At 70.3% G+C, this 57,498-nt stretch carries 54 protein-coding genes and 1 riboswitch (1 of these 55 only partly in view); of the genes, 1 reads left to right on the top strand and 53 read right to left on the bottom strand.

Annotated features, from left to right (window positions below):
* Positions 1-30 precede the first annotated feature (30 nt).
* From ASG53_RS10990 to ribD, 5 genes are all read right to left on the bottom strand, one after another.
* Positions 31-294: a phosphoribosyl-ATP diphosphatase gene (locus ASG53_RS10990; RefSeq protein WP_056132703.1), complete on the bottom strand. Its 264-nt coding sequence runs from the start codon at positions 292-294 to the stop codon at positions 31-33.
* 76 nt (positions 295-370) lie between these two features.
* Positions 371-838 carry a 6,7-dimethyl-8-ribityllumazine synthase gene (gene ribH, locus ASG53_RS10985; protein WP_056132700.1) on the bottom strand — a complete coding sequence of 156 codons (468 nt, stop codon included), beginning with the start codon at positions 836-838 and terminating at the stop codon, positions 371-373.
* Positions 835-2,190: a bifunctional 3,4-dihydroxy-2-butanone-4-phosphate synthase/GTP cyclohydrolase II gene (locus tag ASG53_RS10980; RefSeq protein WP_056132697.1), complete on the bottom strand. Its 1,356-nt coding sequence runs from the start codon at positions 2,188-2,190 to the stop codon at positions 835-837. Before ASG53_RS10980 ends, ribH begins: the two co-directional genes overlap by 4 nt.
* Positions 2,187-2,789 carry a riboflavin synthase gene (locus ASG53_RS10975; protein WP_056132692.1) on the bottom strand — a complete coding sequence of 201 codons (603 nt, stop codon included), beginning with the start codon at positions 2,787-2,789 and terminating at the stop codon, positions 2,187-2,189. The genes ASG53_RS10980 and ASG53_RS10975 overlap by 4 nt, the downstream gene beginning before the upstream one ends.
* Before the next feature lie 131 nt (positions 2,790-2,920).
* Positions 2,921-3,982: a bifunctional diaminohydroxyphosphoribosylaminopyrimidine deaminase/5-amino-6-(5-phosphoribosylamino)uracil reductase RibD gene (gene ribD / locus ASG53_RS10970; protein WP_082543976.1), complete on the bottom strand. Its 1,062-nt coding sequence runs from the start codon at positions 3,980-3,982 to the stop codon at positions 2,921-2,923.
* 151 nt (positions 3,983-4,133) lie between these two features.
* A riboswitch (FMN riboswitch) is annotated at positions 4,134-4,257 on the bottom strand.
* 107 nt (positions 4,258-4,364) lie between these two features.
* Between ribD and ASG53_RS10965 the strand changes: the two genes are divergently transcribed.
* Positions 4,365-4,955, top strand: a complete 591-nt coding sequence (locus ASG53_RS10965) for a GNAT family N-acetyltransferase (RefSeq protein WP_082543975.1) — start codon at positions 4,365-4,367, stop codon at positions 4,953-4,955.
* A 20-nt stretch (positions 4,956-4,975) separates the two neighbouring features.
* On the opposite strand, the gene rpe is transcribed toward ASG53_RS10965, so the two are convergent.
* The 48 genes from rpe to rpsD form a co-directional block, all read right to left on the bottom strand.
* Entirely contained in the window at positions 4,976-5,638 is a 663-nt protein-coding gene (gene rpe, locus ASG53_RS10960) for a ribulose-phosphate 3-epimerase (RefSeq protein WP_056132690.1), read from the bottom strand.
* 135 nt (positions 5,639-5,773) lie between these two features.
* Positions 5,774-7,327 carry an RsmB/NOP family class I SAM-dependent RNA methyltransferase gene (locus ASG53_RS10955; protein WP_056132687.1) on the bottom strand — a complete coding sequence of 518 codons (1,554 nt, stop codon included), beginning with the start codon at positions 7,325-7,327 and terminating at the stop codon, positions 5,774-5,776.
* Positions 7,324-8,271, bottom strand: coding sequence for a methionyl-tRNA formyltransferase (gene fmt / locus ASG53_RS10950; protein WP_056132684.1), 948 nt, complete (start codon positions 8,269-8,271; stop codon positions 7,324-7,326). The genes ASG53_RS10955 and fmt overlap by 4 nt, the downstream gene beginning before the upstream one ends.
* 85 nt (positions 8,272-8,356) lie before the next feature.
* Positions 8,357-9,016: an HAD family hydrolase gene (locus ASG53_RS10945; RefSeq protein ID WP_327286731.1), complete on the bottom strand. Its 660-nt coding sequence runs from the start codon at positions 9,014-9,016 to the stop codon at positions 8,357-8,359.
* On the bottom strand, positions 9,013-11,289 hold the full coding sequence (locus ASG53_RS10940) for a primosomal protein N' (RefSeq protein WP_156382755.1): 2,277 nt from the start codon (positions 11,287-11,289) through the stop codon (positions 9,013-9,015). The genes ASG53_RS10945 and ASG53_RS10940 overlap by 4 nt, the downstream gene beginning before the upstream one ends.
* A 185-nt stretch (positions 11,290-11,474) precedes the next feature.
* Positions 11,475-12,668, bottom strand: a complete 1,194-nt coding sequence (gene metK / locus ASG53_RS10935) for a methionine adenosyltransferase (protein ID WP_056132681.1) — start codon at positions 12,666-12,668, stop codon at positions 11,475-11,477.
* 43 nt (positions 12,669-12,711) lie between these two features.
* Positions 12,712-14,016, bottom strand: a complete 1,305-nt coding sequence (locus tag ASG53_RS10930; RefSeq protein ID WP_056134122.1) for a bifunctional phosphopantothenoylcysteine decarboxylase/phosphopantothenate synthase — start codon at positions 14,014-14,016, stop codon at positions 12,712-12,714.
* 45 nt (positions 14,017-14,061) lie between these two features.
* Positions 14,062-14,349 (bottom strand): DNA-directed RNA polymerase subunit omega, encoded by a 288-nt coding sequence (rpoZ, locus tag ASG53_RS10925; RefSeq protein WP_056132679.1) that lies wholly within the window; start codon positions 14,347-14,349, stop codon positions 14,062-14,064.
* 121 nt (positions 14,350-14,470) lie between these two features.
* Positions 14,471-15,070: a guanylate kinase gene (gmk, locus tag ASG53_RS10920; RefSeq protein WP_056132676.1), complete on the bottom strand. Its 600-nt coding sequence runs from the start codon at positions 15,068-15,070 to the stop codon at positions 14,471-14,473.
* 2 nt (positions 15,071-15,072) lie between these two features.
* Positions 15,073-15,384 (bottom strand): integration host factor, actinobacterial type, encoded by a 312-nt coding sequence (mihF, locus tag ASG53_RS10915; protein WP_056132673.1) that lies wholly within the window; start codon positions 15,382-15,384, stop codon positions 15,073-15,075.
* Positions 15,385-15,574: 190 nt separating this feature from the next.
* The gene (gene pyrF, locus ASG53_RS10910) at positions 15,575-16,471 is read right to left on the bottom strand and encodes an orotidine-5'-phosphate decarboxylase (protein WP_235533934.1); all 897 of its coding nucleotides are present in this window, start codon (positions 16,469-16,471) and stop codon (positions 15,575-15,577) included.
* Positions 16,472-16,536: 65 nt separating this feature from the next.
* Positions 16,537-19,860 (bottom strand): carbamoyl-phosphate synthase large subunit, encoded by a 3,324-nt coding sequence (gene carB / locus ASG53_RS10905; RefSeq protein WP_056132665.1) that lies wholly within the window; start codon positions 19,858-19,860, stop codon positions 16,537-16,539.
* Positions 19,861-19,863: 3 nt separating this feature from the next.
* A complete protein-coding gene (gene carA / locus ASG53_RS10900) occupies positions 19,864-21,126 on the bottom strand; it encodes a glutamine-hydrolyzing carbamoyl-phosphate synthase small subunit (RefSeq protein ID WP_056132662.1) in 1,263 nt (420 codons plus the stop codon).
* Positions 21,123-21,689 carry a PH-like domain-containing protein gene (locus tag ASG53_RS10895; RefSeq protein WP_056132659.1) on the bottom strand — a complete coding sequence of 189 codons (567 nt, stop codon included), beginning with the start codon at positions 21,687-21,689 and terminating at the stop codon, positions 21,123-21,125. Before ASG53_RS10895 ends, carA begins: the two co-directional genes overlap by 4 nt.
* Positions 21,686-23,023, bottom strand: a complete 1,338-nt coding sequence (locus ASG53_RS10890; protein ID WP_056132657.1) for a dihydroorotase — start codon at positions 23,021-23,023, stop codon at positions 21,686-21,688. The genes ASG53_RS10895 and ASG53_RS10890 overlap by 4 nt, the downstream gene beginning before the upstream one ends.
* Complete coding sequence (locus ASG53_RS10885; protein ID WP_056132654.1) at positions 23,020-24,087, bottom strand: aspartate carbamoyltransferase catalytic subunit; 1,068 nt, start codon at positions 24,085-24,087, stop codon at positions 23,020-23,022. The genes ASG53_RS10890 and ASG53_RS10885 overlap by 4 nt, the downstream gene beginning before the upstream one ends.
* Positions 24,084-24,737, bottom strand: a complete 654-nt coding sequence (pyrR, locus tag ASG53_RS10880) for a bifunctional pyr operon transcriptional regulator/uracil phosphoribosyltransferase PyrR (RefSeq protein ID WP_056132651.1) — start codon at positions 24,735-24,737, stop codon at positions 24,084-24,086. The genes ASG53_RS10885 and pyrR overlap by 4 nt, the downstream gene beginning before the upstream one ends.
* Positions 24,738-24,953: 216 nt before the next feature.
* Complete coding sequence (locus ASG53_RS10875; RefSeq protein WP_056132649.1) at positions 24,954-26,339, bottom strand: MFS transporter; 1,386 nt, start codon at positions 26,337-26,339, stop codon at positions 24,954-24,956.
* A 69-nt stretch (positions 26,340-26,408) separates the two neighbouring features.
* Positions 26,409-28,133 carry an AMP-binding protein gene (locus ASG53_RS10870; protein WP_056132646.1) on the bottom strand — a complete coding sequence of 575 codons (1,725 nt, stop codon included), beginning with the start codon at positions 28,131-28,133 and terminating at the stop codon, positions 26,409-26,411.
* Positions 28,134-28,304: 171 nt separating this feature from the next.
* Positions 28,305-28,721, bottom strand: a complete 417-nt coding sequence (gene nusB, locus ASG53_RS10865) for a transcription antitermination factor NusB (RefSeq protein ID WP_056132643.1) — start codon at positions 28,719-28,721, stop codon at positions 28,305-28,307.
* Between the two features lies 1 nt (position 28,722).
* Entirely contained in the window at positions 28,723-29,286 is a 564-nt protein-coding gene (efp, locus tag ASG53_RS10860) for an elongation factor P (protein WP_056132640.1), read from the bottom strand.
* Positions 29,287-29,408: 122 nt separating this feature from the next.
* Positions 29,409-30,038: a hypothetical protein gene (locus tag ASG53_RS10855; protein ID WP_235533905.1), complete on the bottom strand. Its 630-nt coding sequence runs from the start codon at positions 30,036-30,038 to the stop codon at positions 29,409-29,411.
* Between the two features lie 91 nt (positions 30,039-30,129).
* The gene (locus ASG53_RS10850) at positions 30,130-30,753 is read right to left on the bottom strand and encodes a SatD family protein (RefSeq protein ID WP_056132638.1); all 624 of its coding nucleotides are present in this window, start codon (positions 30,751-30,753) and stop codon (positions 30,130-30,132) included.
* A gap of 161 nt (positions 30,754-30,914) precedes the next feature.
* Positions 30,915-31,349 (bottom strand): type II 3-dehydroquinate dehydratase, encoded by a 435-nt coding sequence (locus ASG53_RS10845; RefSeq protein ID WP_056132634.1) that lies wholly within the window; start codon positions 31,347-31,349, stop codon positions 30,915-30,917.
* A 71-nt stretch (positions 31,350-31,420) separates the two neighbouring features.
* On the bottom strand, positions 31,421-31,984 hold the full coding sequence (locus ASG53_RS10840; protein WP_056132631.1) for a hypothetical protein: 564 nt from the start codon (positions 31,982-31,984) through the stop codon (positions 31,421-31,423).
* 203 nt (positions 31,985-32,187) lie between these two features.
* The gene (gene aroB / locus ASG53_RS10835) at positions 32,188-33,357 is read right to left on the bottom strand and encodes a 3-dehydroquinate synthase (protein ID WP_082543974.1); all 1,170 of its coding nucleotides are present in this window, start codon (positions 33,355-33,357) and stop codon (positions 32,188-32,190) included.
* On the bottom strand, positions 33,354-33,926 hold the full coding sequence (locus ASG53_RS10830) for a shikimate kinase (RefSeq protein WP_442983373.1): 573 nt from the start codon (positions 33,924-33,926) through the stop codon (positions 33,354-33,356). The genes aroB and ASG53_RS10830 overlap by 4 nt, the downstream gene beginning before the upstream one ends.
* Positions 33,923-35,110, bottom strand: a complete 1,188-nt coding sequence (gene aroC / locus ASG53_RS10825; RefSeq protein WP_056132624.1) for a chorismate synthase — start codon at positions 35,108-35,110, stop codon at positions 33,923-33,925. The genes ASG53_RS10830 and aroC overlap by 4 nt, the downstream gene beginning before the upstream one ends.
* A 104-nt stretch (positions 35,111-35,214) precedes the next feature.
* On the bottom strand, positions 35,215-35,895 hold the full coding sequence (locus ASG53_RS10820; RefSeq protein WP_056132620.1) for a hypothetical protein: 681 nt from the start codon (positions 35,893-35,895) through the stop codon (positions 35,215-35,217).
* Complete coding sequence (locus ASG53_RS10815) at positions 35,892-36,620, bottom strand: hypothetical protein (RefSeq protein ID WP_056132619.1); 729 nt, start codon at positions 36,618-36,620, stop codon at positions 35,892-35,894. The genes ASG53_RS10820 and ASG53_RS10815 overlap by 4 nt, the downstream gene beginning before the upstream one ends.
* Complete coding sequence (gene pilM / locus ASG53_RS10810) at positions 36,617-37,684, bottom strand: type IV pilus assembly protein PilM (RefSeq protein WP_056132616.1); 1,068 nt, start codon at positions 37,682-37,684, stop codon at positions 36,617-36,619. The genes ASG53_RS10815 and pilM overlap by 4 nt, the downstream gene beginning before the upstream one ends.
* A gap of 102 nt (positions 37,685-37,786) precedes the next feature.
* On the bottom strand, positions 37,787-38,572 hold the full coding sequence (locus ASG53_RS10805) for a prepilin peptidase (protein WP_056132613.1): 786 nt from the start codon (positions 38,570-38,572) through the stop codon (positions 37,787-37,789).
* The gene (locus ASG53_RS10800) at positions 38,569-40,413 is read right to left on the bottom strand and encodes a hypothetical protein (RefSeq protein WP_056132610.1); all 1,845 of its coding nucleotides are present in this window, start codon (positions 40,411-40,413) and stop codon (positions 38,569-38,571) included. The genes ASG53_RS10805 and ASG53_RS10800 overlap by 4 nt, the downstream gene beginning before the upstream one ends.
* A complete protein-coding gene (locus ASG53_RS10795; protein WP_162246147.1) occupies positions 40,413-41,204 on the bottom strand; it encodes a PulJ/GspJ family protein in 792 nt (263 codons plus the stop codon). Before ASG53_RS10795 ends, ASG53_RS10800 begins: the two co-directional genes overlap by 1 nt.
* A complete protein-coding gene (locus ASG53_RS10790) occupies positions 41,201-42,775 on the bottom strand; it encodes a type IV pilus modification PilV family protein (protein WP_200945488.1) in 1,575 nt (524 codons plus the stop codon). The genes ASG53_RS10795 and ASG53_RS10790 overlap by 4 nt, the downstream gene beginning before the upstream one ends.
* A 110-nt stretch (positions 42,776-42,885) precedes the next feature.
* Entirely contained in the window at positions 42,886-43,314 is a 429-nt protein-coding gene (locus tag ASG53_RS20610) for a prepilin-type N-terminal cleavage/methylation domain-containing protein (RefSeq protein WP_056132604.1), read from the bottom strand.
* Positions 43,315-43,467: 153 nt separating this feature from the next.
* Entirely contained in the window at positions 43,468-43,905 is a 438-nt protein-coding gene (locus tag ASG53_RS10780) for a type II secretion system protein (protein ID WP_056132601.1), read from the bottom strand.
* Entirely contained in the window at positions 43,902-45,128 is a 1,227-nt protein-coding gene (locus ASG53_RS10775) for a type II secretion system F family protein (RefSeq protein WP_056132598.1), read from the bottom strand. The genes ASG53_RS10780 and ASG53_RS10775 overlap by 4 nt, the downstream gene beginning before the upstream one ends.
* A 1-nt stretch (position 45,129) precedes the next feature.
* The gene (locus tag ASG53_RS10770) at positions 45,130-46,278 is read right to left on the bottom strand and encodes a type IV pilus twitching motility protein PilT (protein WP_156382753.1); all 1,149 of its coding nucleotides are present in this window, start codon (positions 46,276-46,278) and stop codon (positions 45,130-45,132) included.
* 766 nt (positions 46,279-47,044) lie between these two features.
* Entirely contained in the window at positions 47,045-48,718 is a 1,674-nt protein-coding gene (locus tag ASG53_RS10765; protein ID WP_056132592.1) for a GspE/PulE family protein, read from the bottom strand.
* Between the two features lie 144 nt (positions 48,719-48,862).
* Complete coding sequence (locus tag ASG53_RS10760) at positions 48,863-49,819, bottom strand: shikimate dehydrogenase (protein WP_056132589.1); 957 nt, start codon at positions 49,817-49,819, stop codon at positions 48,863-48,865.
* A complete protein-coding gene (gene mltG / locus ASG53_RS10755) occupies positions 49,798-50,967 on the bottom strand; it encodes an endolytic transglycosylase MltG (RefSeq protein ID WP_056132586.1) in 1,170 nt (389 codons plus the stop codon). Before mltG (ASG53_RS10755) ends, ASG53_RS10760 begins: the two co-directional genes overlap by 22 nt.
* A gap of 158 nt (positions 50,968-51,125) precedes the next feature.
* A complete protein-coding gene (mltG, locus tag ASG53_RS10750) occupies positions 51,126-52,178 on the bottom strand; it encodes an endolytic transglycosylase MltG (RefSeq protein WP_156382752.1) in 1,053 nt (350 codons plus the stop codon).
* Positions 52,179-52,520: 342 nt separating this feature from the next.
* On the bottom strand, positions 52,521-53,024 hold the full coding sequence (ruvX, locus tag ASG53_RS10745) for a Holliday junction resolvase RuvX (RefSeq protein ID WP_056132580.1): 504 nt from the start codon (positions 53,022-53,024) through the stop codon (positions 52,521-52,523).
* Positions 53,021-55,708 (bottom strand): alanine--tRNA ligase, encoded by a 2,688-nt coding sequence (alaS, locus tag ASG53_RS10740; RefSeq protein ID WP_056132577.1) that lies wholly within the window; start codon positions 55,706-55,708, stop codon positions 53,021-53,023. Before alaS ends, ruvX begins: the two co-directional genes overlap by 4 nt.
* A gap of 237 nt (positions 55,709-55,945) precedes the next feature.
* Positions 55,946-56,305 carry a hypothetical protein gene (locus ASG53_RS10735; RefSeq protein ID WP_056132574.1) on the bottom strand — a complete coding sequence of 120 codons (360 nt, stop codon included), beginning with the start codon at positions 56,303-56,305 and terminating at the stop codon, positions 55,946-55,948.
* Complete coding sequence (locus ASG53_RS10730; protein ID WP_056132571.1) at positions 56,305-56,679, bottom strand: DUF948 domain-containing protein; 375 nt, start codon at positions 56,677-56,679, stop codon at positions 56,305-56,307. Before ASG53_RS10730 ends, ASG53_RS10735 begins: the two co-directional genes overlap by 1 nt.
* 291 nt (positions 56,680-56,970) lie before the next feature.
* On the bottom strand, positions 56,971-57,498 hold the 3' portion of the coding sequence (gene rpsD / locus ASG53_RS10725) for a 30S ribosomal protein S4 (protein WP_056132569.1). It continues 99 nt past the right edge of the window; the window shows 528 of its 627 coding nt (coding positions 100-627); its start codon lies off the right edge, out of view; the stop codon is at positions 56,971-56,973.

The following is a 57,498-nucleotide window of genomic DNA, read 5'->3' as shown; positions in this document are numbered from 1 at the left end:
TCGCGTTCGTGAGAGAGGACGGGCGGTTCGTCAGAGGTAGGAGTACACGTCGTCGAGGCTCAGCCCCTTGGAGACCATGAGCACCTGCAGGTGGTAGAGGAGCTGGGAAATCTCCTCGGCCGTCTCGGCGTCGCTCTGGTACTCGGCGGCCATCCAGACCTCGGCGGCCTCTTCGACGATCTTCTTGCCGATGGCATGGACCCCTGCGTCCAGCTGAGCCACTGTGCCGGATCCGGCGGGTCGGTCAACGGACTTGGCGGTGAGCTCTACGAACAGCTCTTCGAACGTCTTCACGCCGACTACCTTAGTCGCCGGATCCGCTCCGCACCGACCGGTGTCCGACGGGTGGCACCCGTCGGACACCCCGGGGTCAGAGCGAGCGGAGCGCGAGGACCGTGGCGATCGCCGCCTCGACGGCCTCGGCGCCCTTGTCCTCGGAGCTGTCGGGCAGCCCGGCACGGTCCAGGGCCTGCTGCTCGGTGTCGACGGTCAGGACGCCGAAGCCGACGGGCACACCCGTGCGGACCGCGACGTCGGTCAGCCCGAGGGTCGTCGCCTGGCAGACGTAGTCGAAGTGCGGGGTCCCCCCACGGACGACGACACCGAGGGCGATGACGGCGTCGTAGCCGGCCTCCGCCGCACGGGCCGCGGCGACCGGCAGCTCGAAGGAACCCGGCACCCGGACCTCCTTGACGTGGGTCACGTGCGCGGCGACGAGCGCGCGACGAGCACCCTCGAGGAGCCCGTCCATGATCTGCGTGTGCCACTGGGCGGCGACGACGACGACCCGCAGGCCCGTCCCGTCGACCGTGATGCTGGGTGCTCCTGCGCCGCTCATCGTGCGTCCTCCGTCTGCTGTGTGGTGCTGGTCGTGGTGGTGGCTTCGGTCCCCTGGGGGGCCGGGTCCGCCGCGACCTGCGCGGCGAGGACGTCGCTCTCGGCGACGACGGTGTCGAGCACGTGTCCCATGAGCTCCTTCTTCGTGCGCAGGTACCGCTCGTTGTGGTGGGAGTGGCCGACCTCGAGGCGGACGGTCTCGGTGACCTCGACGCCGTGCGCGGCGAGCCCCGTGGACTTCGCGGGGTTGTTGGTGAGCAGCCGGACGCGCTGCAGGCCGAGGTCGACGAGGATCGCCGCCGCTCCCCCGTACTCGCGCCGGTCCGCAGGCCAGCCGAGGTCGAGGTTCGCCTGCACGGTGTCCCGGCCTGCGTCCTGGAGCTCGTAGGCGGCGATCTTCGCGAGCAGACCGATGCCGCGGCCCTCGTGGCCCCGCAGGTACACGACGGCGCCACCCTCACGGGCGACGGTCTCCATCGACGCCTCGAGCTGGGGACCGCAGTCGCAGCGCAACGACCCGAAGGCGTCCCCGGTGAGGCACTCGGAGTGCACCCGGACGACGGGGACGTCGTGCGGGGCCTCGACGCCGACGGGCACGAGCGCGACGTGCTCGGCGCCCGTGCGCATGTCGCGGTACCCGTGGATCCTGAAGGTGCCGTGCGCCGTCGGCAGGTCAGCGACGGACGTCGCGTGGACTCGTTCGCCCGGGAGCGGGAGCGGCTCGGCCTCGACGACGGGGTCGTGCTCGCGTCGCCAGGCGATGAGGTCTTCGATGGTCAGCAGCGCGAGCCCCTCACGCTCGGCCAGCGCGGAGAACTGCGGCATCCGCATCATCGTGCCGTCGTCGTTGACGAGCTCGGCGATCCCGCCGACCTCGCCGAGGCCAGCGAGACGCACGAGGTCGACCGCCGCCTCGGTGTGCCCAGCGCGGTGCAGGACACCGCCCGCCACAGCGCGCAGCGGGAGCACGTGGCCCGGTCGGATGAGGTCTCCCGAGCCTGAGGCGGGGTCGGCCAGCACGCCGAGGGTCCGGGTGCGGTCAGCGGCCGAGATGCCTGTCGTGACCCCCGTCGCCGCGTCGACCGTGACCGTGTAGGCCGTCCGACGAGGGTCCTGGGACTGCGGGACCATGAGCGGCAGCTCGAGCGCGTCAGCCCGCGACGCGGGCATCGGCGCGCAGAGGTACCCCGACGAGTGCCGGATGGTCCAGGCCACCCACTCGGTGCTGACGGTCGACGCTGCGAAGACCACGTCGGCCTCGTTCTCCCGGTCCGGGGAGTCCGAGACGAGGACCGGGCGTCCTGCCCGGAGCTCGTCGAGAGCCTCCTCGACGGTTGCGAGACGGGCGTTCATGCCCGTGCCCCGAGCAGACGCTCGACGTACTTCGCGATGACGTCGACCTCGAGGTTCACGGCGTCGCCGACCACGAGGGAACCGAGGGTGGTCGCCTCGAGGGTGGTCGGGATGAGCGACACCCCGAAGGTCGTCGTGGTCACGCTCGTGACGGTCAGCGACACCCCGCTCACCGTGATCGAGCCCTTCTCGGCGACGTACCGCGCGACGTCGGTGGACGTCTCGAAGACGAGGTCGTCCCACCTCTCCCCAGGGCTGCGGCTCACCAACGTGCCGACGCCGTCGACGTGCCCCTGGACGATGTGCCCGCCGAGCCTGGCGTCGGCCCGCATCGCGCGCTCGAGGTTGACCCGCCGACCGACGGCCAGCGACCCGAGGGCCGTGCGGCTCAGCGACTCCGGCATGACGTCGGCGGTGAACCCGCCCTCGGGGAGAGACGTGACGGTCAGACAGACCCCGTCGACCGCGATCGAGTCCCCGAGCCCGGCGTCCGAGACGACGAGCGGGCCCGAGACGGTGAGGACGGCGTCGCTGCGCGTGCCGTCCGGGAGCTCGAGGGCCGTGACGGTCCCGAGCTCTTCGACGATTCCTGTGAACATCTGCTTCTCCTGGTCGGTGGTGCAGGCCGCTGTCGGCGGCCGAGGTGGTGAGGTCACGCCCGCGCGCGAGACGGGCGAGACCTAGGGACGAGCGGAGGGCTCAGCACGCTGTGCGCGGAGCCGCTCGACCGTCAGGGCGGTGGTCGCACGGCCCGGGCCACGACGAGGACGTCCTCGCCGAGACGCTGCACGGTGCTCGTGGACCACCGGACGGCGTCGTCGATGCTCTGGCCACCGAGCGGCCCGACGACCCGTCGGCCCTCGCCCACGAGTACGGGCGCCACGTAGGAGTGGATCTCGTCGACCACGCCGGCCGAGACGAAGGCCGTCGCGACAGTCGGACCGCCCTCGACGAGCACGTGCCGCACCTCGAGCGCGGCCAGCCGTGCGAGAGCCTCGAGCACGTCGTGGGTGGTGAGGTGGATGAACCTCCCGTCGTCACCGCGGATGCGGGCGTCGTCCGGGACGGGGCGCTCCCCCATCACGGCACGGAGCGGCTGGTGGACCGGTGTGGTCGACGACCTCTCGTGGTCGTCAGCCAAGCCCGTCGCCGGACGCGCTGTGAGGGTCGGGTCGTCTGCGGCGACGGTCCCCGAGCCGACGAGGATCGCGTCGACGGTCGCCCGGACGCCGTGCGCGTGGCCACGTGACTCCGGTCCGGTGATCCACCGGCTCGATCCGTCGGCGGCAGCGACGCAGCCGTCGAGGCTCGTCGCCGTCTTGAGCGTCACGAAAGGACGCCCGAGGCGGACCGACGCGAGCCAGACCCGCAACAGCTCTTCACCGGCGTCGAGCATCAGCCCGGTGCGGACCTCGACACCGTGGGCGCGCAGGTGCTCTGCCCCGCCGGCTGCGACAGGGTTGGGGTCGCTCACGCTCACCACGACCTCGCCGACCCCCGCGTCGAGCAGCGCCTGCGCGCACGGACCCGTCCGGCCCGTGTGGTTGCAGGGTTCGAGGGTCACGACTGCCGTCGCTCCACGGACGTCGACGCCCGCGGCCTCAGCACGCGCAAGAGCGTCAGCCTCGGCGTGAGGTGTGCCCGCACCGCGGTGCCACCCGACGGCAAGGACGTCACGCGCGAAGATGCCTGGCGCGTCTGGTCCTGGGGCGGGCGCCAGCAGCACGCAGCCGACCTGCGGGTTGGGGCCGTGCGCGGGGCCCCGGCGAGCGAGGTCGAGGGCGTACGCCATCGCCTCGTCGAGGGTGAGTGGTGCTGCGTCCACGGAAGTCGCCTGTCTCTGCCTGTCGGTGCGGACGCGCTCCGGGGCAGGACGAGCGTGCCCCCGGAGGGTGCACGACATCACGGTGCGCCTGAGGCGTCGTGAGACACCGGCGCACCGCCACGAGACTCTTCCCATCCGGACTTTGACCGTCGGTCCTGGAGTTGCACCAGATCAACCGCACCGAGGTGCGGGTCGCGGACTGTTACCGCCGGCTCGGATTTTCACCGACCCCAGAGCACGTGTACTTGCTGGGGTCCACTATGCCACGAGCCCCGGACAGTCGTCTGGGTCGTCTGCCCGCGGCGCAATTCCCTGGCCAGGGACCTCACCCTCGGAGCAGGATGAGCCGATGCCCGACGACAGCACAGCCCTCAGCCAGGACGACAGACCGCATCGCTCCCCCGTCTGGACCGCCGACGTGCCCGGCGCGTCCGGGAGCCGGCTCGTCCGGCTGCCGACCGACGCCGTCGACGCCCTCGCGGCCGGCGATCTCGCGACAGCCCAGGGCGCCGTGGGCGACGACCTGCGCCTGACACCGTTCCTCGTGAGCCCGGGATGCCGACGAGTCTGGGTGTACCGCAGCCGACAGCTCGCTCGCACACCCTCGGACGCGGCCTGGGTGACGCGGCTGCTGGTCACCCCGGCGGGCGAGGTCGTCGGACGAGCCGGCTTCCACGGCGCCCCGGAGAGCGGCACCGTCGAGGTCGGCTACGAGGTCGACCCAGCGCGCCGCCGGAGAGGCCACGCCCGCGCTGCCCTGCGCATCCTCCTCGACGTCGCACGCCGTGAACCGGACGTGCGGACGCTACGTGCGACCGTCAGCCCTGACAACGAGGCCTCTAGGTTGCTCGTCGAGGCGCACGGTCTGGTCGTCACCGGCGAGCAGTGGGACGAGGAGGACGGTCTCGAGACGATCTTCGAGGTCGGGGTCGAGGCGTAGGTGAGGCGGCCGCTGCGCGGCTAGTGCCTGTGCGCCGACGCCATCGTGCGCAGGGTGTCGATCTCAGCCGGGATGTCCTCGGCTCCGTAGACGGCAGAGCCCGCGACGAAGACGTTCGCACCGGCCTCCGCCGCACGGTCGATGGTCGAGCGCGAGATGCCGCCGTCGACCTGGAGCCAGACGTCGAGGTCGGCCTCGCCGATCGCGCGGCGGGCCCGCTGGATCTTCGGGAGCGTGCCCTCGATGAAGGACTGGCCGCCGAAGCCGGGCTCGACGGTCATCACGAGGATCATGTCGATCTCCGAGAGCAGGTCGAGGTACGGCTCCACGGGCGTCGCGGGCTTGAGTGCGAGCCCGGCGCGGGCGCCGAGGCGACGCAGCTCGCGGGCGAGCCGCACGGGCGCGGCTGCGGCCTCGGCGTGGAAGGTCACCGACTGCGCGCCGGCCTCGGCGAAGCCCGGTGCCCAACGGTCAGGGTCTTCGATCATCAGGTGCACGTCGATCGGGATCGGCGACACCTGGACGATCCGCTCGACGACAGGCAGACCGAGCGTGAGGTTCGGGACGAAGTGGTTGTCCATCACGTCGACGTGCGCGTAGTCGGCTGTCGAGATCGCCTGGAGGTCACGCTCGAGGTTCGTGAAGTCCGCCGACAAGATGCTGGGTGAGACGAGTGCACTCATGCGGCCCACACTAGGCCGTGCAGCACGACGATCCCAGCCGAGCAGCAGCCCGGACAGGCCGCACAGGTCACCGTCGGGCCCGGTGACCTGCAGGCCCGGTCGCCCACAGACCCGGTCGTCTACAGCCCCGGTCGTCTACAGACCGGTGCGGCGCAGCAGCGTGAGGTGCATCGCGTCCGTGCCGTGCAGGTGCGGCCACAGCTGGACGTCGAGGCGCTCGGCGAGCGGGACGTCGGTGCCGGCGATCTCCGTGACGAGGGCGCGCGCGTCGAGCATCTCGACCGCCCCCTCGGGGAGCGCGGCGAGCACGTCCGAGACGACAGCACGCGTCTCGGCGAGGTGCGGCGAGCACGTCACATAGCCCACCACTCCCCCGTCCCGGACGGCGTGCAGCGCCGACGTGAGCAGCTCCCGCTGGAGCGCGGCGAGCACCTTGACGTCCGCGGGCGAACGGCGCCAGCGCGACTCCGGACGCCTGCGCAGCGCCCCCAGTCCCGTGCACGGTGCGTCGACGAGGACGCGGTCGTAGGCACCGGGCTCTTGCTCGCCGATGTCACGACCGTCCCACACCTGCACCCGCTCGACGGAGTCGGCCGGCACGGCGACGAGCGCACGGTCGACGAGGTCTGCGCGGTGCGGCTGCACCTCGTTGGCCACGACCCGCGCGCCGCGCGTCCCGGCGATCGCCGCCAGGAGCGCAGCCTTGCCGCCGGGGCCTGCGCACATGTCGAGCCACCGGGCGTCGGCCCCCTCGACAGGCGCCTGGGTGAAGGCGAGGGTGACGAGCTGGCTGCCCTCGTCCTGCACCCCGGCGAGCCCGGCGCGGACCGCGGGTACAGCGCCCGGGTCGCTGCCGTCGAGCACCACCGCGGTCGGCGTCAGACGCCCGGGGCGAGACTCGACCTGCTCGCCGAGCTCTTCCTGCGTGACCAGACCTGGACGGGCGACGAGGGTCACCCGAGGAGCCGCGTTGTCGGCCTCGAGCAGCGACCCGAGCTCGTCGACGGGACGCCCCGAACCCACGAGCGAGTCGCGCAGCGCGCGGGTGATCCACTGCGGGTGGCTGTCGACCACAGACATCCGGGCGATCTCGTCCGTCTGTGCCGCCTCGACGGTCTCGAGCCACTCTTCGAGCTCGGTGCGCGAGATCTTGCGCAGCACGGCATTGACGAACTGCGCGCTGCCGGCGCCGACACGCTCACGCGCCAGACCGACAGTCTCCGAGACAGCCGCGTGCGAGGGGACGCGCATGCCCAGCAGCTGGTGCGCGCCGAGGCGCAGGACGTCGAGGACCGGGGCGTCGATCTTGTCGAGAGGGCGGTCCACGCACTCGGCGATGATCGCGTCATAGCGACCGCGCAGCCGCAGCGTGCCGTAGGCGAGCTCGGTCGCGAAGGCGGCGTCGCGGCCGGAGATGCTGCGAGACCGCAGCATCGGCGGCAGCACGAGGTTGGCGTAGGCGTCGGAGTCGGCGACCTCGCGCAGCACGTCGAAGGCGACGAGACGGGCGGAGTCGGTGCCCTTGCGGCGCTCGCTCGGGGCGAGCGAGCCGCGGTGGCCCTCTCCGCGGGCACGAGCGCCGCCGCGCTCGCGACCCTTGGCGTCGCGTCGGTCGTCGGAGCCACGCCGGTCGTCAGCGCTGCGTCGGTCGTCGGTGCCGCGCTGCGGGGTACGGTCGTCGGCGCTCATGCGGAGGCCTCCTGGCCGAGGCGGATACCGTCGCCGAGGCGGGCCCCGCGGGCCCAGTCGGCGGCGTTCATGGGCTTCTTGCCTGCGGGGCGGACCTCGCCGAGCTCGACGGGCACAGTCGCCGTACCCACCCGCACAGCCGACTTCGTCACCTGGACCTCACCCGGCGCGAGGGACACCTCGAGGGGCTCGTCGAGCGGGGTCACCGGGCCGAGACCGAGACGGGAACCGTCGGGCAGGGTCGTCCAGGCCCCGGGGGCGGGGGTGCAGCCGCGCACCAGACGGTCGACGGCGTGGGCAGGGTGGGTCCAGACGACCCGGGCGTCGTCGACGGTGAGCTTCGCGGCCAGGCTCACGCCGTCGGTCGGCTGCGGCACGGGGATCATGTGGCCGTCCTCGATCGCGTCAAGGGTCGCGACGAGCAGTCCTGCGCCTGACCTGGACAGCCTGTCGAGCAGGTCGCCCGAGGTGTCGCGGCGGCGGATCGTCTCGGTCGCGGTGCCGAGGACGGGTCCGGTGTCGAGGCCTTCCTCGATGAGGAAGGTGGTCGCGCCGGTGACCTCGTCGCCCGCGATGACGGCCCGCTGGACGGGCGCCGCGCCGCGCCAGGCGGGCAAGACAGAGAAGTGCAGGTTGACCCAGCCGTTGCGAGGCACGTCGAGCACGGCCCTCGGCAGGATCTCGCCGTAGGCGACGACAGGCGCGCAGTCGACCTGCAGGGATTCGAGACGCTCGACGAAGCCCTCGCTGCGCGGGCGGTCGGTGATGACCTCGATACCGGCCTCCTCGGCACGCTGACGCACCGGGCTCGGGACGAGCTGTCGTCCGCGCCCTGCCCGTGCGTCAGCACGGGTCAGCACGGCGACGACCTCGTGCCGCGACCCGATGAGGGCCTCCAGGGCAGGGACAGCTACGGCCGGGGTCCCGGCGAAGAGCAGACGCATGCCCCCAGTCTACGAGGGCGACAGCAGGGGCCTGACGCACGGTCGGCCACGGAGCCGGGTGCCCTGGCCTGAGGCTCGCATGTCCTCAGCCCAGCAGCCCCAGCCTGACGAGCTCGAGGCGCAGCGCCTCGGCCGAGGTGAAGTGCACGGCGTGCAGCCCGACGCTCCGAGCGGCCTCGACGTTGCGAGGTGAGTCGTCGACGAACACCGTGCGTGCCGGGTCGAGCGCGAACCTGTCGATCGTCAGCCGGAAGATCTCAGGGTCCGGCTTGGCGAGGCCGACCTCGCCGGACACGACGATCCCCTCGAGCACGCCGATCGACGGGGCCGCGGGGACGGCGTGGTGGAAGAGCTCGGCCGACCAGTTGGTGAGCCCGTAGAGCCTGGTGCCCGTCGCGAGGAGCTCGTCGACGATCTCGGCCGAGCCTGGGACCGGACCGGTGAGGCTCGCTGCGAAGCCGTCCACGTACCTGTCGACGAGGTGGGCGTGCTGCGGCCAGCTCTCCTCGACGAGGGCCCTGAGCTCGGCCCACGGTCGCCCGGCGTCCTGCTCGTGGTTGCGCACCAAGAAGTCGGTCTCGGCGAAGAACGCGTCGACCTCGCCATGGCTGAGCCCCTCGAAGGGACCGTAGGGGTCCCAGCCGACCAGGACGTTGCCCAGGTCGTAGAGGACGGTGTCGACGACGGGAACCGCTTCGACCACGCGGACCGCTTCGATCTCAGGGGCACTCTCGTCGATGGTCACAGCATCTCCTTCGGGTCGAGGACGACAGTGATGAGCCCAGCCTCCCGGCGGGCGCTCGCGACGGCGAGGGCCGCCGCGAGATGGCGGGCGAGATCACGCCCTCGGGCGACCGGGACACGCAGGATGGCACGGACCTCGGCCTCGAGGCCTCCCCCGGCGCGCGACCGCGCAGTCCCGCTGCCGGGCTGGACAGCTCGGCTGACCGCGGGTCGACCGGTGCGGCCGACCGACGGCGCGCGCTCGGGCTGGGCGGCCACGACGGGCTCGGGGAGCTCGACAGGCCCGAGGACGGACCCACCCTCGGGGAGGGTCACCCTGGAGAGGAAGAGCGCCACGGCGTGCCGGTCCCCGGTGACCGACGCGATCCGGACGGCCGGGGGCATGCTCAGCTCAGCCCGCTCGTCGAGCTCGCGTCCGGCCAGGCCCGCAGGGTCCCAGCGGACCAGGGCGTTGGTGGGGGTCGGGGCTGCGTCGCCGACGAGCAGCAGCCGCCCGCCGAGCCGGCTCGGTCGCACGAGCGCCCCGGCGGTGATCCAGCGGTGCAGAGCCTCCTGGTCGGTGTACAGACCGACGGGGCTGGTCGAGACCGCTGCGTCGAGCAGCACCCCGACGGAGTACCCCGACGGGGCGACAGGCTCGGCACCGGGCGTCGAGACCACGAGTGCCGGCTTGTCGGGCACCTCGGAGAGGATCCCGGAGGCAGACCGGGCGCCCGAGACCCGCACGGTGGCACCCGGGAAGGCCTTGCCGAGCTCTTCAGCGGTGCGGTCGCTGCCGACCCGGACCGACCGGAGGCCTGTCGCGGAGCACTCGGGGCAGCGCCAGCCGCCCGCGAGAGCGCCGCACCACGAGCACTGCGGGACCGCGTGCGCTCCGTGGAGGGCGAGCGGGCCGTTGCAGGCAGTGCAGCGGGCAGCCGTCCTGCACCGGACGCAGGCGACGACGGGCAGGTACCCGGCGCGCGGGACCTGGACCAGCACCGGGCCGTCGAGCAGCCCCTTGGTGATGGCCTGCCACGCAGCCCCGGGCAGGCGCGCAGCCCCGGCTGGTCCTTCGCGGGCGACCTCGACCGAGGTGAGCGCCTCGACGCGAGGGGTCTCGGTGCGCACGGTCTGACGGTCGGCGACGATCTCGCGCGCCCACCCGCTGCGGACGAGGGCCTCGGCGTGGATCGACCGGCTGAGCCCTCCGACGAGCACCGCGCAGCCTGTCTGCTCGGCCCTCAGCGCGAGGATCTCTCGCACGTGCGGGTACGGCGCCCGACGCTCCTGGTGCATGGCGTCGACGTCGTCCCAGCACACGGCGAGCCCGAGGTCGGCGACGGGCGCGAAGGCCGCAGCCCGGGTACCGATGACGATCTGCGCCTCGCCGCGCAGGGCGGCGAGGAAGTTGCGGTAGCGCGGCGTCGGTCCGAGGTCGGCGGTCAGCGGGACGAAGCAGGGTGCCTCCGGCTGCTCGGCAGCGTGCTGGGGCGACCACCCGGGCACGCCAGCCTCTACGAGGGCCTGGGCGAGCCTGTCGACGTCGTGGGCGTCCGGGAGGACGACGACGGTGCCCCGGCCGCCGGACGCTGTCGCGAGAGCCGCCTGCGCCAGCGCCGCCGGCCACCCGGCCGTCCGGCCCTGGCCGGGGAGCGCGGTCCAGACGGCGCGCGGAGAGTCCCCTGCCCGCAGGCGCCCGAGGAAGGCGTCACCGCCGCGGTAGACGGACCAGGCCGTCACGCTGCCGGCTGTCGTAGCCGTCGGGACCGGGGCGGTCAGGTCCGGCTCCGCGCCAGTCGCTCCGGGCTCACCTTCCGCCCCGGACGCTACCCGCGTCTCGAGGGCTGTCGGCTCCTTCTCGACGCGGGCGAGCCGCGGCGGCACAGCCAGCCGCAGGACGTCGCTCAGCGAGCCCGCGTAGTAGTCCGCGACCCGGCGCGCGAGGTCGGCGACCTCAGGGGTGAGCACAGGCTGCGGTGAGACGACCTTGCGGATCGCGACCAGGTTGCCGGTGTGCGTGGTGCTCGCGGCGCGCTCCATGACGTAGCCGTCGACGTCTTGAGCGCCGAAGCGCACCTTGACCCGGACCCCGGGCTGGGCGTCGTCTGACAGCGCCGCCGGGACCGTGTAGTCGAAGAGCCTGTCCAGGTGGGCGGGTGCAACGTCGACGCACAGCCGGGCTATCGGCAGGTCGGTGGCGAGCGCGAGACCTGTCTCCGACCTCGACGGGACCGGCCTGGGCGCAGAGAGGCCTGGCAGCATCTGCTGCTCGCTCTCGGGCTGGGCGGTCACCCGTCTCCTTCGTCTCGTCTACGGCTCCCCGGGCACGTCGTGACGACAGCCTCGGGCACCAGGTCTCCTCCTACCCTAGGAGACCGGACCGACAGCATCGTCCAGCGCGCGGGTCCTGTGCACGGAGACCGCCGAGACCGCGCTGTGGACGAGCAGGTGTCCTGCTGCGCCCCTGGAGACCAGCGTCAGACCGCGGACTGGAGGTCGGCGACCCTGTCGGTCCGCTCCCAGGTGAAGTCCGGCAGCTCACGGCCGAAGTGACCGTAGGCCGCGGTCTGCGCGTAGATCGGGCGCAAGAGGTCGAGGTCACGGACGATCGCGCCTGGACGCAGGTCGAAGACCTCCTTGATCGCCGCCTCCAACCGTGCGCTCGGGACGGTCTCGGTGCCGAAGGTCTCCACGTAGAGGCCCACGGGGTGCGCCTTGCCGATCGCGTAGGCCACCTGGACCTCGCAGCGGCGGGCGAGCCCTGCGGCCACGACGTTCTTCGCGACCCAGCGCGTGGCGTAGGCGGCGGAGCGGTCGACCTTCGACGGGTCCTTGCCGGAGAAGGCGCCGCCGCCGTGGCGGGCCATGCCGCCGTAGGTGTCGACGATGATCTTGCGTCCGGTCAGACCGGCGTCACCCTTGGGCCCGCCGACGACGAAGGTCCCGGTGGGATTGACGATGAGCCGGTGGTCGGCGGAGGAGAGGTCGAGCTCGGCCAGGACCGGGGCGACGACGAACTCAGCGACGGCTGCGCGCAGCTCGTCCTGGCGGACGTCGGGGTCGTGCTGGGTCGACAGGACGACGGTGTCGATCGCGACGGCCTGCTGACCGTCGTAGGCGACGGTCACCTGGGTCTTGCCGTCAGGACGCAGACCGGCAAGCGTGCCGTCCTTGCGCACCTGCGCGAGGCGCTCGGCGAGACGGTGGGCGGCGAAGATCGGCAGCGGGAGCAGCGTGGCGGTCTCGTCGGTCGCATAGCCGAACATGAGGCCCTGGTCCCCGGCGCCCTGGGCGTCGAGCGGGTCGACCTCACCGCTGTCGACGCGCATCTCGAGAGCCTTGTCGACACCCTGCGCGATGTCCGGCGACTGCTGGCCGATCGACACCGAGACCCCGCAGGAGTCCCCGTCGAAGCCGATCGAGGACGAGGTGTAGCCGATCTGCTTGACGACCTGGCGGACGATCTGAGGGATCTCGACGTAGGCCTCGGTGGTCACCTCGCCGGCCACGTGCACGAGGCCCGTGGTCACGAGGGTCTCGACCGCGACACGGGAGGACGGGTCCTGCTCGAGGAGGGCGTCCAGGATGGAGTCGGAGATCTGGTCGCACACCTTGTCCGGGTGTCCTTCGGTCACGGACTCGGACGTGAACAGGCGCAGAGACTCAGTCATGCCGGACAGGATACGGGGAAGGTGGTCGGGCTCGTGCAGCAGGTCAGTCGTGTGAGACAGAAGTGCCTGCGGCTCCGCGCACCGCGACGACCTGGTCGAGGACCGCAGCCGCGACCTCGCGCTTGCTGCCCTCGGCGGACCCGAGGGCCTCGCCGTCGGCCGTGAGGATCGTCACCGCGTTCGTCGGGGCACCGAAGCCGAGGTCGTGACCGACCTCGTTGAGCACGAGCAGGTCTGCCTTCTTGCGACGCGCCTTGGCGCGCCCGTGGAAGAGCACGTCCCCGTCGGCGTCGCCCGTCTCGGCGGCGAACCCGACGATCGTCTGGTGCGGCGCACGCCTCTCGACCAGCCCCGCGAGGATGTCGGGGTTGACGACCAGCTGGATAGGAGCGACCACACCGTCGGACGTCTTCTTGGTCTTGTGGTCACCGACGCTCGCCGGACGGAAGTCGGCGACAGCCGCGCTCATGACGATCACGTCTGCGGTGAGCCTGTGCTCGTCCACGGCCTCGGCGAGCTGGGCCGTGGTCTCGACGTGGACGACGCTCACTCCCTCAGGGTCGGGGAGGATCACGTTGGCGGCGACGAGGACGACCTCGGCCCCGCGGTCGCGGGCTTCTTCGGCGACTGCGTAGCCCTGCACCCCGGTGCTGCGGTTCCCGAGGAACCTCACGGGGTCGATGGGCTCACGCGTCCCGCCGGCGGTCACGACGACCCGGGTGCCCGCGAGGTCGCCGCTCTCCCCCGCTGTGGCGGGCGTCGGCTGGCCGCTCGCGGCGCCGCTCTCGGCGGCCTCCAGGCGCGACGACGTGCTGCTGGTCGGCGTCTCGACGAGAGCGAGTGCGGCCTCGGCGATCACCTGAGGTTCGGGAAGACGGCCCGGTCCGGTGTCGGCGCCGGTCAGGCGCCCCGACGCAGGCTCCAGCACGTGAACGCCACGCTCGCGCAGCGTGGCGACGTTGGCGACGGTCGCCGGGTGCAGCCACATCTCGGTGTGCATCGCCGGGGCCACGAGCACCGGGCAGCGTGCCGTGAGGAGGGTGGCGGTGAGGAGGTCGTCAGACCGGCCTGTCGCCATCCTGGAGAGCAGGTCTGCGGTGGCCGGTGCGACGACGACGAGGTCGGCCTGCTGCCCGAGCGAGACGTGCGGGACGTGCGGGACGTCCGCGAAGACCTCGGTCGAGACAGCGCGGCCTGAGAGCGCCTCCCAGGTGGGAGCCCCCACGAAGCGGAGAGCCGCGGCTGTCGGCACGACGGTGACGTCGTGCCCAGCCTCCGTGAAGGTGCGGAGCAGCAGGACGGCCTTGTAGGCCGCGACCCCGCCGCTCACGCCGAGGACGATACGCATGCGCTCGGGCACCCTCTCAGCTCTTCGCGAGTGTCTAGCGGTCGGTCAGGAGGCGTCCGCGTCGGCGGCCGGCTGCTCGATCGGGTTGATCGTGAGGAGGCCGGCGTTGATCTCGCGCATGGCGATGGAGAGCGGCTTCTCCTGGTTGCGGGTCTCGACGAGCGGGCCGACGAACTCGAGGAGCCCCTCGTGCAGCTGCGAGTAGTACGCGTTGATCTGACGGGCGCGCTTGGCCGAGTAGATCACCAGGGCGTACTTGGAGTCAGCGCGGTCGAGCAGGTCGTCGATGGGCGGGTCGGTGATGCCCACAGGGGCGGCAACGGTTCCAGACACGGGTCAACTCCGAGGGTGGTGAGGATGGATCAATGGACCAGTCTACTCGGTCGCGGGCGCGCCGAGGCCTGCCGCGTGGCCGCACCGTCGTGTGACGTGCGACCCCGCGGCGGAACGGGGCTCAGCGCTCGACGACGGGGTGCGGGGTGAGCCCCATGACCGAGACGAGCTCGTCGGCCGCGCGCTGGACGTCGTCGTTGACGATCACGTGGTCGAACTCGGAGGCTGCGGCCATCTCGACCTTGGCCGTCGCCAGGCGGCGCTCCCGCTCTTCAGGTCCCTCGGTGCCACGCCCGACCAGGCGGCGCTCGAGCTCTTCCCAGCTGGGCGGGGCGAGGAACACGAAGCGGGCCTCGGGCATGGAGGCACGGACCTGACGAGCCCCCTGGAGGTCGATCTCCAGGAGGGTCGCCACGCCCGCGTCGAGCTTGTCCTGCACAGGCCCCCGCGGGGTCCCGTAGCTGTTGCGACCGTGCACCACGGCCCACTCGAGGAGGTCGCCGTGAGCCACCATGTCGGCGAACTTGTCAGGTCCGACGAAGAGGTAGTGGACGCCGTCGACCTCGCCGGGGCGGGGCTGGCGTGTCGTCGCGGAGACAGACAGCCAGATGTCGGGGTAGCGCGCGCGGATGTCAGCAGAGACCGTGCCCTTGCCGACAGCCGTGGGTCCGGCGAGGACCGTCAGGCGCGACGACGTGGGTGCGGGGGGCGTTGCAGGAATGATCAGCCGAACCTTTCGACGAGCGCCGCTGCCTGGTGCGGTCCGAGCCCACGCACACGTCGGGACTCGGCGATGCCGACCTCCGACATGATGGCGCGGGCCTTGACCTTGCCGACTCCCGGCAGGGACTCGAGCAGCGACACGACTTTCAACTTCCCGATGACGTCATCGGTGCGTCCTTGCTCGATGACTTCGGAGAGGACCCCTGAAGAGTACTTCAGACGGTTCTTCACCTCAGCACGCGCCCGCCGGGCGGCGGCCGCCTTGTCGAGCGCAGCAGCGCGCTGCTCTGGGGTCAGTTCAGGTAATGGCACTCCGGTCACCTTCTTCGGACGAGCGGAAACGTACTTGCGAAACTAGCCACGTTTGGGCTGGTCGGCAACGGGAACGTGGCCTGGGCCACACTCGGGGTGCCGGTAGGTCGCGATTGAGGCGAAACGTGACGACGCCGGGGCCTCGTGCGTGAGGTCCCGGCGTCGTCGTCTGTGCTGGGTGCGGTTCCGTTCAGCGGGTCGCGAGGGCTCCACGAGCCTCGTCGGCCGCGGTCTTGGCCGCGGTGCGCAGGGCTGCGACATCAGGTCCGGCGGCGAGGACCCCGCGGGAGGACGAGGCGAGGACCTGCGACCTCGCGTCGCCGAACACCGCGGCGAGCTCCTCGGCACCGGCGCCCTGGGCACCGACACCGGGTGCCAGCAGGGGGCCGCGCACGGCCGCCAGGTCGACCCCAGCGGTGCGGGCAGCGTCGCCGATCGTCGCACCGACGACCAGGCCGATCGACCCGAAGCCACCGCTCCCCCAGTCGGCTGCGCTCTCTGACGCCTCTGAGCCGGGCGCCTCGAGGTCGACAGCGCCGAGCTCGACGGCGCCGAGCTCAGCAGCGTTGAGCTCGGCGGCGAACCGCGCCATCTGCGCGGCCACGCTCTCCCCACCCGCGGAACGCGCGTGCTGCACCTCGTGACCTTCGGGGTTGGAGGTGAGGCACAGGACGAACAGCCCGCGGCCTGTCGCGAGGGCGAGCTCAACGGCAGGCGTGAGCGACCCGGCTCCGAGGAAGGGTGAGACCGTGAGGGCGTCACCCGCGAGCGGCGACCCGTCGGCGAGGTACGCCTGGGCGTACCCGGCCATCGTCGACCCGATGTCGCCGCGCTTGGCATCGACGATGGTCAGTGTCCCGACCTCGCGCGCCGCGGCGATCACCTCTTCGAGGACCGCGACCCCCTTCGACCCGTGCCGCTCGAAGAGTGCCGACTGCGGCTTGAGCGCGGCGACCCGTCCGCCGAGGGCATCGACGACGGTCAGTGCGAAGGTCCGCAGGCCGTCCGCGTCGTCGGTCAGACCCCAGGCGTCGAGCAGACCGGGGTGCGGGTCGATCCCTGCGCAGAGCGGTCCGTGCTCGGCCATGGCCGCGGCGAGCCGCGCCCCGAAGGGGGCGCGGCTGCCGGCTGGTCCTGCGGTCGGGGTGCCCGTCACCGGGCGCCCTGCACGGTGACGTACTCCTGGAGGCTGCGGACCGTGAAGGGCCCGGCCAGGACGGCCTCGATGCCCTGGACGGCCGCGGCCAGCTGGGAGACGGTCGTGATGATCGGCTTGTCGGCGGCTGTCGTCGCTGCGCGGATCTCGTAGCCGTCGGCGCGTGCGCCCTGACCCGAGGGGGTGTTGACGACCATGTCGACCTCGCCGTCGGTGATGAGGTCGACGATGGTGGGCTCGCCGTTCTCACCGCGTCCGGCCGAGTGCTTGCGCACGACGGTCGAGGCGATGCCGTTGCGGCGCAGGACCGTCGCGGTCCCCTCGGTCGCGAGGATCTCGAAGCCGAGCTCCGCGAGGCGCTTGACCGGGAAGACGATCGAGCGCTTGTCGCGGTCGGCGACCGACACGAAGACCGAACCGCTGGTCGGCAGGCCGCCGAAGGCCGCCGCCTGGGACTTCGCGAAGGCCGTCGGGAAGTCGTCGTCGAAGCCCATGACCTCACCCGTCGAGCGCATCTCCGGGCCGAGCACGGTGTCGACGGCCACGCCGTCGGCGGTGCGGAAGCGCTTGAAGGGCAGCACGGCTTCCTTGACGGCGATGGGCGCGTCGAGGTCGAGGGTCGCACCGTCGCCCTCGGCGGGCAGGACACCCGAGGCGCGCATGTCGGCGATCGAGTGGCCGACCATGAGCAGCGCCGCGGCCTTGGCGAGCGGGACGCCGGTGGCCTTGGACACGAAGGGCACGGTCCGCGAGGCGCGCGGGTTGGCCTCGAGGACGTAGAGCACGTCGGAGACGAGGGCGAACTGCACGTTGAGCAGACCGCGCACGCCGACGCCCTTGGCGATGGCCTCGGTCGAGCGGCGGATGCGCGCGATCTCGGCCTCGCTGAGCGAGACCGGGGGCAGCACGCAGGCGGAGTCGCCCGAGTGGATCCCGGCCTCTTCGATGTGCTCCATGACGCCGCCGAGGAACATCTCCTCGCCGTCGTAGAGGGCGTCGACGTCGATCTCCATCGCGTCGTCGAGGAAGCGGTCGATGAGGATCGGGGCGAGGTGTCCCCCGGCCTTGGCGACCTCGCCGAGGGCGCGCTCGACGTAGCCAGTGAGCTGCTCCTCGGAGTAGACGATCTCCATGCCGCGTCCGCCGAGCACGTAGGACGGGCGGACGAGGACCGGGTAGCCGATGCCGTCGGCGATCTCGCAGGCCTGCGCGAGGGTCGTCGCGGTGCCGAAGGCGGGGGCCGGCAGACCGGCCTCGCCGAGGACGCGGCCGAAGACCTCACGGTCCTCCGCGGAGTCGATGGCCTCGGGCGAGGTGCCGAGGATCGGCAGACCCGCGTCGGCAAGACGCTGCGCGAGGCTCAGCGGCGTCTGGCCGCCGAGCTGCACGATGATCCCCTTGATCGGACCGGCGGCCAGCTCAGCCTCGTAGACCTCGAGGACGTCTTCGAAGGTCAGCGGCTCGAAGTAGAGGCGGTCGGCCGTGTCGTAGTCGGTCGAGACGGTCTCGGGGTTGCAGTTGACCATGACGGTCTCGTAGTCGCCCTTGAGGGCGAGGGCTGCGTGCACGCAGGAGTAGTCGAACTCGATGCCCTGACCGATGCGGTTCGGGCCCGAGCCGAGGATGATCACGGCCTCGCGCTCGCGCGGCTTGACCTCGGTCTCGGCGTCGTAGGACGAGTAGTAGTACGGGGTCTCGGCCTTGAACTCCGCAGCGCAGGTGTCGACGGTCTTGAAGACCGGGCGCACCCCGAGGGCCTTGCGGACCTCGCGGACCGTCGCCTCGCCTGCGGAGCGGCTGCCGCCGATGCCGCGCAGCGACGCGATCTGCGCGTCGGAGAGCCCGTGGCGCTTGGCGCGGTCGAGGACCACGCGGGTGAGCGCCGGTGCGGCGGCCACCTCGGCGGCGATCTCGTTGACGAGCTGGATCTGGTCGAGGTACCAGGGGTCGATCTTCGTGGCGTCGAAGACCTGCTCGATGGTCGCACCGGCACGCAGGGCCTGCTGGGTCTGCACGAGGCGGGACTCGGTCGGCCGGGCGATCTCGACGAGGAGCGCGTCGAGGTCGGCGCCCGTGGGCACCTCCCCGTCCCAGTGGAAGGTCGCGCCGGACTTGTCGATCGAGCGCAGCGCCTTGCCGAGGGCCTCGGTGAAGTTGCGGCCCATGGCCATCGCCTCGCCGACGGACTTCATGGTCGTGGTGAGGGTGTCGTCGGCCGCCGGGAACTTCTCGAAGGCGAAGCGCGGCACCTTGACGACCACGTAGTCGAGCGAGGGCTCGAAGGACGCCGGGGTCGACCCGGTGATGTCGTTGGGGATCTCGTCGAGGGTGTACCCGACGGCGAGCTTCGCGGCGATCTTCGCGATCGGGAAGCCCGTGGCCTTCGAGGCGAGGGCCGAGGAGCGCGACACGCGCGGGTTCATCTCGATGACGACCACGCGGCCGGTCTCGGGATGCACGGCGTACTGGATGTTGCAGCCACCGGTGTCGACGCCGACCTCGCGGATCACGGCGATGCCGATGTCGCGCAGGTTCTGGTACTCGCGGTCGGTGAGGGTGAGCGCCGGGGCGACCGTCACCGAGTCACCGGTGTGCACGCCGACGGGGTCGACGTTCTCGATCGAGCAGATGACGACGACGTTGTCCGCCTTGTCACGCATGAGCTCGAGCTCGTACTCCTTCCAGCCGAGGATCGACTCCTCGAGGAGCACCTCGGTGGTCGGCGAGTAGTGCAGGCCCTGGCCGACGATGCGGCGCAGGTCCTTCTCGTCGTAGGCGATGCCCGAGCCCAGGCCACCCATCGTGAAGGACGGGCGCACGACCATCGGGTATCCCAGGTCGTCGGCGGCCGCGAGGGCCTCCTCGACGGCGTGGATGATGACCGAGCGGGCGGACTCGCCGCCGCACTTCTCGACGACCTCCTTGAACTGCAGGCGGTCTTCGCCCTTCTGGATCGCGGCGATGTTCGCGCCGATGAGCTCGACGTCGTACTTGGCCAGGACACCGGCCTCGTCGAGGGCGATCGCGGCGTTGAGAGCCGTCTGCCCGCCGAGGGTCGCCAGGACGGCGTCGGGGCGCTCCTTGGCGATGATCGAGGTGAGCACCTCGGTCGTGATGGGCTCGATGTACGTGGCGTCGGCGAACTCGGGGTCCGTCATGATCGTCGCCGGGTTGGAGTTCACCAGGACGACACGGATGCCCTCCTCCTTGAGCACCCGGCACGCCTGGGTGCCCGAGTAGTCGAACTCGCACGCCTGGCCGATGACGATCGGCCCGGAGCCGATGACCAGGACGGAGTTAATGTCTGTTCTGCGAGGCACTGGTCAGTTCTCCTTCTGCGACGTGGCGGTCTGGGTCCCCGCGGCCGAGAGGCCTGCGGCGGACGACGCACCTGACGTCATGAGGTCGAGGAAACGGTCGAAGAGGTACGAGGCGTCGTGCGGGCCTGCGGCTGCCTCCGGGTGGTACTGGACGGAGAAGGCCGGGATGTCGAGGCACTCGAGACCCTCGACCACCTGGTCGTTGAGGCCGATGTGCGACACGATCACGCGCCCGTAGCGGTCGGTGTGCGGCGCGACGGTCTCGGCGCCCACCGGGGCGTCGACCGCGAAGCCATGGTTCTGCGAGGTGATCTCGACCTTGCGGGTCGCGAGGTCCATGACCGGCTGGTTGATGCCGCGGTGGCCGTAGGCCAGCTTGTAGGTGCCGAAGCCGAGGGCCCGCCCGAGGATCTGGTTGCCGAAGCAGATGCCGAAGTACGGCAGGCCGCGGTCGAGGACCTCACGGAGCAGCTCGACCTCGTGGGTCGCCGCCCCGGGGTCTCCGGGGCCGTTGGAGAAGAACACGCCGTCGGGCGAGAGCGCCACGACGTCGTCGATCGTCGAGGACGACGGCAGCACGTGCACGCGGATGCCGCGCTCGGCGAGACGCTGCGGCGTCATGGCCTTGATGCCGAGGTCGATCGCGACCACGGTCTTCAGCGGAGCCTTCCCCGCGAAGTCGCCGAGGGGCTCGATGACGTAGGCCTCGTCGGTGCTGACCTCGCCGGCGAGGTCGGCGCCCTTCATCGACGGGGCCGCGAGGACCTCCGCGACGAGGTCGTCGATCGACCGCGGGTACCCACCGACGAGCAGCGCGTCGCCGGAGAACACGGCACCGCGCATCACACCGCGCTCGCGCAGGTGACGTGTCAGCGCGCGGGTGTCGATGTCGGAGATGCCGACGACACCCTGACGGACCAGCTCGTCCTCGAGGGTGCCCACGGCACGCCAGTTCGAGGGGCGTCGGGCAGGGTCGCGCACCACGTAGCCGCTCACCCAGATCTTGCCGGACTCCGGGTCGTCGTCGTTCACACCCGTGTTGCCGATGTGCGGCGCCGTCATCACGACGATCTGCCGGTGGTACGAGGGGTCGGTCAGCGTCTCCTGGTAGCCGGTCATGCCGGTGTTGAAGACGATCTCGCCGACCGTGGTGCCGTGCGCGCCGTAGGCACGGCCGGAGAAGGTGCGACCGTCTTCCAGGACGAGGAGCGCTGCGTCGGAGACGTCGGTCTCGGGGGTCTTGGTCGCGTGGAGCTGCGTAGTCACTCGGACTCCTTGATGTCGGTACGAGAGTCGGGGGAAGAAGGAGACGACGACGCGAGCGCGCTCACGGCGTCGAGGAGGAGGGGACGGTCGGCCTTGCGCTGGGTCCGCACGCCGGTCTCGAGGGCCGTGCGCTCACCCGTCGGCGACAGCGTCGACCAGGCGATGACCACGAGGCCCTCGCCGCCGACGTACTTGCCAGCCATGCCCGAGGTGCGCGAGGCACCCGTGAGGTCGGCGACAGGCACGAAGAGGTCGGTGGCACCTGCCCGGGCGACCACGACACCCGCGTCGAACACCTGCACGACAGCCTTGGCCCTGTACCCGAGTTCGCGCGCGGCGACCCTGTCGAGCCAGTCGCCGGCCGTGGTCGTCGACACGTACGTGCCCTCGATCGGCGCCGTGCGTGCGGCACCGAGCTCTGCCTCGGCAGGCACCTCGGCGAGCGTCGACACCTTGGTCGCGCTGCGCGCCTGGAGCGAGCGCCAGCCGCGCCACATGATCACCAGCAGCAGGGCACCCACGGACAGCATGATCGCCACGGCGACAGGGAGGGGCAGGTTCATCGAGCCACCTCGGCCTGCTCGACCGGACGGCCCTCGAAGACGGTCGCCCGACCCCGCAAGAAGGTCGCCACGACAGCACCGGGCAGCTCGTGACCGCCGAAGGGCGAGTTCGCGCTCGCGGTCGCCTGCTCGGCCGGCACGACGACGCGGGTCGCGGACGGGTCGACCAGCACGACGTTGGCGGGCTCGCCGACCTCGAGCGGACGACCCTGCGGACGGGCACCCTCGTCGATGCGGCCGATGCGCGCCGGCGCTGTCGAGAGCACACGGGCGACGTCGGCCCAGGTCATGCGACCGGTGTCGACCATGGTCTGCTGGACGACGCTCAGCGCCGTCTCGAGGCCGGTCATGCCGAAGGCCGCCGCAGCCCACTCGCAGTCCTTGTCCTCGCGGGTGTGGGGGGCGTGGTCGGTCGCGACGATGTCGATCGTCCCGTCGGCCAGGCCCTCGCGGACGGCCTCGACGTCTGCGGCCGTGCGCAGCGGCGGGTTGACCTTGAAGAGGGGGTCGTAGCCGCGGGCGAGCTCGTCGGTGAGGATCAGGTGGTGCGGGGTGACCTCGGCGGTCACGTTGATGCCCCGGGCCTTGGCCCAACGGATGAGGTCGACAGACCCGGCGGTCGACAGGTGGCACACGTGCAGGCGTGAGCCGACGTGCTCGGCGAGCAGCACGTCGCGGGCGATGATCGCCTCCTCGGCGACAGCCGGCCAGCCGGCCAGCCCGATCTCGGCCGAGACGACACCCTCGTTCATCTGGGCGCCCTCGGTCAGGCGGGGCTCCTGGGCGTGCTGGGCGATCACCCCGTCGAAGGACTTCACGTACTCGAGCGCGCGGCGCATGAGGACCGGGTCCCACACGCACCTGCCGTCGTCCGAGAACACCCGGACCTGCGCGGCCGACGAGGCCATCGAGCCGAGCTCGGCGAGGTGCTCCCCCGCCAGGCCCACGGTCACGGCGCCGACGGGGTGGACGTCCGCCCAGCCCGCCTCGGTGCCGATGCGCCAGACCTGCTCGACCACACCGGCGGTGTCCTGGACCGGGGTCGTGTTGGCCATCGCGTGGACGGCCGTGAACCCGCCGACGGCCGCGGCGCGGGTCCCCGACGCGATCGTCTCGGAGTCTTCCCGGCCCGGCTCCCGCAGGTGGGTGTGCAGGTCCACCAGGCCCGGGAGGGCGACCAGCCCGGAGCAGTCGACGACCACGGTCTCGTCGGAGCCGTCCGCGCTGAGCGTGCCAGCCGGGGCGACAGCCTCGATCACACCGCCGGCGAGGACCATGTCGACACTGTCACCACCGAGGGGCGACACGTGGGAGAGGAGATACCTGGTGGTCATGACTGTCCTGCTTCCTTCGGGGAGACACCGTTCTTGTCAGAGGCACCGTGCTTGTCGGACGCCTCGTGCGTCACGTCTCCTGCGAGCAGGAGGTAGAGGACGGCCATGCGGACCGCGACACCGTTGGCGACCTGCTCGACGATCACCGCGCGCGGCGAGTCCGCCGCCTCCGCCGAGATCTCGAGCCCGCGGTTCATCGGGCCGGGGTGCATGACGATCGTGTGGTCCTCGAGCAGCCGCAGGCGGCGCGCGTCGAGACCGTAGTTGCGGGTGTACTCGAGAGGGCTCGGGAAGAACCCTCCGCCCGAGCTGCTCATCCGCTCGCGCTGGACACGCAGCATCATCACCGCGTCAGGCTTGCCGTCACCGAGGACCCAGTCGAGGTCGTAGGACACGTCGCAGGGCCACGCCTCGACCCCGACGGGCACGAGGGTGGGCGGCGCGACGAGCGTCACCCGGGCACCGAGGGTGGTGAGCAGCTGGACGTTCGAGCGGGCCACGCGCGAGTGCAGGACGTCACCCACCACGGCCACGTGCAGACCGGAGAGGTCCTGACCCGTCCCGGCGCCGAGCAGCGGTGCGCTCGCGGGGTCCCGCGCGTCGCGGCGCTCCCCCGTGAGGTGGCGGCGGATCGTGTACGCGTCGAGCAGCGCCTGCGTCGGGTGCTGGTGCATGCCGTCGCCCGCGTTGATGACAGCCGAGTCGACCCAGCCAGCGTTGGCCAGCGTGTGCGGCGCCCCGGAGGCCTGGTGCCGGATGATCACGGCGTCGGCCCCCATGGCCTGGAGCGTCAGCGCGGTGTCCTTGAGGGACTCCCCCTTGGAGACGCTCGAGCCCTTGGCGGAGAAGTTGATGACGTCGGCCGAGAGGCGCTTGGCGGCTGTCTCGAAGGAGATGCGGGTGCGGGTCGAGTCTTCGAAGAAGAGGTTGACCACGGTGCGCCCGCGCAGCGTCGGGAGCTTCTTGATCTCCCGCGACTGCGTGGCGGCCATCTGACCGGCGGTGTCGAGGATGCGGATCGCCTCGGCGCGCGACAGGTCCGCCGTCGTGAGGAGGTGCTTCACAGCCCTGCCTCCTCTGCCTGGGTCCCGGCTGCCACCGGGGCCTGGCTGATGAGGACGGCGTCGTCTCCGTCGATCTCGGCGACCCGCACGTGGACGCGCTCGGACACCGAGGTCGGCAGGTTCTTGCCGACGTAGTCGGGGCGGATCGGCAGCTCGCGGTGACCGCGGTCGACGAGCGCGGCGAGCTGGACGGCGCGCGGGCGCCCGATGTCGCTGATCGCGTCGAGCGCCGCGCGGATGGTGCGGCCGGAGTACAGGACGTCGTCGACGAGGACGACCACCTTGCCGTCGATCCCGCCTGCGGGCAGCGTGGTCGTGCCGATCGCTCGCGGTGGCTGGCGGTGCAGGTCGTCGCGGTGCATGGTCACGTCGAGGGTGCCGACGAGGCTCGTGGCGTCGAGGCCGGGCTCGACCTCGGCGAGGCGCAGCGCGAGCCGCTCGGCGAGCGGGACACCCCGGGTCGGGATGCCGAGCAGGACCACGTCGGCGCCGCCCTTGTTGCGCTCGAGGATCTCGTGGGCGATGCGGGTCAGCGCCCGGGCGATCTCGGGGGCTCCGAGGACCTCGGTCGGCGCTGGGGGCACGACGGGTGAGGACTCGAGGGGGGACGACGCAGGAGCGTCGTGGGGCACAGCAGGGCCAGATGTCATCTGGCGACCTCCTTCTCCGCCTCTCTGGACGGCTCTTAAAGGATGTCTTGCAGGACGTCACCCACCTTACAGCGACCCCGGGCGGCGCCCGTGCGGGGTGGCGCATGGTGAGACGACCTGTCCCTGCTGCGGGTCGTCAGGCTGCCGCCGGGCGCTCTGGCGCCGTGCTCGTCGAGATGCCACGGACGCACCGTCACTCGGAGACCGGGCGTTCTGTCAGGCGACTGCCGAGCCCTCTGCCCCGGCTGTCGTCGGGGCGTCCCGGACGCCGAGCCAGCTCACCAGCCCGCCGAGGGCGAGCAGCACGGCTGTCAGCACCAGGGCTCTGTGGAACCCCGCAAGGTCGAGCGTCGGGCCGAGGACCACCCCGGCGCAGGCGATGACCACCAGCCCGGCCACCCGCGAGACCGCGTTGTTGACCGCGGAGCCGATGCCGGCGTCCTCGGGCGGGACCGCAGCGAGGATCGACGCCGTCAGGGGAGCCACCGTCGCGCTCAGACCGAGCCCGAAGAGCAGCACACCCGGCAGCAGCTGGGTGAGGTAGTCCGCGTCCTGCGTGGTCGTCAGCATGAGCAGGTACCCGGCGGCGGCGAGCAGCGGGCCTGCGGTCATGAAGACGCGCGCACCGTAGCGACCTGCCAGCGACCCGGCGCGGGACGACAGCACGAGCATGAGGAGCGTGACGGGCAGCATCGCCAGACCGGCCGCCGTCGCGCTGTAGCTGGCCACCTGTTGGAGGAACAGGACCACGACGAAGCCGCCGAAGGCGAGCGCCCCGTAGACGAAGGCCGTGGTGAGGTTCCCGGCCGAGAAGTTGCGCACTGCGAAGAGCCGCAGCGGCAGGACAGGGTCGGCCACGCGCCGTTCCCACAGCACGAAGACGACGAGGGCCAGGACGCCGAGGACCAGCGGTCCCCAGACCAGCGGGTCGCCCCAACCGAGCCGTCCTTGCTCGATGAGCGCGAAGACCGTGCCGGCCAGACCCAGCGCGACGAGGGCCGCGCCTGCGACGTCGACGCGTCGCGACCTGTCCCGCTCACCCCGGTCGGTGCCCCGCAGCAACCAGGCTGTCACCGCGACGGGGAGCACGTTGACCGCGAAGACCCAGCGCCACGACGAGGTGTCGACGAGGATCCCGCCGAGCAGCGGCCCGGCGATCATGGCCGTCCCCGTCCACGCCGTCCAGGTGCCGATGGCCCGCCCCTGCGCCTCGCCGCGGAAGGTCGCGACGATCATCGCGAGGGAGCTCGGCACCAAGAGCGCCCCGGCAGCGCCCTGGACAGCACGGGCGACCACGAGGACCACCCCTGACGGGGCGACAGCGCAGGCGAGCGACGCGAGACCAAAACCGACCAGCCCCCACGAGAGGACACTCCGCCGGCCGAGGACGTCGGAGAGCGACCCGGCCACGAGGATCAGCGCCCCGAGGGTCACGAGATAGGCGTCGACGACCCACTGCTGGAGGGCGAGCCCGTCGAGCACTCCCCCGTCCAGGTCCCCGGCGATCGCGGGCAGTGCGACGTTGACGACCGACCCGTCGAGGAACACGACGAAGGACGCGAGGATCGCGACCACGAGGACACGGCGTTCGGCAGGCTTCACAGGCTCACGCTAGACCCCGGGGTCTGTGCATGCTGCTCCTCGGCTCCGCCGCCTGGCGACCCGGGGGTGTCAGGTCCCCGAGATCACCCTGTCGCGCACGACCCTGCGCAGCACCTTGCCGATCTGCGACCTGGGCAGGTCCTTCATGATGACCAGCTGCTTGGGCAGCGCGTAGCGGGCGACGTTCTTCTCGCACCAGGCCCGGACGGCCTCGAGGTCGACACCCGTGGCGTCGCGTGCCAGCACGAGGGCCGCGACGACCTTCTCCCCCAGGTCGCCGCCCGGGAGGCCGACCACAGCGACGTCCTCGACACCAGGCATGGTCCGCAGGCAGTCCTCGACCTGCGACGGGAAGACCTTGAACCCGCCGGTGATGATCATCTCCTTGATGCGGTCCACGGCCTGGACGAACCCGCCGTCGTGCATGACGACCACGTCACCGGTCCGCACCCAGATCTTGCCCTGGAGCTCGACGAGCGACTCGGCTGTGTCCTCCGGGCGTTCCCAGTAGCCCGCGAAGACCTGCGGTCCGCTGATGAGCAGCTCGCCGCGCTCCCCGGACCCGAGGATCTTCGTCGGGTCGTCCTGGTCGACCACGAGGATGTCGGTCGACGGGAAGGGCAGACCGAGCATGCCGGGCCGGCGCTGGTCGGAGAGAGGGCTGCCGAGGGCGACCGGGGAGGTCTCGGTCATGCCGTACCCCTCGATCGCGAGACCGCCGGTCACCTCTTCCCAGGCCTCCGCCGTCGCGAGCGGGATCGGCATCGCACCGCAGATGGCGTACCGGAAGCTCGTGAGGTCGGCGCCGGACTCCTTCGCCGCAGCCGACAGCCTGTCGAGCATCGGGGGCACCGCGGGCAAGAACGACCCGGGCAGGCGCTTCTGGGTCGCCAGGACGGACGTCACGTCGAACTTGGGGAACAGCACGAGCGTCGCGCCGATCCGCATCGCGTAGGTGAGGCAGAGCATGAGACCGAAGGCGTGGAAGAACGGGAGCACGCCGTAGACGACCTCGTGGCCGTCCTCCTCGACAGACTCACGCTCCGCCCCGGTCCACTCGGTGCCCTGCACGACGTTGGCCACGAGGTTGCGGTGGGTGAGCATCGCGCCCTTAGGAGTCCCGGTCGTGCCACCCGTGTACTGCAGGAGAGCAAGGTCTTCGGACTCCGGGTACGGGTGGTCGGCGGGCAGCGGCGACGCCTTCGAGACCAGCTCGTGCCAGTAGGTCGTGCCCGAGGGCAGGGCGGCACGCATCGTCGCCCGGAGGGCCTTGGCCTTGCTGATCGGGAGGGAGAGCGCCAGGCGCTTGAGCGTGGGCAGGTCGCGAGACATGTCGACGGCGATCACCGTCCGGACCGGCGTCTGCGCCTGGACCTCGAGGACCCGGACCGCTGTGTGCTCCCAGCAGATCGCGACCACGGCACCAGAATCCGTGAGCTGGTGCGCGAGCTCGCCTGCGGTGTACGTCGGGTTGTGCTCGACGACGACAGCACCGATCCGCAGCGTCGCGTAGAAGGCGACCACGTGCGAGGCGAGGTTCGGGAGCGCGATCGCGACCCTGTCACCCGGGCCGACACCGAGGTCGAGCAGGGCGCTCGCGGCGCGGCGGACCTGGTCGAGGAGCTCGGCGTAGGTGGTCGTCGAGCCCATGAAGTCGAGGGCAGGCCTGTCCGGGAAACGCTCGGCGGCGCGCTCGAGCGAGGCTGTCAGCGGTTCGTCGGGCACGGTGATGTGGTGCGCGACTCCGGGCGCGTAGGAGGACAGCCACGGGCGGTGTTCGATCGACGAGGTCACCCGTCGAGAATAACCTACGGACCCGTAACCTACGGGGCCGTAGGTCCCGAGAGGCCCGACGGTCGCAGAACCTCCCCACCTGCTACGACTCCTCGCCACAGGACGCACGCAGGCCCGGACCGTGAACGGTCCGGGCCTGCGTGCGGTGGCGTCTCCCTCGAGGACGAGGGGTCAGGCCAGGATGGTCGGCTTCAGCTCGAGGATGCGGCCGAGGAGACCGTTGACGAAGACCGGCGAGTCGTCGGTCGAGAGCGACCTGGACAGCTCGACAGCCTCGTCGATCGCGACGGCGTCGGGGACGTCGTCGTTGAAGAGGATCTCCCAGGTGCCGATGCGCAGCAGCGCACGGTCGACTGCGGGCATACGGTCGAGCGACCACTCGTGCGAGTACGTCTCGAGGAGCTCGTCGATCCGGTCGAGGCGGTCGATGACCCCCTCGACGATGTCGGCGGAGTACTGCGGCAGGGCTGCCTCGGTCCCCGGCTCGGCCACCCGGTCCGCGAGGAGGGTGATCGGGTCGAGGTGACGCTGCTCGGCCTCGAAGAGCACGTCGAGCGCGCGCTTGCGGGCCTTGGTCCTGGCTCCCACGTCAGTCGTTCACTCGGCCGAGGTAGCTCGAGTCGCGGGTGTCGACCTTGACCTTGGTTCCCTGCTCGAGGAACAGCGGGACCTGGATCACGTGACCGGTCTCGAGGGTGGCGGGCTTGGTCCCACCGGTCGAGCGGTCGCCCTGGAGGCCCGGCTCGCTGTAGGTGATCTCGAGGACGACCGACGGCGGCAGCTCGATGTAGAGGACTGTGCCCTCGTTGGTCGCGACGTTGACGACCTGGCTCTCGAGGAGGAAGTTGGCGGCGTCGCCGACGACCACCTCGGGGATGTTGATCTGGTCGTACGTGCTCTGGTCCATGAACACGTAGTCCGTGCCGTCCTTGTAGAGATACTGCATGTCGCTCTTGTCGACGGTCGCAGTCTCGATCTTCAGGCCGGCGTTGAAGGTCTTGTCGACCGTCTTGCCCGAGGTCACGTTCTTCATCTTGGTGCGGACGAACGCGCCACCCTTGCCGGGCTTGACGTGCTGGAAGTCGATGACGGTCCAGAGCTGGCCGTCGAGCTTGAGCACAGTGCCGTTCTTGATGTCGTTGGTGGTAGCCACGGTGGTCTTCCTGTCGAGTGTTCAAGGATCAGGCACCCGACGACCGGACGACGAGCCCCGGCACCGGCGAGGTGCAGGGCTGATCAGGGAGCGGACCGCACGAGAGCGTGGGCCAGTCTACCTCAGCCGATCCACCACAGACCGAGGACCCCGAGACCAGCAGCCCAGACGATCGAGGCGAGCGTCCCGACGACGAAACGCTCCGAGGCACCCGGGTTGTCCTTGAGCTCGGGGTACCTGCCCAGCCCCTTGATCGCCACGAGGATCGCGATGCCACCCGGATAGCCGACGAGGATCAGGCCCGTCACCGCGAGCCGCTCGAGGATGCCGATCCAGGTTCCGCCGCGCAGGGCGGCGACGGCGGTGGGGCCGGTCGGGCCGGGATCGGCGGGGCTCGGGGCGGCACCCGCCTGCTGTCCGGTGCCAGCTGGGTCTTCCACGCCAGGGGCTGAGGTGCCTGTCGACGAAGCGCCGGTGGCGGCGGCATGCCCCGTGGGGTCACTGTGGGTACCTCCCCCTGCTCCGCTGGTCGACTCGGCAGCACCTGTGCGCGCGGCGAGGTGCAGCACGCCCCGCGTGACGTAGTAGCCACCGACGATGCTCAGCACGATCAGCCCCGCGGCGATCGCCAGGGCGACGCCGGTGCTCGTCTGTGCGTGCACCGGTGGGTGCCCGTCGGGCAGATAGGGCTGGACCTCCGCGACGAGGGTGGCGAGGTTCCCGGTGCCGAGCACCGTGCCGATCAGACCCATCAAGACATCTCCCCTGCAGTCGACTGAGCCGCACGCTACACGCAGGGTCCGTCACAGGGAACGCTGGGACGGCAGGGACCGCGCGTCGCGCTCAGATGGTGTCGAGCTCGCCGAGGAGCCTGGCGACCACGGGTCGGGCGGCACGCTCTTCGGCCCAGAGGGCGGCGCGCACGCGCTGGCTCACGGCCTGCTCGCTCACCCCAAGCCTCCGCGCGACCTCGCGCTGCGTCGCGTCAGCACCAGACCTCTCGAGGTCGACCAGGAGGTCGACGACCTCCCAGCCAGCAGTAGACCGGCGCTCGACCACCGCGCCGAGCAGGTGGACGACCGCCTCCACGTCGGCTGACGCCTGGCCGTCCCCACCTTGGATCGCGACGGGGACTGCCGACGAGCGACGCTTGGCACGATCGATCGCGGCGCGGGCCCTGACGAAGGCGGGTCCGGAAGCCTCGCGGCTGTGCTCTGGGAGCGGGTCCTGCACCTCCCCCACACCGACGCCGGCGCGCCATCCGCCGAGACGGACGATCTCCAGCACGAGGGCGAGAGCCGTCGAGGGCGACGAGACGACAGCCTGGACCTCGTCCCCGACGGTCCGCTCGAAGGGCAGCTCGATGCCGTCGAGGCGCTCGCCCCAGACACCTGCACGCGCCAAGAAGTCGGGGACCTTGTCCCCGCGGGTCGTGCTGCGCTGCTGGTCTACCGTGAGGACGATCATGACTCAAGGCTAAGCGCTTGATCCTTGGTGTTCAAGGATATGTTCTGGACTTCAGGTCGAGGTGCTGAGCTGCAACGGGGGCGCGCATGCGCTTGGCACACTATTTTTGGGGCACACCAGAGGCCGTCTCTGAGGTCGACTCCGGGCCTCAGCCCAGCGGTTCAGCCGGCGAGAGCGAGCAGCGCCAGCCTGTACGAGTCGAAGCCAAAACCCGCGACGGTCCCCGTGGCGACGGGCCCGACGACCGAGAGATGACGGAACTCCTCCCGGGCGTACGGGTTGGAGATGTGCACCTCGACCAGGCGCAGTCCCCCCTTGGTCACCTGCGCGGCCGCGTCGCGGAGCGCATAGGAGTAGTGCGTGAACGCAGCCGGGTTGAGCACCACGTCGCTGCGTGTGTCGACGGCCTCGTGGAGCCAGTGCACCAGCTCGGACTCGTCGTCGGTCTGGCGGACCTCGACCTCGAGACCGAGCTCGCTCCCCCACCGGGCGCCGGACTCGACGAGGTCGGCGAAGGACAGAGAGCCGTAGACCTCTGGCTCTCGTACGCCGAGTCGTCCGAGGTTGGGGCCGTTGAGGAGCAGCACACGTGTCATGCCCGGGAGCCTAGTACGCGGGCCCCCGACAGGTGACCTGTGCCCACGGACGCCGGACGGGAGGCGGCGCGTCAGGTTGCCGCTGTCTGAGCCTCGACGATCGGAGGGCGCCGCTCGGCCGACTCGACGGCGTTGCCCGCCCACCACTCGCGGTGCCCGTCGCTCGACCGGACACGCACCGGGCCGCCGATGCCACGGCCGCGACCCGTGCGGCGGAAGATCTCCACGGTCACCGGACCCGTGATGTCCCCGTGCTCAGCACGACCCGGGAGCGTGAGGTGCAGGTACGGCAGACCCTGCGCATCGCGGTCGCCCCAGGCAACCACCTGGCGTCCCTGGCTGTTCCCGCTGCCGAGGCCGCGGGCGCTGCGCACCTCGACGGGGATGCCGCGGGCAGCGACCGCCCAGCTCCGGCGGTCCGAGACAGCCATGAGCAGCACCCCGACGGCGAAGGGCGCCAGGAGCAGCACGAAGAAGGCGCACGCCCACCCCGCAGTCTCGCCCCAGAACGTCACGGCGCCGACGACAGCTCCCGCGGTCGCGGCCCAGAGCAGCGCCACCCCGATCCACAGGCTCGAGGAGAGCGAGGAGCGTGCAGCCCGGAACGAGGCGTCCGCGGTGAGTGGAGAGGTCATGCCGTCATGCTGCACGGCTGGGCACCCGAGCGCACCCCGCCGCGGTGGGGAGTCCTGCCCTGCACCCTGAGCACGGACCTGTTCACCCCCGACACTCTCGACGAGCCGCCGGGCACAGCGCGCTCTTCTGCCACGACGACCGCGCCTGACCGACGGAACACCGCTCTTCGACGAGAACGGCGGCGCGTCGACCGGAGCGTCGGCTAGAGCGAGATGGCCCTGCTGGTCGGTGCGTCTGCGCTGATCTCGGCGTATGCAGCGGCGAGCAGCGTCGGGTCGGGGCCTTCGAGGCGGGTCGGCTTGCCGATGCCGTCGAGCACGACGAAGCGCAACAGGTCGCCACGGGACTTCTTGTCGCGGCGCATCACCGCGAGCAGCTGCTCCCAGCGGTCACCGCGGTACGTCAGCGGCAGACCCACCGACGCGAGGATCGACCTGTGGCGGTCGACGACCTCGTCGTCGAGGCGGCCGGCAAGACGCGCGAGCTCGGCCGCGAAGACCATGCCCACCGACACAGCAGCCCCATGACGCCACGCGTAGCGCTCGACCTGCTCGATCGCGTGGGCGAGGGTGTGCCCGTAGTTGAGGATCTCGCGGAGCGAGGCCTCCTTGAGGTCTTCGCTGACGACACGCGCCTTGACAGCCACGCTGCGCTCGACGAGCTCCCGGACGACGTCCCAGAGATGGTCGTCGATGCTCGCGGGCCAGGTGCCGAGGGCCTCGGCGTTGGCCTCGACGAGATCGAGGATCACAGGGTCGGCGATGAACCCCGTCTTGATGATCTCGCCGAGCCCCGCGACGAAGTCCCAGCGCGGCAGCGTCTCGAGGGCGACGAGGTCGCACAGCACGCCGACGGGCGAGTGGAAGGCACCCACGAGGTTCTTGCCCTCGGCCGTGTTGATACCCGTCTTGCCGCCGACGGCCGCGTCGACCATCGCGAGCAGGGTCGTCGGGATGTGCACGACCGAGATGCCGCGCAGCCACGTGGCGGCGATGAAGCCGGCGACGTCGGTCGTCGCCCCCCCGCCGAGCGAGACGATCGCGTCGCTGCGCGTGAAGTCCGACTGGCCGAGCACCTGCCAGCAGAAGGCCACGACATCGACAGACTTCGCTCCCTCGGCGTCGGGGATGACGGCGAGGAGGGCCTCGTAGCCCTGCGCGAGGAGGTCTTCGCGGACGACCGCGGCAGAGGCCTCCATCGCCTCGGTGTGCACGACGAGGACCTTCTTGACACCGGTGCCGAGCAGGCGCGGCAGCTCGCCGAGCAGCTGCTTGCCGATGAGCACGTCGTAGGAGTGCTCTGCGTCGACGCGCACGACGGAAGGAGCCGGTGCGGCAGTGGTCTCGGGCGTGGCAGTCGTCTCGTCGGTCACGACGGGTCCTCCGGTGGGGTGGGGCGGACCAGGGCCTCGTGGATCTCACGGGCGACCTGGGCGGCGGTCTTGGCGTCGGTGTCGACACGGTGGGTGGCGATCCGCTCGTACACGGGGCGGCGCGCCTCCATGAGGCTCGCCCACTTCGCACGAGGGTTGCCGAGCAGCAGAGGGCGGGCCTGGTTGAAGCCGACGCGGGGTGCGACGTGCGTGAGGCTCACGTCGAGGAACACGACGGCGCCGCCGTCGTGCGTGTACGCCTCGAGGGCGGCCTGGCTCAAGGGGTCGAGGACGGCTCCGCCCCCGAGGGCGAGCACCCCCTCGTGGACAGCCAGGGCTGTCGTCACGGCTTCGCGCTCGAGAGCGCGGAAGTGCGGCTCGCCGTCGTCGACGAAGATGTCGGCGATGGCCTTGCCGGCCGTCACCTCGATGTCGGTGTCGGTGTCGCGCAGGTCGACGCCGAGCAGCCCGGCGAGCAGCCGGGCAGTGGTCGACTTGCCGGACCCCGGCGGGCCGACGAGCACCACACGCGGGCTCTGCGCCCCTGCGCCTGTCGGGGACACGATCAGCGCAGCAGCTCGGGGATGGCGGCCAGGTACGCCTCGGCGTTGCGGCGCACCTCGCCGACAGAGTCCCCGCCGAACTTCTCGAGGACCACGTCGACGAGGGTCAGCGCGACCATCGCCTCGGCGACCACGGCTGCCGGCGGTACGGCGCAGACGTCGCTGCGCTGGTGCTGGGCAGTCGCCGGCTCCCCCGTCGCGACGTCGACCGTCGCGAGGGCGCGCGGGACCGTCGAGATGGGCTTCATCGCGGCGCGGACCCTCAGGACCTCACCGTTGCTCATGCCGCCCTCGATACCACCAGCACGGTTGGTCCGGCGACGCAGACGGCCGTCGTCGTCGCGGTCGATCTCGTCATGAGCCTGCGAGCCGCGGCGGGCGGCCGTGCGGAAACCGTCGCCGACCTCGACGCCCTTGATGGCCTGGATACCCATGAGGGCCGCGGCGAGCTTCGCGTCGAGGCGACGGTCGCCGTGCGTGTACGAGCCGAGACCCGTCGGGACGCCGTAGGCGAGGACCTCGACGACACCACCGAGTGTGTCGGCGTCCTTGTGGCACGCGTCGATCTCGGCGACCATCGCGTCCGAGGTGGTCTTGTCGAAGCAGCGGACCGGGTCGGCGTCGAGGTACGCGACGTCGTCGGGCGACGGGAGCACGGCGTCCTCAGGGGTGAAGACCGGGCCGATGCTCGTCACGTGCGACACGAGACGGATGCCGAGAGCCTGCTCGAGGAACTTCGCGGCGACGGCGCCGAGGGCGACACGCGTCGCGGTCTCCCGGGCGGAGGCGCGCTCGAGCACAGGACGGGCGTCGTCGAAGGCGTACTTACGCATGCCGACGAGGTCGGCGTGGCCCGGACGCGGACGGGTGAGCGGCGCGTTGCGCGCACGGTTCAGCAGCGCCGGGTCGACAGGGTCGGAGGCCATGACGTCGACCCACTTGGGCCACTCCGTGTTGCCGATCTCGATCGCGAGCGGACCACCCTGGGTGATGCCGTGCCGCAGACCGGCGAGGATGCGCACCTCGTCCTGCTCGAACTTCATCCGGGCGCCGCGGCCGTAGCCCAGACGACGGCGCGCGAGCGCGTCCTGGATGTCGGAGGTCAGCACCTCCACACCTGCGGGGACACCCTCGACGATGCCCACGAGTGCAGGGCCGTGCGATTCACCTGAAGTCAGCCAACGAAGCATGCGGACATCTTCCCACGGACCAGGGACGACGACGCCGGGCGCCCGAGTGTCGGACGCCCGGCGGGGCGAGGTGTGCCGGGCGCCGACACTCGGTACCAGCCAGGTCAGCTGGTTGTCACCGCAGGCTCCTCGGCAGTGGGAGCCGCCGGCGCAGGTGCGGCATCGGCGTCCAGGACGTAGACGTAGCCGCTGATGACGATCTCCGCATCACCCTTGGCCGTCGCGGGGCGCCCACCGCTCGCGCCGGTCTCGTCCTGGCCGGTGAGGGAGACACCGGTCGCGAGGAAGAGCCTGGACGTCGCGGTCTGGAGAGCCTTGACGTACTCGAGCGTCGCAGTGGGGTTACCGAGGACGGTGACCGTGACCGGGACCGCGTAGAGGCCAACGGGCGCACCGGTGACCGCCGCGACTCCAGGGATGGCGGCCAGGGACGCGAGGACCGGCGTCGAGGTCGACGACGTGACGTCGACGACGAACGCACCCGTGCCGAGCGAGACGTTCGCAAGCTCGACGTTGAACGCCGCCTGCTCGAAGGTCGCGGGAATCTGGCTCTGGAGCCCGGCGAGCGTACCGCGGAACTCGTCGATTTTCTCGAAGTCTGACTTCAGCTGTGCGATCTGCACCTCGAGCAGATCGTTCCGGTCCGCCTCCTGGACAGCCTGCTCGCGGGCCAGGCTCGCCTCGTCGAGCTGCGGGGAGATCGCCAAGAACCAGGCGATCGCGAGCAGCGCGGTCGAGATGGCCGCCGTGCCGATGATCCACGGGGTCGATGCTGACGTCTTCACTTGGAATCTCCTTCAGGGCCGAACCGGCCAGAGAGCGCGTCGACGCTCAGCTGCACGGTCGAGGTGACCTCGTAGTAGACGACACCGTCTTCCTCGCCGACCGTCTGGGTCAGCACCTGGGCGTCGTGCATGCCCTCGATGCTGTTGAGCATGTCGATCCAGGCTGCGGTGTCCGGCAGCGTGGGCGACCTGTGTGTGATCGCGACCGACGCGATCCCGGCCCCCACCAGGGGGTCTGCTGGGACGGGCGGACCTTCGAGCGGGTTCATCGCGGTCGTGGCGAATGCGGTGAGCTGGGAACCGGCCGGCATCTGGAGCAAGACAGCGTAGAGGTAGTCGCTCCAGAGGATCTCGCTGCCCATGCCGACTGTCCTGGCGAGCTCGGCGTTCGCGATCTGCCCCTTGATCTGCGGCACCTCGGAGTACGTGCTCTGCTCCTGCTGGAGACGGAGAGTCTCCGCCTGGACCGTCTCGAGCTCGGACTGGGCTGAGCTCACCGAGAGCATGCTCGCCACGTACCCGAGCAGAGCCACGATCAGCACGACGCCGAGGACGAGTAGGAGCCACACCTTGACACGCTGGAGAGCGCGCCCCGCGCGGACCGAGGCTGGGAGCAGGTTGACCTGCGGCAGCGAAGGGGCGCCGGCGATCATGCCGGTCGATGCGGCCCCAGGTGCCTTCTTGGCCTTCTTCACGGAGAAGCGGGGCTGTGTGTCGGTGCTCATGCTGCGACTCCGAAGGCCAGGCCGAGCGGGACGCTCAGCACGTGCTGTATCGCCTCGAGCTCAGGGCCCTTCGGCATGTCGGGACCGGTCGTCATGGTCGACAGCGGCAACGCGACCGAGACGCCGACGCGGGCTGCGGAGGAGACGTACTGCCCAAGACCTGAGAGCTGGGCTGCGCGGCCGGTGAGCAGGACCATGTCGAGGGCCTCCCCCGGGTTGTTCATCGCGAAGTAGGAGAGCGTGCCCCGGACAGCCTCGACGAGGACGTGGCCGACCTGGGCGACGGCTTCGGCTGCTGGTCGCAGCTCCGGCGGGACAGCCAGGCCTATCCCAACCTGTCGCTTGATCTGCTCCGCCTGGGCGTCCGAGACCCCCATGGCGGACGACACCGCGTCGGTCATGTCCTGGCCGCCTGTCGGGAGCACACGGACGAACTGCGGCATGCCGCGCGAGACGATGACGACCGTCGTGATGCGGGCGCCGATGTCGACGAGGGCGACGGTCCTGTCGACCCATGGCCCGCGTGCGAGGCTCCGCGTCAGTGCAAGAGCTGTGAGGTCGACCATGACAGGACGCAGCCCGGCAGCCGTGACGGCAGCCACGTTCGACTCGACGGTGTCTTTCGTCGCGGCGACGAGGAGCCCGTGGACGACGGGGCCGTGCTGACCCTCGGACGTGCCCGTCGGGACGTAGTCGAGGAGCGCGTCCTCGACCGCGACCGGGATCTGGTCCTGCACCTGGTAGGGCAAGGACTGGCGGATCTGGTCGAGGGGCATCGCCGGGAGGTCGAGGTCACGGACGAGGACGCGCTGGTTCCCGACACCGATGACGACGTCCTTCGACCGGAACTTCGTCTCGCGCCACAGCTGCTTGATCGCCGTCGCGACGACGTTCGGCTCGACGACCTCGCCGTCACGGATGGCACCAGCTGGCAAGGCAACCTCGCCGAACCGGACGACCTCGGGCGTCTTCGTGGCTGCGGGGCCCTTCGGCCCGAACTCCACCTCGACGGCACGCACGCTGGTGCTGCCGATATCTAGCCCGATCACTCGTGACTTCGCCACCGCACATCTCCTTCACCGGACCCCGGATAGGTCCGGAAGGAGTATCGACGCCTGTCAGGCTGGTCTTGAGCCGGGTGTGAGGCCCGCTCCACTCTTCACCCGTCAGGTGAAGGTCGAGAGGTACGCGTCCCAGACCCGCTCACCGACGACCATGCCGACCACGGCACCCAAGAGCATCCACGGTCCGAAGGGGATCGCCGTCTTGCGGCCCGCGGACCGAGCACCGAGCAGCGCGATCGAGAACACCCCGCCGAGCAAGAATCCCGCGAACCCGCCGACGACCAGGGTGCCCCAGCCGACCGACGCCAGATAGGCGCCGAGGATCGCCGCGAGCTTGACGTCCCCGAGGCCCATCCCGGGCGGGTAGACGATCACCAGCAGCAGGTAGAAGGCGAAGAGCACGGCGGCACCGACGGCTGCGCGCAGCAGAGACGACCAGTCGCCGTTCCCCCACGCGGCCAGCGCGAGGAGGGCGGCGACCACGGGGTACGAGCCGACGACGATCACGTTGGGCAGGCGCTGCGTCTCGATGTCGATGAGAGTGAGTGCGATCGCGATCGCGACGCCGTAGAGGTACGCAGGCAGGGTCCACGCAGGACCGACGGTGAAGGCGACGACGGCGAAGGCCACCGCAGTCCCTGCCTCGACGAGGGGGTACCGGGCCGAGATGGGCTCGCGGCAGTCGCGGCACCGCCGTCCGAGCAGGACCCAGGAGAGCACGGGAACGTTGTCCCGGGAGCGGATCTGCGTGCTGCAGGCCGGGCAGGCGCTCGGCGGCGAGACGACAGACTCGCCCCGCGGGACGCGCCAGACGACCACGTTGAGGAATGACCCCACGGCAAGGCCGAGCACGCCGGCGAGGAGCGCGACGAAGAGGTCCGTGGTCACCCTGTCTTCAGCCTCCCGTCGGTCTGCAGCTCTCCGCTGTACCGCGACGACCACTCAGAGTTGGCCCAGTGCGGGAAGTACGGCGGCGCAGAGAACTTGAGCCGCAGATCATACGTGTAGAGCTTCTCGTAGCCGGTCATGCCCGGCCCGGTCCCAGACCCCACAGCCCCTCGCCAACGCTGCGCAATCGATCCGGTGACCTGCAAGGTGCCCTTCTTGGGGCCGATGTTGTACCTCTGGACGAAGAAGGAGTGCTGGAGCGTCTGGATCGAACCGGCGATCTGGATTCCGCTCGTCGGGACGATCTGGTTGGTCGTCGGGTCGGTGTAGCGCTTCGGCCAGGTCCCGTCGTTGACGTAGCTACCGGTCCCCGCCTCGTCCTCGTTGGCAGGGGTTGCCCAGCTCCACGAGTTGTTGCGGCCGGTCGCGCTGACCGTCACCATCCGCGGGTGCATGACCTCGACGGAGTTGGTGGCGACCAGGCCGAGCATGTCTTCACCGAACCGGCCTCCGGCGAGCACCACGTCGCCCGTCGCGATGACCGACTGCTCCGCAGCGACGGTCAGTCGGCCCTTGAGGACGCCCTCGACGTAGAGGTTCCCCTCGCCGTTCAACCTTGTGGCGTCGGTCATGTTGAGGTCGTACGTGTACGACGCGCCGCTGCGCGGAGTGAGGTTCTGGGCATAGGTGCCCAACGGCAGCTTGCTGCCCGCAGGACCGCCGATCTCACCGCCGTAGAGCTGGCGGCGGTCAGCCGACGGCGAGGATGCGACGTAGACGACCTGCTCGTGCGGGACCGGTACGGTCGCGCCGTTCGCCGAAGCCAGAGCCGAACCGGTACCGCAGCTCGGCACCTTGCCGTCGGGCGTCGGGATCGCGATCTTGGCGCCGGAGAAGTTCGAGTCCTTGCTCCAGACCGTCATGGTCCCGCCAGCGTTGAAGATGATCCTCGTCGCACCGTAGTAGTGGCATCCAGGGTAGGTCGCAAACTCTGCGGACGTGTCCTGCAGGTAGAGGGCGCTCGAGTACACGGGCTGCTTACCAAAACGACCCGTCGATCCGCTGCGCAAGCACCTGTTCCACGTCGAGGTCGTCGCGGTCACGTTGACGCAGCTCGAGTTGGCCGACTCGATGCCCATCTGGAACTGCGCGTTGCTCGAGAGGATCGCGTCGTTGGAGAACACACGTCCGTCAAGCGTGTCGTTCGCGATGAAGGTGATCTCGGAGCACCCCGACCGCGTCTGCCAGAAGTACTTCGCCAGACTGTTGCCACGCTTCCCGCAGCTGTCGTTCGGCGCCCCGTTGGGGTAGCTGATCTTGTTGGCCGGGTCGGCTGACTCGAAGTCCGTGTAGTACACGAAGTCCGTCGAGCCTCCCTTGCCGACAGCAGCCTCGATCGTGCGGTAGACGCCCTTCGACCGGCCGGTCGAGGTGACCATGACGGTCCCGTCGGTGAGGGCCTTGGAGGAATCGACGGAGTAGTGGAAGTGCGGTGCGTCCGCCGCCTGGGTCCCTGGGCTGACGGCCTGCCACCCGGCCGGGGTCGAGGCCGACCAGCCGCAGGAGTTCACCGTGGTCATCGGACCCTTCAACGCGACGTTCGCGCAGTCCACCCGCGCGTAGTACGAGTCGTTCCGGTTGAGCTGGCTGATGTAGTCGTCGATGCCAGCCTGGGCTGCCGACATCGCGCTCGAGTAGTCCTGGTCGTGGCGGGCGAAGCGCTCGCTCTGCATGACGTACGCGAGCCCGGCGAGCACGAGCACCATGAGAGTGACCATGGAGCCCATGACGAGGACCATCGCCATGCCGGAGTCGTCCGCGGCGCGGGGTGTCCTCTTCATCACTCAGTTCCCGTCTTGATGAGCGACTGCGCGTTCGGCAGCAGCACCCGCTGGATGTAGGTGGTCGGCTCTGCCCTGTAGGAGCCCTTGCCCTGGACGGCCACGGTGAGCTCGACGGAGAGCACCTTGCCGAGCTGGTCGGCAGCCAGGGTGCCGTTCGAGGGCAGCGTCATCTTGGCCCCGTCGGCGTCGAAATACGTGAAGACCGGCTTGCTGGTCTGGACCCCCCGAGCGAGGACGCGGGTCTTGATGGTCGCTGCGCATCCCGCTCCCCCCGTGCAGTACGCGTACCCGGAGGCCCCGGGGTTCGGTGAGCTGGGTCGTTGGACGGTCTCGACGAGCTCACCCGCACGAGCCCCTGTCATCACCTCGTAGGTGACCCGGCTCGGCCCGACGGAGTTCTTGGGGTTGTCGAGGTTCGAGTAGAACTGCACCTTCGCGGTGGACCCTTGGACGAACCCCGGGCTGGTGCAGCCGGCACAGGTCGCCGCCAGCTGGCTCGGTGTCACCGCGGCCCGCAGCGTCTTGGTCATGCTGGCGACCGCCACCCGGGCCGCGTCCACCTGGTCCTGGCGGGAGATGTTCTCCTGATTGGTCCGCTGGACACCGATGACCAGGGCTGCGGTCATCGCGGCGACCAGCGCGGTGACGATCATGGTCACCATGAGCTCGACGAGGGTGACCCCTCTGTCGTCGGCGGAACGTGAACGGACCCGCCCCAGCAGCGTCGGCTGCCGCGTCGCCTGCACTAGACCGCGCCCGGCAGGACGGGTCTCGAGATCTGTGGTCACGGCTGCGCTCCAGGTCCGGTCCAGGTGAAGGTCGTGTCGGCGCCGTACGGGACGGCGACGAGGCCTGTGCTCGAGCACGGCTGGTCGGTCGCGGGTCTGCCACCCGCGTCCTGTGCAGCGAAGACGTACCAGTCCCCCGCAGGCAACGTCACGGTCGCAGCCGGGCCGGCACCGATGATGACTGCCGCACCCTCCGGGTCGGCTGGCAGGCACGCGTCGTCGGCCGCGTGAGCGGGGACCGCCCAGAGGGGGCCCTGGTCCGCCGGTGCCTTGGTGATCGTCAGCGTGCTCGGCTTCCAGACGACCTCGGTCGCGCCGCCTGCACTGAGGTTGACGGCCGCTGGTCCGGGCGAGCAGCCGACGAGGTCACTCTGAGCGGCGAAGCTCCACGACCCAGGAACGAGCTCGAACCCGGCCGGGTCGACCGCGATGGCACCTGGCGCAGCGCAGTCGGTGACACCAGGTCGCATCGCGAGGATCGTCGTGCTGGCAGGAGCACCGGTGATTGACCCCTGGGCGAGGATGATCGGGACGTCGAGACGGCCCGTCCCGCCTGGTGTGAGCACCACGGACGGGTAGGAGCTCGGGGCCGTCGTCCCGTAGAACGCGCCGTAGGTCGTCGGCCAGAGGCCGCCGATCGTCGTCCGGACCCCGGTGACGACGTGCGAGGTGAGCCCGCTCGACCCCTGGAACACAGACTGGTAGACGCTGAGCGAGCTGCCGGCGACGTCGGCATCGACCACGTCGCCACCGACCACGGTCAGCTGGAGCGAGGCGGCACGGTCGTAGGCCATGTCGATGGAGGAGTTGAGCTGCCCCTGGGTGACGTTGCCGACGAGACGGGTCGGGGCGGCGTTGCCGGCCATGTCGACGTGCCCTGGGTCGGAGAGGCGCACGGAGTACGACGTCCCCGTGGTGCCGGTCTTCGGGCGCACCTCGACGACGGCGCAGCCCGCATCGTCAGTGGTCCCCGACCGGGACTCCCCGGTCGAGAAGACGGTGACCGTACGACCCGGGTTCGGGCGGCCGGCCGCGTTCGTGACCTTCACGGCGACGTACGACGTGGTGGTGGACAGACCGACGCCCTTGGGTGGAGCCAGGTTCGTCGTGTTGACGACAGGCTTCGTCTGCCCCATCGACGGCCACGTGACCTCGACACGAACATTCATGGTGGGGTACTTCACGAGGGACCCGCCCTCGCAGGCCGAGGCCGCGGAACCTGTGACGTTCCAGGCGACCGAGCGCTTCACGGTGTACGGCTTGCCGTCGACGACGAGGGCTGAGCCAGCAGCACCGAAAGAATGGGGATTGATCACGGTGCCCGCAGTCATGAGGTCCAGCGGACCCTGCTCCGACTTCATGAACTGCTCGCGGACGTAGTCGACCTCGCGGGCCGCCAGGTTCGAGGCAGCGACGCGGGCGCGGTTGTTCACCGTCGACGCCTGCGTCTGCAGCACGATCGCCAGGACCGTGGACGTGAGGATGCCGAAGAGCACGACCGCCACGACGACCTCGATGAGGCTGGTGCCGCGGTCGCGCGGACCGTGCACGTCCGAGCTGGGGAACTTCATGGGGGCCTCTCACGTCAGCCGATGTCGTCGAGTCTTCTCAGCGCGTGTGGGGCGGGGGCTCTTGGCCCACGCCCCACACGGTCAACCGTCGATCGTCTCCGAGGAGAAGATCAGCAGGTGCCTTCCTGCAGGCCACCCGCAGCCGAGTACTTGAAGCCGACCTTCGCCTTGTCGCCCTTCGCGTTTGTGACCGCCACGCACCAGTTCTCGGACGTCGCTCCCGTCGCGGGGACCAGCCCAGTGAAGACAACGTTCGCGCTCGCATTGCCGATCTTGTCCGAACCGATGGTGTACGTCTTCTTGTCCGCCGACTGCGCGACAGTGGGCGCCGTGGTGCTGTCGACGAAGTAGGTGGCGACCTCCTTGCCGATCGTCGACACGTCAGCCTTGGCCGCAGCGTCCTGGGCCTTCTTCTGCTGGTTGAGGAAGAGGGGGATCGCGACGGCGGAGAGGATGCCGATGATGATGATGACGACGAGCAGCTCGATGAGCGTGAAGCCCTTGTCGCTGTTCTTTGCCGCATTGATGCGAGCGAGCATGATGCGCTCCGGTTTCTGTGACGAGGTAAGGGGTAAGTCCCGGTCGCGATCGTTCCCGTCCGGGTTCACTGCTGGTATCGGCACCGGGGCTCTACGCCTTGAGCACAGAATCTGCGTCTTCGCCATTCTTCACCCGCTGACCAGCGCGGAGGCTCAGCAGAGCCCCTCGGAGAAGCCCTCTTCCGCGGAATAACGCAGGCCGTCGGCGCTGGCTCCCCCGAGATCGTTGACAACAGCGACGCACCAGTCGTTGCGCGAGGTGATGGTCGTGCTCGCATGCAGCACGACGTGCTCCGAGCCTGCGGCGATCTTCTGCGTCCCGAACAGATATCCGCGCGACGAGTCCTGGGTCAGTGCGGGCGCTTCTTCGTGGTCGACGAACCAGGTGACGAGCTCTTTGCCGAGCAGCGCGACGTCGGCAGTCGCTGCGGCGTCTTGTGCCTTCTCCCGCTGCGACAGGAAGACCGGGATCGCGATGGCCGCGAGCAGGCCGAGGACGATGATCACCACGAGCAGCTCGACGAGGGTGAATCCACTGTCAGGTCGCACCCGCAGAGCACGGCTCGTCTGCGAGGTGCGGAGACCCTTCATCCGACGAGCTCGAAGATCTTGAAGATCGGCATGTACAGCGCGATGATCATCGATCCGACGATCGCTCCGAGGAAGACGATCATGATGGGCTCGATGAGGCTGGTGAGCTGCTCGGTTGTCGACTCGACCTCCTGGTCGTAGAACTCGGCGATCTTCTCGAGCATCTCGTCGAGCGCGCCGGTGTCTTCACCGACTGCCATCATCTGCACGACCATCGCGGGGAACACGTCGTGCTGCGCGAGCGGTCCGCTAAGCGACTTACCGCTGCGGACGGAGAGCTGGACGTCCTTGATGGCGTCCGCGATGACGACGTTGCCGCTCGTCTCACCGACGATGTCGAGCGCCTGGAGGATCGGGACACCTGCGTGCAGCATGGTGCCGAAGTTGCGCGTGAAGCGCGCGATGGCCACCTTGCGGAACAGCCCCCCGAAGACCGGGATCTTCAGCTTGATCGGGTCGAGCGCGTACCGCACCTTGTCGTCGTTCTTGTGCTTGTTCCACCAGAACGAGCCCGCGACGATCAAGAGCGCGAGCGGGATCGCGGCAATCTTGAGGACCTTGGACAGGAACACGAGGATCTTGGTGGGCGCCGGGAGATCTCCACCGAGGTTGGTGAACATGTTCTCGAAGACGGGCACGATGAACAGCAGCATGCCGGTCACTGCGAGGAGCGCGATGCAGAGCACGACGACCGGGTACGTCATCGCAGACTTGATCTTGGCGCGAAGCTTGACCTCGGACTCGAAGTTCTCGGCGACCGAGACGAGCACCTGGTCCAAGAACCCGCCGACCTCTCCGGCGCGGATCATGTTGAGCATGATCGGCGGGAAGACCTCGACGTGGCGTGCGAGGGCGTCGGACAGCGACGAGCCGGCCTCGATGTCACCGCGGACCGTGCCGAGCACCTTGCTGAGGGTCGGGTTCTCGGTCTGCTCGGTGAGGATCGAGAGCGCACGCAGCAGGCTGAGCCCCGAGTTGATCATGGTCGCCAGCTGGCGCGCCATGATCGCGAGGTCCTTCATCTTGACGGTGCCGCCCTTGCGGCCGAAGGTGATCTCGCGCTGCAGACCCGTGTTCTGGACCTCGGAGATCGACAGCGGGGCCACGCCCATCGTCTTGAGGCGGTTCGCGACGGCGATCTCGGTGCTCGCCTCGATCCGCCCCTTGATGAGCTTCCCCTTGGGGTCGCGCAGCGTGTACTCGTAGGTGCGCTGGCCAGCCATCTCAGAAGCCCCCGATGTTCGTGGCGGCCTGCTGGAGCGCAGCGCCACCCTGGTTCATGCGGGCCTGGCGCCCGGTGAGCTTGTTGAAGTCCTCCATGTGGTGGCACTTCTCGAGGCCGGTGTCGTACGTGATCTGGTTGGTCCGCACGAGGTCGGCAAGGTGCTGGTCCATCGTGTGCATGCCCAGCTGCTGGCCGGCCTGCATGGCCGAGTAGATCTGGTGGGTCTTGCCCTCGCGGATGAGGTTGCGGATCGCCGGCGTGCCGATCATCACCTCGGTCGCGACGATCCGGCCCGGCCGTCCCGTGCGCTTGCAGAGGGTCTGGGACACGACACCCTGCAGGGCACCGGCGAGCTGGGTGCGCACCTGCTGCTGCTGCTCGGGCGGGAAAACGTCGATGATGCGGTCGACCGTCTGGGCGGCATCCTGCGTGTGGAGCGTCGCGAAGACGAGGTGACCCGTCTCCGCCGCCGTGAGGGCCACCGAGATCGTCTCGAGGTCACGCATCTCACCGACGAGGATGATGTCGGGGTCCTGTCGCAGCACGTGCTTGAGCGCGCTCGCGAAGCTGTGCGTGTCGGTCCCGACCTCGCGCTGGTTGACGATCGACTTCTTGTGACGGTGGAGGAACTCGATCGGGTCTTCGACCGTCATGATGTGGTCGGCACGGGTCCGGTTCGCGAGGTCGACGATCGACGCGAGCGTCGTCGACTTGCCCGAGCCTGTGGGACCTGTGACGAGGACGAGCCCGCGGGGCAGGCCTGCGAAGTTCGCGACGACCCCCGGGACCCCGAGCTCTTCGAGCGGCTTGATCTCGTACGGGATGACACGGAAGGCCGCACCGACGGACTCGCGCTGCTTGTAGAAGTTCACGCGGAACCGGGCCAGCCCGCGGACCGAGTACGAGAAGTCGAGCTCGAGCTTCGACTCGAAGGCTTCACGCTGGCGCTGGGTGAGGATGTTGTAGAGCGTGCGCTGCAGGTTGTCCTGACCGATCTCGGCCTCTCCCTCGAGCGGGACCAGCGAGCCCGTGCGACGGATCACCGGAGGCGCGCCGACCGTGAGGTGCAGGTCCGAGGCGTTCGCCTCGACCATCGCCCGGAGCAGGCCGTCGAGGTCGAGGTCACCGGCCTCGGCCTGGCGTGACATCCCCATCCGGGCGCTGCCTGCGGCGGGCTGTGCGGCAGGAGCAGTCCGCGCTGGGGGCCCCGCAGGGCGCTGAGCGGTTGCCGCAGTCTGGACCGGCTGTGAGGTCGGCGCCGATCCGGTCGGGGAGCCGCCTCCGACGTGGCTCGCCGAGACCGGCGGTGAGAGCGGCGCCGAGTGCGGCTGACCCGTCGGAGCGGCCCACTGGTTCGTCTGCTCAGGGGCTACGTCGAGGACCCGGACCGTCGGTGCCGGAGCAGGCTCGTTCCGGGGGCCACCCCACCGAGGGCCTGACGTCTGAGCGGCGAGTCCTTGTGCTTGTGGGGCGGCAGCCTGGACATGTCCAGCTGGGGCGGTCCCGGCCCCGGGAGCCACACCGGACACCACACGCACCGGAGCGGCAGGAGGCTGGGCCAGGTAGGCCGGGGCTGCTGTGGGAGCGGGAGCTGCGATGCCGAAGCCCTCGGCAGTGACCGCTGGCACCGCAGAGCCGAACCCCTGCATGTCTGCAGCAGGTCGCTGTCCGCCGGACGGGGCACCGACAGGAGCGACACCGCCGTCCTGCTCTGGGGTGTGGCCGTAGAGCGAGCGTCGCGTCGGTGCGGCTCCGTCCTGCGGCGCCGTCCGCATCCTCAGCGGCGCAACCTCGGACCCTGCAGCACGGGGAGCCTCCTGGAACGGAACGTCGACGTCACTCACAGATCTACCTCTCACCGGGGCACCGCACCGAATGCGCGACGCCACCTCATCGGCGCTCTGCGCCCCCGACTTAAGCCACGACGCGGAGGATCTCTTCGATCGACGTCTGCCCCGCCACGACCTTCATCCAGCCGTCGTCGCGCAGGCTGCGCATCCCCTGTGCGAGCGCCGTCTTGGCGATGTCAGCCGACGAGGACCCGGCGACAGCGTGCCGCTCGATGTCCTCGGTGACCCGCATGACCTCGTGCAGCGCGAGCCGCCCGCGGTACCCGGTCCCTGAGCACGTGGTGCAGCCACCCGGCCTGTGCAGCACAGGCTTCGTCTCCCCTTCAGCCCAAGGGAACCGCGCAGCAACGAGCTCGACCTCGCTCGGCTCGTACGGCTCCTTGCACTTCCCGCACAGCCGCCGCGCGAGACGCTGCGCGACGATGCAGTCGATCGCCGACCCGACGAGGAACGGCTCGATCCCCATCTCGACGAGGCGCGTGATCGCCGACGGTGCGTCGTTGGTGTGCAGGGTCGAGAGCACGAGGTGCCCGGTGAGCGCGGCCTCGATGGCGATCTGCGCGGTCTCGTGGTCGCGGATCTCACCGAGCAGCACGACGTCGGGGTCGGAGCGCAAGATGGACCGCAGCGCCCCGGCGAAGGTCAGACCGGCCTTGGGGTTGACCTGCACCTGGTTGATGCCGGGCAGGCGGTACTCGACGGGGTCTTCGACGGTGATGACGTTGATCTCTGGCTTGGACACGGCGTTGAGCGTCGCGTAGAGCGTCGTGGACTTGCCCGACCCTGTCGGCCCGGTCACGAGGATCATGCCGTAGGGCTTGTTGTACGCCTCGGAGTAGACCTCGTAGTTCTCGTCGCCGAAGGACAGGTCGCGCAGGTCCAGGCTGGCGGTCGAGTTGTCGAGGATACGCATGACGATCTTCTCGCCCCATACCGTCGGCAGCGTCGCGACGCGGAGGTCGATCTTGCGCCCGTTGTGCGTGACGGACATGCGACCGTCCTGGGGCTTGCGGCGTTCCGCGATGTCGATGTCGGAGAGGATCTTCACCCGGGAGACCACTCCCCCGGTGATGTTCTTCGGTGAGCGCTGCATCTCGTGGAGCACACCGTCGATCCTGTACCGGACCCGGAGGTCGTGCTCGCTCGGCTCGATGTGGATGTCGGAGGCGCGGTCGGTGATGGCCTGCGTGACGATGAGGTTCACGTACCGCACGATCGGCGCGTCGTCGTCGACGGAGTCGCCGATCTTCGTGAGATCGACGTCCTCGGCGCGCATCTCCTCGGAGAAGGCGCTCGTGAGGTTGTCCATCTCGTCGTCCGCACGGACGAACCTGTCGATCGCGCGCGAGAGGTCTTCGTGCGTGGCGACGACGGGCAGCACCTGCATGCCGGTCGAGGAGCGGACGTCGTCGACCGCGAGCACGTTGCCCGGGTCGGCCATGGCGAGCACGATCGCGTCGCCCTCGAAGGCGATCGGCAGCACCGTGTACCGGCGGCAGACCGCTCCGGTGAGCCGGCCGACGGCCGCGCGGTCGACGGGGAAGGTGTCGAGGTCGACGAACTGCATGCCGACCTGCGCGGCCAGCGCCGAGACGAGCTGCCCCTCGGACAGCACACCCAGCTCGACGAGGACACGCCCGAGGCTGGTGCCGCGGACCACCTGCTCGTCGAGGGCTGCCATCAGCTGGGCCTCGCTGACGAGTCCTTCCTCGAGCAGGATCTCTCCGAGCTGCTTCATGACCACTCCTCACCTCGCTGCCGCAGGAGGTCCCGCGGCAGTCTTGACGTGAAAGGTGTCTCGGCACGACGAGGACCGACCTTGAGCAGGAGTAGCGCACGTCACCCTGGCGGTGAGACTCGGGCGAGGGCCGTCAGCCGTCCCTCAGTGCGCGAGGGCAGCCTCGAGCGCGTCGTCCATCGCCTGGACCGGTGCGACGTGCCCGGTCATGAGCCGGACCTGCTCGGCCGCCTGGTGCAGCAGCATGCGCTGCCCGGGGACGGCCGTACCGCCGGCGTCGCGCCAGGCGGCTGAGAGCGCGGTGACGCGCGGGTCGTACGCGACGTCCAGCAGGATGCCGTGGACAGGCTTCCCCAGCGCGAGGATCTCCTCAGCGACGGCGTCTGCACCGTGCGCGGGGAGCGTCGAGACGACGACGTCGGCTCGCACGGCCGCAGCCGCGGCCTCGGCGATCGGGTGGAAGCGTGGCACGAGGCCCATGCGGTGCGCTGCGCGCTGCAGGTCGCCGGTGCGACCGAGCGAGCGGACGTACACGTCTGCTGTCGGGATGCCGAGCTCGGCGAGGGCTGCGAGGGTCGAGGCCGCCGTGGCACCGGCACCGAGGATGACAGCACTCCGCGGACCGGGGTCCTGCGTGCTGCCTGTGCTCGCAGCTGCGCTGGTCGAGGCCACTGGACCGGACCCGGCGACCGGGTGCCCGTCGTCGCCTCCGCGCGGGCCCCTCAGCGCACCGCCCTCACGCAGGGCGACGACGAGCCCGTAGACGTCAGTGTTCGCCCCCACCAGAGTCCGTGCAGCGCCAGCCCCCTGGAAGACGACGGTGTTCACGGCACCCGTGACGACGGCGAGAGGATCGACGTGGTCGAGCATCCCCATGACGGTCTGCTTGAGGGGCATCGTCAGGCTGAGCCCCTTCCACGAGTCGTCGAGACCTGCGAGGAAGGACTCCAGCGTGTCCTCGGTGACGTCGACGGCCTCATAGCTCCAGTCGTCGAGCCCCAACGACTCGTACGCCGCCCGGTGGAGGACAGGCGAGAGCGAGTGCCCGATCGGGTGACCGAGGACAGCGGCGCGAGATCTTACTGGCGGGCGTCCAGCCATGCCTGGTACTCCCTGCGGTTCACGTTGTGCTCGTCGTTCGTCTCAGCGAACTTCGTCTCGCCCGTGTCGGGGTTCACCGTGACGAAATAGAGGTAGTCCGTCTCCGGTGCGTTCAGCACGGCCTCGATCGACGTGCGGCTCGGCGCGGCGATCGCCGTCGGCGGCAGGCCGGTGTTGAGGTACGTGTTGTACGGAGAGTCGATCGCGCGCTGTTCTGCCGTAGTCGTCGCGTCCGCCGAGGTACCCACGAGGTAGTGGATCGTCGAGTCCATCTGCAGGCGCATGCCGTCGGCGATGCGGTTGTTGATGACCCCGGCGACGAGCGCCTGGTCTTCTGCGCTGATGTTGCCCGACTCCTGCTGGACGATCGAGGCCTCGGTGAGCACCTGCTGGCGGTCTGCCGCAGGGACTCCGAGCTCGTCGAGGGTCGCCACGGTCCCGGCGACCATCTCGGCGATCATCTCCGTCGGCGCCGTGTCTTCGCCGAACTGGTACTGCTTGGGCGCGAGCCAGCCCTCGTAGCTGCCGCCGGCCTCGGCCGGCAGACCGGTCGCAGCGACGTCAGCCATCGCCGTCTCGAAGTCGGCCTCGGGGATCCCGGTGACCTCAGAGAGCTTGGTGACCGTCGTGGCGACGCTGTACCCGGGGCGCTGGTCGACGAGGAAGTCCGAGCGGTTCCCGGTGTCGAGCAAGAACTCGACCGCACGCGCAGCGGGCATCTCCTCGCGCAGCGTGTAGGTCCCCGGCTGGATCGACCCCGCAGCAGGGTTGGCGGTGTACGCGGAGACGAAGGCCGGCACCGAGGCCACGACGTTGGCGTCGAGCAGAGCCTGACCGATCGCGGTCCCCGTCGCGCCCTGCGCCACGGTCACCTGGACAGAGCCTGTGCCAGGCCCGGGGAAGTCCTGGGCTGCCTCGTCACGGCTCAGCGGGTTGAGCCCCGAGAAGAAGTCTCCTCCGCGGTCCCAGACGACGTAGCCGATACCACCGAGCACAGCGAGGGAGAGGACCACGGCGACCAGGGCGCGCCGACGGCGCTTCGCGGCACGGCGACGTGCTTCGCGCAGCGCCCGCTTCTGAGCCCTGGAGAGCTGTCGCTCGTCCTCCGGCTGCTCAGAGACGGCGGGTCCTTCGAAGAGATCGTTCACCGGATGGAGCCTCCACTGTCATGACGAATGTCCTGCGCCCCCACAGACAATCTGACAACCTACTGCACCACGCCACAGATTGACATCTGACGTCAACCCGTCGGCGGGCCGCGCCCGCACCCTCAGGATACGTCCTGCGGGCTCCGGCGAGTCAGGACTCAGGCGTTCGCGTCCCGCCACGCCTGCAGCGCCTTGAGGCTGTCCTGGTACTCGGTGTACGTGTCGGAGAACTGCACGACCTTCGCGACGGGGTCGACCACGACGAAGTACCGGGCCGTGGTCTCGGCCGGCGCGACGGCCGCCTGGAGGGCCTCAGGGCTCACGGTCGAGATCGGCGAGGGCGGCAGACCGACGTGCAGGTACGTGTTGTACGGGAGGTCGGTCTCGCGGTCTTCCTGGGTCACCGGGGCGTCGTCGGCGAGGCCGAGCGCGTAGCGGACCGTCGAGTCCCGCTGCAGCACGGTCTCGCTCTCGACACGGTTGGAGAACACCCCGGCGACGGCCGCCTGGTCCTCGGGGAGCACCTGCTCCTCCTCGACCAGGGAACCGAGGGTCAAGACCGCGAGGCGGTCCTCAGGGGCGACACCCGCGGCGTCCAGGGTCGAGACCGTCGAGGCGATCATCGCCCGGATCATCTCGACGGGCGTCGTGCCGAGGGTGAAGTGGTAGGTCCCCGGGGCGATCCAGCCCTCGTAGACCCCTCCGGCCTCGGCGGGCAGACCCGTGCCGGCGACGTCGGCGAAGGCCTCGTCGAGCTGCGCCACGGAGACACCGGTGATGCGGGCGAGCTCGGTCTTGATCTCGGGCACGGTCAGCCCCGCCGTCACCTCGACGGTGAGGTCGGCGAGGTTCTCCGGGTCCAGGAGCGCCGTGATCGCGTCGGCGGCCCGCATCTGCCGGAAGACGTTGTAGGTCCCCGGGGCGATGGTCGTCGCGTCGGGGTTCTGGCCGTAGGCGGCGACGAAGACCTCGACCGAGCTGACGACGCCGGCATCCACCAGCGAGGCACCGAGCACCTCGGGCGTGACGTCTGCGGCGACGGTCACCTGGACAGGTTCCCCACCAGGCCCCGGGAAGTCCTCGACAGGCGCCTGCGTCGTCGCGACCAGCGTCGGCTGCTCGTCGGCAGAGAACATGTCGGCCCCACGGGTCCACATGACGTAGAAGACCGCGCCGACCACGAGGATGCCGACCAGGACAGAGAGGAGCACCCGCTGACGGTGCCGGGCGGCAGCGGCACGCTCGGCTCGTTGGGCGTCGCGTCGAGAGGGCACCGCACCGTCGCCGGTCGCCGTGCCTGGTCCCTCCGTGCCCCGCTCGTCCACGCTGGTCGCTCTCTCTTCTCTCGTGTCGTGCTCGTCGTCGGACAGTCCTCACGGGTGCTGTGCCGTCACTGCGTCGTGCTGCCGTCGTCCTGGCCGTGCCTGGTCTCCGCCGCTCGGAGGTCACCACGGTCGCCCGCGTCGTGGCTCCTGCTCGGTCCGCCCGTCTGCCTCGACCTGACGGCCACGGCACTGGGCCGCCGTCTCTCGGCGGTCACCGCCCAGCCGGGCTCAGACCTCGACGAGCTCCCCCGGACGACGCTGCGACCCGCGCTCGAAGTCGAGCGCGGACTGCAAGATCACCACGGCAGCCACCTGGTCGACCACGGCCCGGTGCTTGCGGCCGGCCCGACCAGAGGCGTGCAGCGCCTGGTGCGCCGTCACCGTGCTCATCCGCTCGTCGACCAGTCGCACCGGGACCGGTGCGACGAGACGAGCGACCTGGACAGCGTACGCACGTGCCGAGGCCGACGCTGCACCCTCGGCGCCCGAAAGGTGCCGTGGGAGCCCGACGTACACAACCTTCACACCACGCTCGACCACCTGCTCCGCGAGGACCGCAAGATCTGTCGGCACAGCAGCAGGGTTCTTGGTCGCCGTGACGAGGTCGCGCGGGAGCGTCTCGACGGGGGTCGCGATGAGCCCGTCGGGGTCGCTCACGGCGACCCCGACGCGCACGCTCCCCACGTCGACGCACAGGCGTGCGCCGCGCTCGAGCGCCTGCTCCTCGCTCACGCCAGCTGCGCCGCGACGCCGTCGCGCAGACCGGCCAGCGCAGCGGGCACGGCGGTGACGTCCTGGCCACCACCCTGTGCCATGTCGTCCTTGCCGCCGCCGCCACCACCGAGGACACCCGAGGCGGCCTTGACGAAGGCACCAGCCTTGAGGCCACGCTCGCGTGCGGTGGCGTTCGTCACGACGACGACCAGCGGACGCTCCTTGCTCACACCGGCGACCGCGACGACAGTCGGCGCAGACTCGCCGAGGCGACCGCGGACGTCGAGGGCGAGGGCGCGCAGGTCGTCGGCCGAGGCCACCTCACCGGCGTCGTGGGTCACGACGCGGGCGTCGCCGACCACCTCGGCCGAGGCAGCGAGCTGACCCGCAGCAGCGAGCAGCTGCCCCTGACGGACCGCGGCAAGCTCCTTCTCAGCCTCCTTGAGGCGCGTGATGAGACCGCCGACACGGTCCGGGAGCTCCTCCGTGCGGACGTTGAGCATGCCCGTGAGCTGCCCGACGAGAGCGTGCTCCTTGGCCTGGAAGCCGTAGGCGCCGTCACCGACGAGGGCGTCGACACGCCGGACGCCCGAGCCGATCGACGCCTCGCCGAGCAGGGTCACCAGACCGAGCTGCCCGGAACGCTTCACGTGGGTGCCCGCGCAGAGCTCGCGCGACCAGTCGCCGCCGATCGAGACCACGCGGACCCTGTCGCCGTACTTCTCGCCGAAGAGGGCCATCGCCCCGAGCGCACGGGCCTCGTCGATGTTCATGATCTGCTCGGTCACCTCGAGGTCTTCGGCGAGCTGGGTGTTGACCCGCTCCTCGATCTCGGCCAGCGCGCCCTGAGGCACGGCCTGGCTCGACCTGAAGTCGAAGCGGATACGGCTCGGGGCGTTCTCCGACCCGGCCTGGGTCGCGTCCTTGCCGAGCGACTCCTGGAGCGCCTTGTGGATCATGTGCGTCGCCGAGTGCGCACGGCTGATCGCCTTGCGACGGGCTGTGTCGATCGTCGCGGTGCCCGACTCCCCCATCGTCACCGTGCCGTCGACCACGCGGCCGCGGTGCACCGACAGGCCCTTGATGGGCGCCTGGACGTCGTCGACCTCGATGGTCGCACCACCGTCGAGCACGATGGTGCCCTGGTCGGCGAGCTGACCACCGGCCTCCGCGTAGAAGGGCGTGCGGTTGAGGATGACCTCGACCGAGGCCGGGGCCGTCGCGACAGGTCCTGGGACGCCGTCCACGATCAGACCGACGACCGAGGCACGAGCCGTGGTGTCGGTGTAGCCGAGGAACTCGACAGGAGCACCCAGACCGCTCTGGAGGGTCTCGTAGGCCGCCTTGTCGGCGCCGCCCGTCCGCTTGGCCAGAGCGTCGGCACGGGCACGCGAACGCTGCGCCTGCATGAGCGACCTGAACGCGGTCTCGTCGACGGCGACCCCGTGCTCCGAGGCCATCTCGAGGGTCAGGTCGATCGGGAAGCCGTAGGTGTCGTGGAGCTGGAAGGCCTCGGCACCACCGAGGACCGCCTTGCCCGCACCGGCCGAGGAGAGCGCCGAGCCGACAGCGTTCTCGAGGATGGTCGTACCCGCCGTGAGGGTGCGGCGGAAGGCCTCTTCCTCGGCGTAGGCGATCGAGGTGATGCGGTCGAAGTTCTCACCGAGCTCGGGGTACGAGGCCTTCATGACCTCGATGCTGGCCGGCACGAGGGCGGGCAGAGCGGGCTCGTCCACGCCGAGCAGGCGCATGGCGCGCACCGAGCGACGGATCAGGCGGCGCAGCACGTAGCCGCGGCCCTCGTTCGAGGGGCGGATGCCGTCGCCGATGAGCATCACGGCAGAACGGATGTGGTCGGCGACGACACGCATGCGCACGTCGTCGTCCTCGACAGCGCCGTAGGCCTTGCCCGAGAGCTCCTGGGCCACCTGGATGACCGGGAAGACCTCGTCGATCTCGTACATGTTGTCGACGCCCTGGAGCAGGAACGCGACGCGCTCGAGGCCCATGCCGGTGTCGATGTTGCGCGAGGCGAGCGGGCCGATGATCGGGAAGTCGTCCTTGGTGCCGCCGTCGGCACGCTCGAACTGCATGAAGACGAGGTTCCAGATCTCGATGTAGCGGTCTTCGTCGACGACGGGGCCACCCTCGGCGCCGTACTCGGGTCCGCGGTCGATGTAGATCTCCGAGCAGGGCCCGGCCGGTCCACGGGCACCCGTGGACCAGAAGTTGTCACGCATGCCGCGGGACTGGATGCGCTCGTCCGGCAGCCCGGCCACGCGCTTCCAGATCTCGCGGGCCTCGTCGTCCTCGTGGAAGACCGTCACCCACACGAGCTCGGGGTCGAAGCCGAGCTTTCCGTCATCCACGGATCCCGTGATGAAGTCCCAGGCGTAGGCGATGGCCTCTTCCTTGAAGTAGTCCCCGAAGGAGAAGTTGCCGTTCATCTGGAAGAACGTGCCGTGCCGGGTCGTCTTGCCGACCTCTTCGATGTCGAGGGTGCGCACGCACTTCTGCACGCTCGTCGCCCGCTTCCACGGAGCCGTCTGCTGCCCGGTCATGTACGGGATGAACGGCACCATGCCGGCGATCGTGAAGAGCGTCGACGGGTCCGGCGAGATCAGGGACGCCGACGGGACCACGGTGTGCCCGCGGTCGGCGAAGTAGGTGAGCCAACGCTGGCGAATCTCGGCGGTGCGCATGAAGTCCTCTGGCTGGGCGATGGGGCGGCGGACGGCACGACGAGGTCGTGCCGCAGACGGGCGTCGATCAATCTTAGTCTCCGTGCGTGCTCTGACGAGGCAGGGCGCTGGAGGGCAGAACAGGGTGGGGCACCACAGGGCGCCGGAAGGTCGTGCAGCGGACCGCACGACAACGGTGTCCTCGGTGCCGTCGAGGACGGCAGCTGTGCGAAGAGCTCCGCGTGGCTCCTCAGAGTCTCAGAACGAGTAGCCGAGCTCGTCGTCCTCGGGGTCGTCCAGGTCGCGGTGCCGGCCCGGGGCGCGGTGCCCGGGAGCAGGACGTGAGGCGTCGCGACGGGCGCGGAGGTCGTCGACCGAGCCCTGCGTGCGGGCCAGCAGCGAGTCGCTCAGCTGCTCGGCACGCTCGTCACGCGCAGCGCGGAAGTCGTCGAGGAACGCCGAGGCGGCCTCGGACAGCCTGACGCCCGTCGCCTGGGCTGTCGCGGTCGCCTGGTCGACCAGGGTCGCCGGTGCGTAGCGGCGGACCACCTGGCGGCCCTTGACGACCACGACCACGGTGAGCGCGACCCCGGTCCCGAGCCAGAACAGCCGCGACATCAGCTGTCCTTCCCGGTGCCGCGGACCTTCGACGCGGCCTGGCCGAAGGCCTTGCGCACCCCGTAGGAGAAGGCGGCGACCTTGACGACAGGAGCGCCGAAGGCTGCCGCGTACAGGCCCGTGAGCGCTGAGACGTTCTGGCTGACCTCAGCCGCCGACGTGGTGATGGTGTCGACCTTGACCAGCTGGGAGTTGGCGCTCGCGACGGTCTGCGCAGACTCGTCGAGGATCGGGACCGAGTGCGCGGTCAGGTCCTTGATGCTCTCGGTCGTGGTGTCGAAGACCTTGCCGAGCTTGACGAGCGGGACGGCGAGCAGCCCGACGAGAGCGACGAACGCGACGGCCGCGATGAGTCCTGCGATGTCACCGATCACTGAGTACTCCTGCACTGTTCTCCGGGCCGCTCCGGACCCGGGACGAAGACGACCAGGGGCCCTGCCCCCACCCGCCTGTTGGCTGGTGCGACCTTACCCGCCCACGGCGGCCCGATCCATGCGAGCACCTGTGCGCGAGGCAGGCTGCCCGGCGCCACGCTCCCCCGGCGGCACCCGGGAAGACCCGGTGCGGGCACCCGAGCAGGCGCAGCTCCCCCACCTGCGCCGGGATGCACGACGCCCCGCCCGCAGAGTCTGCGGACGGGGCGTCGTGGATGGAGCAGGTGCGGGTCAGCGCGAGTAGTGCTCGACGACCAGCTGGACCTCGCAGGTCACGGGGACCTCGACACGCTTCGGCGCACGCGAGAGCACGAAGGAGAGCTTCTCGAGGGAGACCGTGAGGTACGGCGGGACGGCCGGGAGGACGTCGCGGTGGGCGCCAGCAGCGGCGACCTGGAACGGCGTCATGGCCTGGCTCTTCGGCTTGACCTGGACCGTCTGGCCCGGCTTCACCTTGAACGAGGGGCGGTCGACGATCTTGCCGTCGACGAGGATGTGGCGGTGGACCACGGCCTGGCGGGCCTGGAGCGTCGTGCGGGCGAAGCCGGCACGGAGCACGAGGGCGTCGAGGCGGGTCTCGAGGATCTCGACGAGAGCCTCACCGGTCAGACCCGGAGCCTTGCGAGCGTCCTCGAACGCACGGGCCATCTGCTTCTCGCGGAGGCCGTACTGGGCGCGCAGACGCTGCTTCTCACGAAGACGGACCGCGTAGTCCGACTCGGTGCGGCGGCGGGCACGGCCGTGCTCGCCGGGCGGGTA

This window comes from Sanguibacter sp. Leaf3, assembly GCF_001425965.1.
In the GTDB taxonomy this organism is placed as follows: Bacteria; Actinomycetota; Actinomycetes; order Actinomycetales; family Cellulomonadaceae; genus Sanguibacter; species Sanguibacter inulinus.
This window is presented reverse-complemented; position numbering and strand designations above follow the sequence as displayed.

What these genes read in the sequence shown, in the direction of transcription:
- ribH (WP_056132700.1), bottom strand. Translation starts at nt 838, where the DNA reads ATGAGCGGCGCAGGAGCACCCAGCATCACGGTCGACGGGACGGGCCTG.
- ASG53_RS10980 (WP_056132697.1), bottom strand. Translation starts at nt 2,190, where the DNA reads ATGAACGCCCGTCTCGCAACCGTCGAGGAGGCTCTCGACGAGCTCCGG.
- ASG53_RS10975 (WP_056132692.1), bottom strand. Translation starts at nt 2,789, where the DNA reads ATGTTCACAGGAATCGTCGAAGAGCTCGGGACCGTCACGGCCCTCGAG.
- ribD (WP_082543976.1), bottom strand. Translation starts at nt 3,982, where the DNA reads ATGGCGTACGCCCTCGACCTCGCTCGCCGGGGCCCCGCGCACGGCCCC.
- ASG53_RS10965 (WP_082543975.1), top strand. Translation starts at nt 4,365, where the DNA reads ATGCCCGACGACAGCACAGCCCTCAGCCAGGACGACAGACCGCATCGC.
- rpe (WP_056132690.1), bottom strand. Translation starts at nt 5,638, where the DNA reads ATGAGTGCACTCGTCTCACCCAGCATCTTGTCGGCGGACTTCACGAAC.
- ASG53_RS10955 (WP_056132687.1), bottom strand. Translation starts at nt 7,327, where the DNA reads ATGAGCGCCGACGACCGTACCCCGCAGCGCGGCACCGACGACCGACGC.
- fmt (WP_056132684.1), bottom strand. Translation starts at nt 8,271, where the DNA reads ATGCGTCTGCTCTTCGCCGGGACCCCGGCCGTAGCTGTCCCTGCCCTG.
- metK (WP_056132681.1), bottom strand. Translation starts at nt 12,668, where the DNA reads ATGACTGAGTCTCTGCGCCTGTTCACGTCCGAGTCCGTGACCGAAGGA.
- ASG53_RS10930 (WP_056134122.1), bottom strand. Translation starts at nt 14,016, where the DNA reads ATGCGTATCGTCCTCGGCGTGAGCGGCGGGGTCGCGGCCTACAAGGCC.
- pyrF (WP_235533934.1), bottom strand. Translation starts at nt 16,471, where the DNA reads ATGGCCGAGCACGGACCGCTCTGCGCAGGGATCGACCCGCACCCCGGT.
- ASG53_RS10895 (WP_056132659.1), bottom strand. Translation starts at nt 21,689, where the DNA reads ATGAACCTGCCCCTCCCTGTCGCCGTGGCGATCATGCTGTCCGTGGGT.
- ASG53_RS10890 (WP_056132657.1), bottom strand. Translation starts at nt 23,023, where the DNA reads ATGACCACCAGGTATCTCCTCTCCCACGTGTCGCCCCTCGGTGGTGAC.
- pyrR (WP_056132651.1), bottom strand. Translation starts at nt 24,737, where the DNA reads ATGACATCTGGCCCTGCTGTGCCCCACGACGCTCCTGCGTCGTCCCCC.
- ASG53_RS10855 (WP_235533905.1), bottom strand. Translation starts at nt 30,038, where the DNA reads ATGGGTCTGATCGGCACGGTGCTCGGCACCGGGAACCTCGCCACCCTC.
- ASG53_RS10850 (WP_056132638.1), bottom strand. Translation starts at nt 30,753, where the DNA reads ATGATCGTCCTCACGGTAGACCAGCAGCGCAGCACGACCCGCGGGGAC.
- ASG53_RS10845 (WP_056132634.1), bottom strand. Translation starts at nt 31,349, where the DNA reads ATGACACGTGTGCTGCTCCTCAACGGCCCCAACCTCGGACGACTCGGC.
- ASG53_RS10840 (WP_056132631.1), bottom strand. Translation starts at nt 31,984, where the DNA reads ATGACCTCTCCACTCACCGCGGACGCCTCGTTCCGGGCTGCACGCTCC.
- aroC (WP_056132624.1), bottom strand. Translation starts at nt 35,110, where the DNA reads ATGCTTCGTTGGCTGACTTCAGGTGAATCGCACGGCCCTGCACTCGTG.
- ASG53_RS10815 (WP_056132619.1), bottom strand. Translation starts at nt 36,620, where the DNA reads ATGAGCACCGACACACAGCCCCGCTTCTCCGTGAAGAAGGCCAAGAAG.
- ASG53_RS10800 (WP_056132610.1), bottom strand. Translation starts at nt 40,413, where the DNA reads ATGAAGAGGACACCCCGCGCCGCGGACGACTCCGGCATGGCGATGGTC.
- ASG53_RS10790 (WP_200945488.1), bottom strand. Translation starts at nt 42,775, where the DNA reads ATGAAGTTCCCCAGCTCGGACGTGCACGGTCCGCGCGACCGCGGCACC.
- ASG53_RS20610 (WP_056132604.1), bottom strand. Translation starts at nt 43,314, where the DNA reads ATGCTCGCTCGCATCAATGCGGCAAAGAACAGCGACAAGGGCTTCACG.
- ASG53_RS10780 (WP_056132601.1), bottom strand. Translation starts at nt 43,905, where the DNA reads ATGAAGGGTCTCCGCACCTCGCAGACGAGCCGTGCTCTGCGGGTGCGA.
- ASG53_RS10775 (WP_056132598.1), bottom strand. Translation starts at nt 45,128, where the DNA reads ATGGCTGGCCAGCGCACCTACGAGTACACGCTGCGCGACCCCAAGGGG.
- ASG53_RS10770 (WP_156382753.1), bottom strand. Translation starts at nt 46,278, where the DNA reads ATGTCACGCCAGGCCGAGGCCGGTGACCTCGACCTCGACGGCCTGCTC.
- ASG53_RS10765 (WP_056132592.1), bottom strand. Translation starts at nt 48,718, where the DNA reads ATGAAGCAGCTCGGAGAGATCCTGCTCGAGGAAGGACTCGTCAGCGAG.
- ASG53_RS10760 (WP_056132589.1), bottom strand. Translation starts at nt 49,819, where the DNA reads ATGGCTGGACGCCCGCCAGTAAGATCTCGCGCCGCTGTCCTCGGTCAC.
- alaS (WP_056132577.1), bottom strand. Translation starts at nt 55,708, where the DNA reads ATGCGCACCGCCGAGATTCGCCAGCGTTGGCTCACCTACTTCGCCGAC.
- ASG53_RS10735 (WP_056132574.1), bottom strand. Translation starts at nt 56,305, where the DNA reads ATGTCGCGGCTGTTCTGGCTCGGGACCGGGGTCGCGCTCACCGTGGTC.